This window comes from Embleya sp. NBC_00888 (assembly GCF_045207655.1).
In the GTDB taxonomy this organism is placed as follows: domain Bacteria; phylum Actinomycetota; class Actinomycetes; order Streptomycetales; family Streptomycetaceae; genus Embleya.
Window position 1 is genome coordinate 4,256,499 of sequence record NZ_CP108784.1, and the last position, 57,531, is coordinate 4,314,029.

49 protein-coding genes, 2 tRNA genes, 3 rRNA genes and 1 pseudogene (2 of these 55 running past the window's edge) are annotated in these 57,531 nt (G+C 70.2%); 27 read left to right on the forward strand and 28 right to left on the reverse strand.

From position 1 onward, the window contains the following. From OG948_RS17670 to OG948_RS17680, 3 genes are all read left to right on the forward strand, one after another. Window positions 1-2,425 carry the 3' portion of a hypothetical protein gene (locus OG948_RS17670; protein WP_406297483.1) on the forward strand. Its footprint begins 116 nt before the window's first position, so 2,425 of the gene's 2,541 nt are visible here — the last part of the coding sequence; its start codon lies beyond the left edge, outside the window; it ends in the stop codon at window positions 2,423-2,425. Window positions 2,426-2,430: 5 nt separating this feature from the next. Further along, on the forward strand, window positions 2,431-3,879 hold the full coding sequence (locus OG948_RS17675; RefSeq protein ID WP_406300281.1) for a DUF2201 family putative metallopeptidase: 1,449 nt from the start codon (window positions 2,431-2,433) through the stop codon (window positions 3,877-3,879). Between the two features lie 77 nt (window positions 3,880-3,956). Further along, window positions 3,957-5,828, forward strand: coding sequence for an AAA family ATPase (locus tag OG948_RS17680; RefSeq protein ID WP_395866560.1), 1,872 nt, complete (start codon window positions 3,957-3,959; stop codon window positions 5,826-5,828). 81 nt (window positions 5,829-5,909) lie between these two features. On the opposite strand, the gene OG948_RS17685 is transcribed toward OG948_RS17680, so the two are convergent. After that, on the reverse strand, window positions 5,910-7,469 hold the full coding sequence (locus tag OG948_RS17685) for a helicase HerA-like domain-containing protein (RefSeq protein WP_406297484.1): 1,560 nt from the start codon (window positions 7,467-7,469) through the stop codon (window positions 5,910-5,912). Window positions 7,470-7,637: 168 nt separating this feature from the next. Between OG948_RS17685 and OG948_RS17690 the strand changes: the two genes are divergently transcribed. Together OG948_RS17690 and OG948_RS17695 are read left to right on the forward strand one after the other, a co-directional pair. Continuing rightward, window positions 7,638-7,934 carry a type II toxin-antitoxin system VapB family antitoxin gene (locus tag OG948_RS17690; protein ID WP_395866557.1) on the forward strand — a complete coding sequence of 99 codons (297 nt, stop codon included), beginning with the start codon at window positions 7,638-7,640 and terminating at the stop codon, window positions 7,932-7,934. Between the two features lie 145 nt (window positions 7,935-8,079). Next, the gene (locus tag OG948_RS17695; RefSeq protein WP_406297485.1) at window positions 8,080-8,682 is read left to right on the forward strand and encodes a LytR C-terminal domain-containing protein; all 603 of its coding nucleotides are present in this window, start codon (window positions 8,080-8,082) and stop codon (window positions 8,680-8,682) included. 96 nt (window positions 8,683-8,778) lie between these two features. Here the strand turns inward: OG948_RS17695 and OG948_RS17700 are convergent, their stop codons facing one another. Further along, the gene (locus OG948_RS17700) at window positions 8,779-9,663 is read right to left on the reverse strand and encodes an NAD(P)-dependent oxidoreductase (RefSeq protein ID WP_406297486.1); all 885 of its coding nucleotides are present in this window, start codon (window positions 9,661-9,663) and stop codon (window positions 8,779-8,781) included. A gap of 49 nt (window positions 9,664-9,712) precedes the next feature. Here OG948_RS17700 and OG948_RS17705 point away from each other — a divergent pair, with 49 nt between their 5' ends. Further along, window positions 9,713-10,120 (forward strand): MerR family transcriptional regulator, encoded by a 408-nt coding sequence (locus OG948_RS17705; RefSeq protein WP_406297487.1) that lies wholly within the window; start codon window positions 9,713-9,715, stop codon window positions 10,118-10,120. A 100-nt stretch (window positions 10,121-10,220) separates the two neighbouring features. On the opposite strand, the gene OG948_RS17710 is transcribed toward OG948_RS17705, so the two are convergent. From OG948_RS17710 to OG948_RS17725, 4 genes are all read right to left on the reverse strand, one after another. Beyond that, a tRNA-Ser gene (locus OG948_RS17710) sits at window positions 10,221-10,307 on the reverse strand. A gap of 10 nt (window positions 10,308-10,317) precedes the next feature. After that, window positions 10,318-10,848, reverse strand: a complete 531-nt coding sequence (gene tadA / locus OG948_RS17715) for a tRNA adenosine(34) deaminase TadA (protein WP_406297488.1) — start codon at window positions 10,846-10,848, stop codon at window positions 10,318-10,320. A 5-nt stretch (window positions 10,849-10,853) separates the two neighbouring features. Further along, window positions 10,854-11,333, reverse strand: a complete 480-nt coding sequence (locus OG948_RS17720) for a tRNA adenosine deaminase-associated protein (RefSeq protein WP_406297489.1) — start codon at window positions 11,331-11,333, stop codon at window positions 10,854-10,856. 113 nt (window positions 11,334-11,446) lie between these two features. Continuing rightward, the gene (locus OG948_RS17725) at window positions 11,447-11,635 is read right to left on the reverse strand and encodes a hypothetical protein (protein ID WP_406297490.1); all 189 of its coding nucleotides are present in this window, start codon (window positions 11,633-11,635) and stop codon (window positions 11,447-11,449) included. Window positions 11,636-11,890: 255 nt separating this feature from the next. Here OG948_RS17725 and upp point away from each other — a divergent pair, with 255 nt between their 5' ends. The 4 genes from upp to OG948_RS17745 all read left to right on the forward strand — a co-directional run bounded on the left by upp (window position 11,891) and on the right by OG948_RS17745 (window position 14,689). Next, window positions 11,891-12,532, forward strand: coding sequence for a uracil phosphoribosyltransferase (gene upp, locus OG948_RS17730; RefSeq protein ID WP_395866547.1), 642 nt, complete (start codon window positions 11,891-11,893; stop codon window positions 12,530-12,532). 317 nt (window positions 12,533-12,849) lie between these two features. Then, the gene (locus OG948_RS17735) at window positions 12,850-13,017 is read left to right on the forward strand and encodes a hypothetical protein (RefSeq protein WP_406297491.1); all 168 of its coding nucleotides are present in this window, start codon (window positions 12,850-12,852) and stop codon (window positions 13,015-13,017) included. A 17-nt stretch (window positions 13,018-13,034) separates the two neighbouring features. Then, window positions 13,035-13,559 carry a PH domain-containing protein gene (locus tag OG948_RS17740; protein WP_406297492.1) on the forward strand — a complete coding sequence of 175 codons (525 nt, stop codon included), beginning with the start codon at window positions 13,035-13,037 and terminating at the stop codon, window positions 13,557-13,559. Window positions 13,560-13,807: 248 nt separating this feature from the next. Beyond that, the gene (locus tag OG948_RS17745; protein ID WP_161362103.1) at window positions 13,808-14,689 is read left to right on the forward strand and encodes a SigB/SigF/SigG family RNA polymerase sigma factor; all 882 of its coding nucleotides are present in this window, start codon (window positions 13,808-13,810) and stop codon (window positions 14,687-14,689) included. 121 nt (window positions 14,690-14,810) lie between these two features. Here the strand turns inward: OG948_RS17745 and OG948_RS17750 are convergent, their stop codons facing one another. Then, the gene (locus OG948_RS17750; RefSeq protein WP_406297493.1) at window positions 14,811-15,971 is read right to left on the reverse strand and encodes a tyrosine-protein phosphatase; all 1,161 of its coding nucleotides are present in this window, start codon (window positions 15,969-15,971) and stop codon (window positions 14,811-14,813) included. Window positions 15,972-16,509: 538 nt separating this feature from the next. On the opposite strand from OG948_RS17750, the gene OG948_RS17755 reads away from it, so the two are divergent. Continuing rightward, complete coding sequence (locus OG948_RS17755) at window positions 16,510-18,318, forward strand: protein phosphatase 2C domain-containing protein (RefSeq protein WP_406297494.1); 1,809 nt, start codon at window positions 16,510-16,512, stop codon at window positions 18,316-18,318. Between the two features lie 120 nt (window positions 18,319-18,438). Here the strand turns inward: OG948_RS17755 and OG948_RS17760 are convergent, their stop codons facing one another. From OG948_RS17760 to OG948_RS17775, 4 genes are all read right to left on the reverse strand, one after another. Beyond that, window positions 18,439-18,621 (reverse strand): hypothetical protein, encoded by a 183-nt coding sequence (locus tag OG948_RS17760; protein WP_395866537.1) that lies wholly within the window; start codon window positions 18,619-18,621, stop codon window positions 18,439-18,441. A gap of 72 nt (window positions 18,622-18,693) precedes the next feature. After that, window positions 18,694-18,810 (reverse strand): 5S ribosomal RNA (rrf, locus tag OG948_RS17765). 125 nt (window positions 18,811-18,935) lie between these two features. Beyond that, window positions 18,936-22,064, reverse strand: a 23S ribosomal RNA gene (locus OG948_RS17770). A gap of 344 nt (window positions 22,065-22,408) precedes the next feature. Next, window positions 22,409-23,932 (reverse strand): 16S ribosomal RNA (locus OG948_RS17775). The 16S, 23S and 5S rRNA genes sit together here, the layout of an rRNA operon. 859 nt (window positions 23,933-24,791) lie before the next feature. Here OG948_RS17775 and OG948_RS17780 point away from each other — a divergent pair. The 4 genes from OG948_RS17780 (at window position 24,792) to OG948_RS17795 (ending at window position 27,787) form a co-directional block, all read left to right on the forward strand. Beyond that, window positions 24,792-25,085: a hypothetical protein gene (locus OG948_RS17780; protein WP_395867465.1), complete on the forward strand. Its 294-nt coding sequence runs from the start codon at window positions 24,792-24,794 to the stop codon at window positions 25,083-25,085. Between the two features lie 101 nt (window positions 25,086-25,186). Next, on the forward strand, window positions 25,187-25,639 hold the full coding sequence (locus OG948_RS17785; protein WP_395867467.1) for a hypothetical protein: 453 nt from the start codon (window positions 25,187-25,189) through the stop codon (window positions 25,637-25,639). Window positions 25,640-25,770: 131 nt separating this feature from the next. Then, window positions 25,771-26,820 (forward strand): 5'/3'-nucleotidase SurE, encoded by a 1,050-nt coding sequence (locus OG948_RS17790; protein ID WP_406297495.1) that lies wholly within the window; start codon window positions 25,771-25,773, stop codon window positions 26,818-26,820. A 97-nt stretch (window positions 26,821-26,917) separates the two neighbouring features. After that, window positions 26,918-27,787, forward strand: a complete 870-nt coding sequence (locus tag OG948_RS17795; protein ID WP_406297496.1) for a spermidine synthase — start codon at window positions 26,918-26,920, stop codon at window positions 27,785-27,787. 73 nt (window positions 27,788-27,860) lie between these two features. Here OG948_RS17795 and OG948_RS17800 read toward each other — a convergent pair whose 3' ends face one another. The 8 genes from OG948_RS17800 to OG948_RS17835 all read right to left on the reverse strand — a co-directional run bounded on the left by OG948_RS17800 (window position 27,861) and on the right by OG948_RS17835 (window position 35,823). Then, window positions 27,861-28,670 (reverse strand): ABC transporter permease, encoded by an 810-nt coding sequence (locus tag OG948_RS17800; RefSeq protein ID WP_395867473.1) that lies wholly within the window; start codon window positions 28,668-28,670, stop codon window positions 27,861-27,863. After that, the gene (locus OG948_RS17805; protein ID WP_395867475.1) at window positions 28,651-29,565 is read right to left on the reverse strand and encodes a 2-aminoethylphosphonate ABC transporter permease subunit; all 915 of its coding nucleotides are present in this window, start codon (window positions 29,563-29,565) and stop codon (window positions 28,651-28,653) included. The genes OG948_RS17800 and OG948_RS17805 overlap by 20 nt, the downstream gene beginning before the upstream one ends. Further along, on the reverse strand, window positions 29,562-30,719 hold the full coding sequence (locus OG948_RS17810) for an ABC transporter ATP-binding protein (protein WP_406297497.1): 1,158 nt from the start codon (window positions 30,717-30,719) through the stop codon (window positions 29,562-29,564). Before OG948_RS17810 ends, OG948_RS17805 begins: the two co-directional genes overlap by 4 nt. Before the next feature lie 49 nt (window positions 30,720-30,768). Continuing rightward, complete coding sequence (locus tag OG948_RS17815; protein ID WP_406297498.1) at window positions 30,769-31,854, reverse strand: 2-aminoethylphosphonate ABC transporter substrate-binding protein; 1,086 nt, start codon at window positions 31,852-31,854, stop codon at window positions 30,769-30,771. 27 nt (window positions 31,855-31,881) lie between these two features. Next, entirely contained in the window at window positions 31,882-32,559 is a 678-nt protein-coding gene (locus OG948_RS17820; RefSeq protein ID WP_406297499.1) for a phosphonatase-like hydrolase, read from the reverse strand. A gap of 67 nt (window positions 32,560-32,626) precedes the next feature. Beyond that, window positions 32,627-33,751, reverse strand: a complete 1,125-nt coding sequence (locus OG948_RS17825) for a TIGR03364 family FAD-dependent oxidoreductase (protein ID WP_406297500.1) — start codon at window positions 33,749-33,751, stop codon at window positions 32,627-32,629. A 143-nt stretch (window positions 33,752-33,894) separates the two neighbouring features. Further along, entirely contained in the window at window positions 33,895-34,575 is a 681-nt protein-coding gene (locus tag OG948_RS17830; RefSeq protein ID WP_406300282.1) for a GntR family transcriptional regulator, read from the reverse strand. An 84-nt stretch (window positions 34,576-34,659) separates the two neighbouring features. Next, window positions 34,660-35,823: a glycosyltransferase gene (locus OG948_RS17835; protein ID WP_406297501.1), complete on the reverse strand. Its 1,164-nt coding sequence runs from the start codon at window positions 35,821-35,823 to the stop codon at window positions 34,660-34,662. A 169-nt stretch (window positions 35,824-35,992) separates the two neighbouring features. Between OG948_RS17835 and OG948_RS17840 the strand changes: the two genes are divergently transcribed. From OG948_RS17840 to OG948_RS17855, 4 genes are all read left to right on the forward strand, one after another. Continuing rightward, on the forward strand, window positions 35,993-36,238 hold the full coding sequence (locus tag OG948_RS17840; RefSeq protein ID WP_395867484.1) for a hypothetical protein: 246 nt from the start codon (window positions 35,993-35,995) through the stop codon (window positions 36,236-36,238). Window positions 36,239-36,452: 214 nt separating this feature from the next. After that, window positions 36,453-37,361, forward strand: coding sequence for an LLM class F420-dependent oxidoreductase (locus tag OG948_RS17845; RefSeq protein ID WP_406297502.1), 909 nt, complete (start codon window positions 36,453-36,455; stop codon window positions 37,359-37,361). After that, window positions 37,358-37,801 (forward strand): NIPSNAP family protein, encoded by a 444-nt coding sequence (locus OG948_RS17850; protein WP_406297503.1) that lies wholly within the window; start codon window positions 37,358-37,360, stop codon window positions 37,799-37,801. Before OG948_RS17845 ends, OG948_RS17850 begins: the two co-directional genes overlap by 4 nt. Next, complete coding sequence (locus OG948_RS17855) at window positions 37,798-38,352, forward strand: Dabb family protein (RefSeq protein ID WP_402234634.1); 555 nt, start codon at window positions 37,798-37,800, stop codon at window positions 38,350-38,352. The genes OG948_RS17850 and OG948_RS17855 overlap by 4 nt, the downstream gene beginning before the upstream one ends. 3 nt (window positions 38,353-38,355) lie before the next feature. Here the strand turns inward: OG948_RS17855 and OG948_RS17860 are convergent, their stop codons facing one another. Next, window positions 38,356-38,643 carry a DUF397 domain-containing protein gene (locus OG948_RS17860; protein WP_406297504.1) on the reverse strand — a complete coding sequence of 96 codons (288 nt, stop codon included), beginning with the start codon at window positions 38,641-38,643 and terminating at the stop codon, window positions 38,356-38,358. A 185-nt stretch (window positions 38,644-38,828) separates the two neighbouring features. On the opposite strand from OG948_RS17860, the gene OG948_RS17865 reads away from it, so the two are divergent. Continuing rightward, a complete protein-coding gene (locus OG948_RS17865) occupies window positions 38,829-39,266 on the forward strand; it encodes an ATP-binding protein (RefSeq protein WP_406297505.1) in 438 nt (145 codons plus the stop codon). A 28-nt stretch (window positions 39,267-39,294) separates the two neighbouring features. Here OG948_RS17865 and OG948_RS17870 read toward each other — a convergent pair whose 3' ends face one another. Together OG948_RS17870 and OG948_RS17875 are read right to left on the reverse strand one after the other, a co-directional pair. Then, complete coding sequence (locus OG948_RS17870; RefSeq protein ID WP_406297506.1) at window positions 39,295-42,798, reverse strand: AAA family ATPase; 3,504 nt, start codon at window positions 42,796-42,798, stop codon at window positions 39,295-39,297. Further along, a complete protein-coding gene (locus tag OG948_RS17875; RefSeq protein WP_406297507.1) occupies window positions 42,795-44,051 on the reverse strand; it encodes an exonuclease SbcCD subunit D in 1,257 nt (418 codons plus the stop codon). Before OG948_RS17875 ends, OG948_RS17870 begins: the two co-directional genes overlap by 4 nt. Window positions 44,052-44,246: 195 nt before the next feature. Here OG948_RS17875 and OG948_RS17880 point away from each other — a divergent pair, with 195 nt between their 5' ends. Further along, window positions 44,247-44,594, forward strand: coding sequence for a hypothetical protein (locus tag OG948_RS17880; protein ID WP_406297508.1), 348 nt, complete (start codon window positions 44,247-44,249; stop codon window positions 44,592-44,594). A gap of 22 nt (window positions 44,595-44,616) precedes the next feature. Then, a tRNA-Val gene (locus OG948_RS17885) sits at window positions 44,617-44,688 on the forward strand. A 290-nt stretch (window positions 44,689-44,978) separates the two neighbouring features. Here the strand turns inward: OG948_RS17885 and OG948_RS17890 are convergent. The 3 genes and pseudogenes from OG948_RS17890 to OG948_RS17900 all read right to left on the reverse strand — a co-directional run. Further along, window positions 44,979-45,242 (reverse strand): annotated as a pseudogene (locus OG948_RS17890) (transglycosylase family protein); the annotation flags it as partial. A gap of 129 nt (window positions 45,243-45,371) precedes the next feature. After that, the gene (locus tag OG948_RS17895; RefSeq protein WP_406297509.1) at window positions 45,372-45,689 is read right to left on the reverse strand and encodes a hypothetical protein; all 318 of its coding nucleotides are present in this window, start codon (window positions 45,687-45,689) and stop codon (window positions 45,372-45,374) included. 235 nt (window positions 45,690-45,924) lie between these two features. Beyond that, window positions 45,925-46,500 (reverse strand): GNAT family N-acetyltransferase, encoded by a 576-nt coding sequence (locus OG948_RS17900; protein WP_406297510.1) that lies wholly within the window; start codon window positions 46,498-46,500, stop codon window positions 45,925-45,927. A gap of 198 nt (window positions 46,501-46,698) precedes the next feature. Here OG948_RS17900 and OG948_RS17905 point away from each other — a divergent pair, with 198 nt between their 5' ends. From OG948_RS17905 to OG948_RS17915, 3 genes are all read left to right on the forward strand, one after another. Continuing rightward, window positions 46,699-48,855 (forward strand): bifunctional glycosyltransferase 87/phosphatase PAP2 family protein, encoded by a 2,157-nt coding sequence (locus OG948_RS17905; protein ID WP_406297511.1) that lies wholly within the window; start codon window positions 46,699-46,701, stop codon window positions 48,853-48,855. 127 nt (window positions 48,856-48,982) lie between these two features. Beyond that, on the forward strand, window positions 48,983-49,414 hold the full coding sequence (locus OG948_RS17910; protein WP_406297512.1) for an ATP-binding protein: 432 nt from the start codon (window positions 48,983-48,985) through the stop codon (window positions 49,412-49,414). Between the two features lie 275 nt (window positions 49,415-49,689). Then, on the forward strand, window positions 49,690-51,651 hold the full coding sequence (locus OG948_RS17915; RefSeq protein WP_406297513.1) for a phosphatidylglycerol lysyltransferase domain-containing protein: 1,962 nt from the start codon (window positions 49,690-49,692) through the stop codon (window positions 51,649-51,651). Between the two features lie 123 nt (window positions 51,652-51,774). Here the strand turns inward: OG948_RS17915 and OG948_RS17920 are convergent, their stop codons facing one another. Then, the gene (locus OG948_RS17920; RefSeq protein ID WP_406297514.1) at window positions 51,775-53,205 is read right to left on the reverse strand and encodes a PQQ-binding-like beta-propeller repeat protein; all 1,431 of its coding nucleotides are present in this window, start codon (window positions 53,203-53,205) and stop codon (window positions 51,775-51,777) included. A 452-nt stretch (window positions 53,206-53,657) separates the two neighbouring features. Between OG948_RS17920 and OG948_RS17925 the strand changes: the two genes are divergently transcribed. Next, window positions 53,658-54,803: an MBL fold metallo-hydrolase gene (locus OG948_RS17925; RefSeq protein ID WP_406297515.1), complete on the forward strand. Its 1,146-nt coding sequence runs from the start codon at window positions 53,658-53,660 to the stop codon at window positions 54,801-54,803. 66 nt (window positions 54,804-54,869) lie between these two features. Here the strand turns inward: OG948_RS17925 and OG948_RS17930 are convergent, their stop codons facing one another. Continuing rightward, window positions 54,870-55,802 (reverse strand): universal stress protein, encoded by a 933-nt coding sequence (locus OG948_RS17930; RefSeq protein WP_406297516.1) that lies wholly within the window; start codon window positions 55,800-55,802, stop codon window positions 54,870-54,872. After that, on the reverse strand, window positions 55,799-57,262 hold the full coding sequence (locus tag OG948_RS17935) for an amino acid permease (protein WP_406297517.1): 1,464 nt from the start codon (window positions 57,260-57,262) through the stop codon (window positions 55,799-55,801). The genes OG948_RS17930 and OG948_RS17935 overlap by 4 nt, the downstream gene beginning before the upstream one ends. A 202-nt stretch (window positions 57,263-57,464) precedes the next feature. On the opposite strand from OG948_RS17935, the gene OG948_RS17940 reads away from it, so the two are divergent. After that, window positions 57,465-57,531 carry the 5' end (the start) of a hypothetical protein gene (locus OG948_RS17940; protein WP_406297518.1) on the forward strand. Its footprint extends 236 nt past the window's final position, so 67 of the gene's 303 nt are visible here — the first part of the coding sequence; the start codon lies at window positions 57,465-57,467; its stop codon lies off the right edge, out of view.

Sequence of the window (57,531 nt, forward strand, 5' to 3'; positions counted from 1 at the left end):
ACGTGCGACACCTCCGCCGCTGATCGCGTACCGACTGCGCCACGGCGTCGCGGCCGGCCTGGTCGGACGACACGGGAAGGGCCGGCCACCCGGCACACCCGGCAACCCCGAACTGCTGCTGCGGCTGCTCGAACGCGACGATCCCGAGCTCAACGCGACCCTGTACCGGGAGAGCGAGTGGGCCGGCCTGCGCCGCGCGATCCTGAGCCAACGGGCGCACCGCCCCGGCGCCCCCGCCGACGCACTGGTCCCGCTGGACCCCTCGCTGCGTACCGAGCTGACCACCACCACCCACCACGCCCACCTCGAACCCGCCCTGTGGGCGCGCGACCCCGACCTCGCCCTGTGGGCCCTGCTCGCCCACCCGAACCCCGAACCGCTCGCCGCGCTCGCGGCCAGGATCACCCTCCTGAAGGCCGGGCAGACCGCCCGGCTGCGCACCGTGTCCCGGCTGACCCGACACCCGCTGCCGGCAGACCTGTCTCCCGCGCTGCAGCGCGAACTCGGCGGCGCGCACATGCTCCGAGGTCTCCCGAAGTACCTGGCGAAGGAACTCTCCCCCGAAACGCTGGTACGCCGGGCACGCGGCACGACCACCGTCGGTCGGGCCCGGAGCGTGGTGGCCGGCGTGCCGATCCCGGACTGGTCCGCGGTCGCCGCCGCGCATCGGGCCGAACCGCTGCCGTGGCACGCCGTGGCCGCGTTCGCCGAGCACCCGCGCTGCCCCTCGGAACTGCTCGTGGAGTTCACCGGGAAGTACCCGCAGACGATCGAGGTGATCCCGGTACCGCCGGCCGAACTGCTGGCCGCGTGCGTCGCCGAGGGCAGTGACAGCCGGACCAAGACCGTGCTGCTGCGCCGGCTCGCGACGAGCGCCGCCGACCTCGGCGAACTGCTCGCGGTACGCCCGGCCCGGCTGTTGCTCACCGCGCTCGACCAAGGCCCGGTGTCGGCCGTCGCGAACCAGGCCGAACTCGCGTACGTGCTCGGCCGGACGCTGCGCGCACACCTGGACCGCACCGGACCGGCGCTGTGGCCGGCCCTGTACACCGCACTGCCCACTCTGAACGCGCCGGTCCACGACCTGTTCGCCGAAGCCGAAGCGACAGCGACAGCGACAGCAGAAACGAAAACACAAAGGGCAGCGACGGCAGCCGCCGCCGCACCCACCCCCACACCCCTCCCCCGCCCCGGACGCCAAGCCGCCTGGGCCTACACCGTCCTGATCGATCTGGCCGGCACCGCCGACGACGCCACCGCCTTCCTCGACGACGCCCACCTTGCCCCGCTCGCCGGCACCGGGACGCTGCCCGCGTTCCTCGCCGAGCGGCTCGCCGGGATCGGCGGCCCGATCACCCTGCGCGTGCTCGCGGGCAACCCGCACACCCCGCGCGCCATCCTGGACCGACTCGCCGGCCACGCCGACCCGGCGATCACGGCCGCCGTGTACCGCAACTCACGCGCGACCGACGCGCAGCGCCGACTCGTGCTCGCCGCGCCGGAGTTGGACCCGACACTGCGTCAGGACCTGCTGTCCACCGACGATCCGGTCCTGCTGCGCACCCTGCTCGCGGCCCGCGATCCGGGGCTGCTGCGCGCGCTCGCGCTGCGCGACGACCCACCCCTCGACCGCACGAGCATCCGCACCCAAGACGCGCGCACGCTCGCCGGCCGGGTGCTGCGCCTGCACGCCGCGCTGCGCCTGGCCGAGACCTCGGGCGTGCCGGCGCTCGTGACGCTGCCCGAGGATCCGGAGATCACCGCCGCGTTGCACACCGGACGCACGGACCCGCTGCGCGTCGCGCTCGCCGAGTCGGCCGAGACGAGCCTGCGCGCGCTGGAGTCGGTCCGGGAGTGGGAACAGCACAGCCCGCTGCCCAAGGCGGAGCTCACCGCCGCCCTGATCGATCCCGCCCCGGACTGGCCGGCCCTGACCGAAGCCGTGCGGGCCGGCCGGTTGTGCGCGTGGATCCGCGGCGCGCTCGGCCGACGCCCCGACGTGAGCGAGCCGTTCGCCCGGGCCGTGGCCGAGCGAGACCCGACCGGACGTCACCTTTCGCCACACCACGACGTGCCCGCCGGCGCGCCCGGTCGGACCCACCCGTACCGGCCGCACCTGATCGGACTGTTCGACAGCGGCGCGCTGACCGTCGAGCGCCACCTCGCCGAGACACCCGCCGTCGAGGTGCTCGACGCCGCGCCCGGTTGGCCGCGGCTGGCCCGGGTGGTGGCCAGGCACCTGCGCGAACACCTGGGCACCGATACCCGGGCGTGGGTGGTCGCCGCACATTTGGCCCGGGGCGACGTGGAGCCGACCCTGATCGAACTGGCCGCGACCTCGTCGGCGGCCGCCGGCGGCGCCCCGGACCGGCCGAGCGGCTGTCGGTCGGCACTGGGATCATCGAACGACACCGAGGGGAGGTGACGAACGTGGCGTACGGCGAACGCGCCCCGCAGGCGCCGATCGTGAGCCTGACCGACCGTCGGGCGCTGGAGGCCTGGCGACCGGCCGACGACGAGGTGATCGCGCGGGCCCGCAAGCTCAAGGAAGAGGCGCTGCTCGACTTCGGCATGGAACTGTCGGTCATCGCCTCGTGGTTGTACACCAAGTGCCACCACCACATCCCGACCACCGCGATCGACACCGCGGCCGTGATGGCCTCCGGCGACGGCACCTGCCTGCTCCTGTACAACCCGCAGTTCTTCTGCGATCTGGGCCTGGACGGCGTGAAGTTCGTGCTCTTCCACGAGGCCCGGCACCTGATCCAGCGACACCTGTTCGCCGAGTCCGAGCTGCGTGCCGACCCGGTGTTCACGCTCGCGGCCGAGGTGACCATCAACCACGTCGCGATGACCCGTCTGGGCCGCAGCACGCTGCCGATCCTGCGCCGGACCGACCCGGACACCGGCGCCTCGATCGAGGACCCCACCGGCGTCGACCCGCGCAAGGTCCACCGCTCGTACGTCGAGGACCTCACCGACCAGGGCCTGGAGGCGCTGTCCTACGACGACTTCGTGGACACCGACGCGACGGTCTACGCCGAGCTCAAGCGGATGAAGTACCCGCCGGTGCCGCCCCCGCTGTGCGTGCACGTGATCCTGGGCGAGGGCACCGGAAACAACGACGGCATGGACGGCGAGACGGTCGGCCGGGTGGCCTCGGAGGTGCTGCGCAGCGTCCTGCTCGCCGCCCGTCGAGGCGAGCGGCTGGCCCGACAGGAGCTGCTCGACCTGCTCGCGCGCACCGACGGCGCCACCGACCGGGCCTCCAAGCTGTGGGGCGATCTGGGCGCGGGCTTCCTGCGCGGCGAGACCCAGCGCACCCGCCGGGTCGAGTGGTGGCAGCAGTGGCTGGTGGACGTCCTGGCGTCCAAGCTGCGCGAGGGCGAACGCCTGGTCTATCCGAAGAAGCGCGGCGCGCTGCTCGCCGCCCTCGGCCACGACCCGATGCTCGCCCGGCGCGGCCTGGAGCGCACCAAGGTCGTGGTGATCGCCTACGACACCTCGGGTTCGATGCCCGACCAGGTGGTGAGCTGGCTGACCGAGCTGGTCGGCAAGGCCGACGGCGTCGAGACGCACTGGCTCAGCTTCGACGGCACCGTGATGCCGTTCAAGCCGGGCGAGCGGGTGCTGGGCGGCGGCGGCACCAACTTCCAGAACGTGGCCGACTACGTCGAGGGCCGACTGGCGATCGAGGGATCGGGCCGCTTCGAGGAATCGGTCGACGCGGTGGTGATGCTCACCGACGGTTACGCGCCGCCGATCACCCCCGCCGACCCGGACAAATGGATCTGGTTGATCACCGAGGGCGGGGACGACTGGCCGGAGCGGCACCACCCGCCCATGGACTGTCATCGCGTCGTCACCGGCGACCACTGATCCGGGGTCCGTCGATGCCGACGCGCCTCGCCGAAGAGCCCTCCGCAGCACGCCGTGCGCAGCACCCGGAAGGAACCATGACGATCACCGCCGACACCACGCGCGCCGGACGCCCCGCGGCCGAGCCCAAGTGGAAGGCCACCGCCACCTACCCCGAACGCCCCAAGGGCTGGAAGGGCGTGTCCAAGCTGGAGGAGTTCATCGACGCGATGATCGACCTCGGCCAGACCGGCCAGATCTTCGGCGAGCACGGAATCGGCAAGACGGCGACGTTCTTCAGCCACATCCCCGACCGGCACGACGACACGGTCCTGGTCTTCGTACCCGCCGCCAACCTGACCCCCGACGATCTGCTGATCAACGCGCCCGTCCGGGACGAGCGCACCGGCGAACTGGTGCTGCGTCAGTTGATCATGCGTCAACTACGGCCCGGGAAGCGGTTCGTGCTGCTGATCGACGACGCGTTGCAGGCGGGCGAGACGATCCAGTCGCAACTGATGCAAATAGCCTGCAACTGGACACTCGGCGAACACGACCTGCGCGAACTGGGCTGTGTGGGTGTCTTCCTCACCGACAACGAGTCGCTGGCCGAGACCGCGACCCGGCGCACCGACCTGGCCATCCTGGACCGGATGGTCACGGTCAAGATCACCGCGACCGACACCGCGTGGCGGTTCAAGCTCGCCGAGCGCTTCGCCGGCACCGACCTGACCCCGGTGTTCCAGGTCTGGACGAGCCTGTCCCCGGCACTGCGCCAACTGGTGTCCCCGCGCACCCTGGAGCATGTGATCGACTGCGCGCTGGCCGGCTTCCCGCTGGTGTGGGGGTTGCCGTTGGTCAACGGCGACCGGCTCGCGCTGACCGAGACCAAGAAGGACGGCTCGCCCGGCCCGGACCGCACCGACGAGGTGCTCGACCGGATCGCCGCGGGCCTGAACGTGCGCAACCCCGACCAGACACCGGACGCGGTGCGCCGGATCGTCCGCGAGGCGATCCACCGCCGCTGGTCGGTGCTGATCCAGGGCCCGCCCGGGTGCGGCAAGACCGAGGTGGTGCGCGACGTGGTGCGCGCCGAGCTCGGCCACGACCCGCTCTACTTCTCCCTGCCGGTGACCAACGTCGAGGACCTGTGCGCGCCGGTGCCCACCCCGGACGGCTCGCTGGAGAACCTGCTCGCGGCCAAGTTCACCGATCCCGGCGCCAAGGTGATCGTCTGGGACGAGTACAACCGGCCCAAGGACAAGTCGACCTTCGCCAAGCTGATGGAGGTCACCCAGGAGTGGTCCATCGCGGGCCGCCCGATCCCCGGCCTGCGCGCGCAGATCGCGTTGCAGAACCCGCCGTACCACCTCGGCCGCAAAATGCTCGTCTCGCGCAACAACATCGCGCAGGCGACCCGGTTCACCGCGTCGCTGACCATCCGTCCCGAGGACATCCCGGCCAACGAGTGGTTGATCAGCACCTACGGCCCGGTCGCCGAGACGGTCCTGGAGTGGTGGAAGAACGACATCGACGACGAGGGCCGGGACTGGATCACCAAGCGCACCCTGGAGCGGTTGATCAAGCTGCACAAGCGCGATCTGCCGTTGGAGATGGCCAAGGTCTACCTCGGCGACGGCGAGTACGCGCCGGTGCCGCTGAACGCGCTGGAGGCCCGCTTCGCGGAGAACCCGGCCACCGGCCTGGGTGACATCTCGGCCAATCTGGCCGAGTGGGTGCGGCGGTTGGAGGCGGCCAACGAGGAGTCGGGCGAGGGCACCGACGACACCGACATCGTGCACCAGGTACTGGCCAACGCCGAGTTGAGCCAGCTCCGCGAACACCTGGACACCGTGGCGCAGTTGCTGGCCGGCCTGCCGCCCAAGCTGCGCTCGAGCTACCTGGTCGGCCAGTCCGTGGACAAGCAGCGGTTCTGGATCGAGGCGTTCGCGAAGATGCCGAGGAAGTAGACCCGGGAGCAACGGTCCCGGAGCTGCGGTCGCGGAAAAGCGGTCCCGAGAAGCGGGATCGGCCGAGCCCCGGCCCGCCCGTCAGCGCTTGCGGCGGGCGGTGCCGAACAGGCTGCGGGTGATCTCCCGGCCGATCTGGGTGCCCACCGAGCGCAGCATGGACTTCACCGCCGAGTTGCCCATCACCTGGTCGACCATCCCGGACTTGGGCTTCTCCCCACGCCCGCGCCGGCTCTCCGGCTCGGACTCGGCCGCCGGTTCGGGCGCCGCCGACTCCGGCTCGGCCGGCGGCGCCTGAGCTGCCGTCAGCTTCTCGTACGCCGACTCCCGATCGACCGCCGTGCCGTACTTTGCGAACAGCGGCGATCCGTCGACGGCCGCCCGCATGGCCTCCGCCGGGATCGGCGCCATCAACGACGCCGGGGCCCGCAGCCGGGTCCAGGCCACCGGCGTCGGCGCGCCCTTCTCGCCGAGCACGGTGACCACGGCCTCGCCGGTGCCCGCCTGGGTCAGCACCGCGTCCAGGTCGTAACCCGAACGCGGGAACGTGGACACGGTGGCCTTGAGCGCCTTGGCGTCCTCGGGAGTGAACGCGCGCAGCGCGTGTTGCACCCGGTTGCCCAACTGGGACAACACGTCGCCGGGCACGTCCCGCGGTGTCTGGGTGACGAAGAAAATGCCCACCCCCTTCGACCGGATCAGCCGTACGGTCTGGGTGATCGCGGTCAGGAACGCCTTCGAGGCGCCGGTGAACAGCAGGTGCGCCTCGTCGAAGAAGAACACCAGGCGCGGCCGATCCGGGTCGCCGACCTCCGGCAGATCGTGGAACAGGTCGGCGAGCAGCCACATCAGGAACGTGGAGAACAACTGCGGCTTGTCCTGCACCGCGGCGAGTTCGAGCACCGAGACCAGGCCGTGCCCGTCGGGGGTGGTGCGCAGCAGATCGGCGGTGTCGAAGTCCGGTTCGCCGAAGAACGCCCCGCCGCCGTTGTTGTCCAACGTGATCAGCGCGCGCAGGATCACCCCGGCGGTGGCGGCGGACAGCCCGCCGATCGCCTTGAGCTCGGCCTTGCCCTGATCGTCCGTCAGGTACTGGATCACCGCGCGCAGGTCCTTGAGATCGACCAGTTCCAGCCCCCGCTGATCGGCGAAGTGGAAGATCAGGCCGAGCGAGGACTCCTGCGTCTCGTTCAGGTCCAGCACCTTGGCCAGCAGGGTCGGCCCGAAGTCGGTGATGGTGGCCCGGATCGGCACTCCCGGCCCGATCCCGCCGAGCGCGTAGAACTCGGCCGGGCATCCGGCGGGTTGCCAGTCCTGGCCGACCTCCGCCGCGCGCGCGGCGGTCCGGTCGCTCGGCTCGCCCGGCTCGGAGATGCCGGAGAGGTCGCCCTTGATGTCGGCGAGGAAGACCGGCACGCCCTGTGCGGACAGTTGCTCCGCGATCAGTTGCAGCGTCTTGGTCTTGCCGGTGCCGGTCGCGCCCGCGACCAGGCCGTGTCGATTGAGCACCGCGAGCGGGACGCGCACCGGAGCCTGCGCGTGCGCGACGCCCTCGACGACGGCCGCGCCCAGTTCCAGCGCGGGTCCGGTGAAGGTGTACCCCGCCGCGATGGTCGCGATCGTGTCGTCCTGCTCGCTCATGCGCTCCTCCGCTCGCCGAGATGCGAAAGACGAATACACCGATAGGACAAGAAATATCCCGATTGCCCCGGCCGATCGGCCATCCGAGCCGGCCCGATCCGCACCCTCCCTCCCTCTCATCGGCGCCGGGTGGGGGTTCGGGGACCTCGATCCCGGTAGGCTGAGCCTGTGATCTTCAAGCGGATCGGTGACGGCAAACCGTACCCGGACCACGGGAGGTCGGGTGCCCGGCAATGGGCCGACATCGCCCCGCGGCCCGTGCGTCTGGACCAACTCATCACGACGAAGCGGCAACTCGACCTCGACACGCTGCTCGCCGAGGACTCGACCTTCTACGGCGATCTCTTCGCGCACGTCGTGAAATGGGAGGGCGACCTGTACCTGGAGGACGGACTCCATCGCGCGGTCCGGGCCGCCCTACAACAGCGCCAGGTGTTGCACGCGCGCGTGCTCGAACTCGGCTGAGCGCGCAACCTCGGCGGCCCGATCAGGTGGTCGTCGCGCGTACGGCCCTGCCCCGATACGCAAGGCGCCAGGTCGGCGCTAACCTCGACTCCATGGCGACCGGGATCACGGCCATGCCGTGCAGGAGGAGGACGGGGGCACACCGATGAGCATGCTCACTCCCCGCGGCATGGGAGGCCAGTACAAGATCACTGGCAAGCTGTATCCGCGCATGACGCGGCGCAGGCGACGCATGCCCGTCGTCATCGCGATCGTGGTCGGGCTGGTGGTACTGGCCACGGCCGGCTGGGGCGTGTACCACTTCACGTCCGACGACAAGGACGCCAAGGCCGCCGCCTGCCCGTCCCCGACGGCCTCGGCCCCGCCGAGCGCCCCGCCCGAGGCGCTTCCCGAGCCCAAGACGATCACGGTGAACGTCTACAACGCGACCAAGCGCACGGGCCTGGCCAAGACCGTCTCCGACGCGCTCAAGGTACGCGGCTTCACCATCGGCAAGGTGACCAACGACCCGCTGAACCAGCCGATCGCCGCGACCGCCGAGATCCGCCACGGCTTCCCCGGCGCCACCCCGGCGAAGGTGGTCGCGGCCCAGGTGGCGGCGAGCACCGACAAGGAGGACCAGCGCACCGACGGCTCGGTCGACCTGGTGATCGGTGACGGGTGGACCGACCTGGCCACCGCGGAGCAGGCCGCCGCGATCCTGGCCCCGCCGCCCCCGCCGCCCGCGAGCGCCCCGCCGGGCTGCTGACCACCCGAAGCCACCCGAAGGCCCCGTCCGGGGGCCTCACCCGCTGCCGCCCCGCACCCGACGAGGGCGGCAGCGGCGCGCCGGGGCCGGTGTCGGTCAGCCGTTGCCGGGCTTGCCGAACTCTTCGATCAGCACGGGATACTGCTCCCCGCCGTGTCCGGCGGCGATCGAGCGGTCGGCCATCGCCTTGAACAACCTCGGCAGCTCGGCGTTGACACCCAGCGCCTCGCTCTCCTCGATCAGGTGGGTCATCGCCCGCGCGTCGGTCTCCAGGGCCGACACCTCGGCCGGAAAGGAGCCGCGGTCGATCTGCTCGGCGTACCCGGGCAGCCATTCGGCCACTCCGGCGGCCATCTGGCGCGCGAACGGCGCGTACGTCGCGGCGTCGACACCGGCCGTCCCGAGCATCGCGGTGCCCTGGAGCCAGGCGTTCAGGACGGCCCACATCATGGCCAGACCGGCCACGTCGTACAGGGACGCCAGCCCGTGGTCCGCGCCCAGGTGGGTGACCGTGCCGAGCACCCCGAGCGTCGTCTCGTGCGCCTCGAAGTCCGCCTGCGGCCCGCTGTGCAAAATCATCGCCTCGGCGGTCCCGATCCCCGACGGGATGGCCATGATGGCGCCGTCCAGGTATCGGGCACCACGCGACTCGGCCCACCGGGCGGCCTCCCGGGCCTGGGCCGAGTCGCCCGAGGTGAGGTTGATCAACATCGTGCCGCGCAACGCGGCCTCGTCCGCCCCGAGCAGCTCGTACATGGCCTGGTAGTCGGTGACGCAGACGATCGTCAGGGGGCCCGCCCCGAGCGCGTCGCCCACGGTCGGCGCCAAGCGGGCACCCTCGGCCACCAACGAGTCGGCCTTGGCGGTCGTACGGTTCCACACGGTGGTGGGATGGCCGGCCTTCAGGAACGCGCCGGCGAGTGCCCGGCCCATCAGGCCGAGTCCGATGACGGTCACGGGGGTAGCGGTTTCGTTGTTCATGGCAGCATCGTCAACGTTGATACCGGTGTGAAGGTCAAGTGAGGTTTTGATGCGGATCGGCGAACTGAGTCGTCGCACGGGCGTCCACGCCCATCAACTGCGCTACTACGAGGCCCAGGGCCTGCTGGAGGCGGACCGCCGCGCGAACGGCTACCGCGAGTACGACGAGAACGCCCTGCTGCGGGTGAAGCAGATCCGACACCTGCTCGGCGCCGGTCTGTCCTCCGAGGACATCGCGTACCTGCTGCCCTGCGCGGTCGGCGAGGCCCCGGAGCTGCCCGGGTGTATGGAACTGCTGACCGCGATGCGGTCCCGGCTGCGGCGCCTGGAGGATCAGATGGACCGACTCGCCCAGTCCCGCGACGCGCTCGCCGCCTACATCGACGCGGCCGAGCGAACGGGCGACGAGAGCTACCCACCCTTCGACGGCGCCGACCTGGAGCCCGTCCCCGCCTGAACGAAGGCCCGCGAAGACGAACCGAGAGCAAAACCGAGACCACGAACGACGAAGGACCCGACCGCGTGCGGTCGGGTCCTTCGTATGTCCTGCTCAAGAGCGGTAGCGGTGGGATTTGAACCCACGGATAGCTTGCACCATCACACGCTTTCGAGGCGTGCTCCTTAGGCCACTCGGACACGCTACCGAGAGAGAGCTTACCGGATGCCGGGCTGTGCTTCGTAACCGGATTCCGGAGAGCGGGTGTGGGTGAAAAAGTCGCGCAGGACGGCGGTGCAGTCCGCCACCGCGACGCCGCCGACCACCTCGGGGCGGTGGTTCAGGCCCCGGTCGCGCAGCACGTCCCACAGCGAGCCCGCGGCGCCGGCCTTGGGGTCCCAGGCGCCGAAGACCACCCGGTCCACCCGGGCCAGCACGATCGCGCCCGCGCACATCGTGCAGGGCTCCAGGGTGACCACCAGGGTGCAGCCGGACAGCCGCCATTCCCCGACGGCCTTGGCGGCCTCGCGCAGGGCGAGGATCTCCGCGTGGGCCGTCGGGTCGCCGTGCGCCTCGCGTTCGTTGCGGCCGCGGCCGAGCACCGCGCCGTCCGGGCCGAGCACCACGCACCCCACCGGCACATCCCCGGTGTCGACCGCCAGGGCCGCCTCGGCCAGGGCCAGCCGCATGGCGGGCTCGTACCGACGAAGCGCGGGGTCGAACGGGGGCTCGGGCACCGGCGGGGGCATCGTGCTCAGCGGACCGTCTCCAACTCGTCCGCGCAGCCCAGACGTTCCGCTATCACCGCGATCGCGTCCGCGGGAAGACCCGCCTCGCCCGCGAGGTCGGCCAGCAACTGGGCCGACACCCCCAGGTCCACGAGCACCGTCTCGTCGCCCGCGGGGCCGGGCGGCAGCACGGCCTCGTCGTCCTCCTCCAGACCGTCCAGCACGTCGGCCGTCAGCAACGCGTCCGCGTAGGCGCTGCGGGAGACCGCGGCCACGTCGGAGACGTAGATGCGCGGGTCCTCCTCACCGTCCACTCGGACGACCGCGAACCAGGTGTCCTCCTGTTCGACGAACAGAAGCACCGGTTCGTCGTCCACCGCCGCCGACCGTGCCAGCGCGGTCATCCCCGCCGAGTCCTCGACATCGTCGAGGTCGGCTTCACGGGCCTCCCACTGCTCGTCTGTACGTACGAGCACTGCGGCGAAGTACGCCACGGGACTCTCCAAGATCGTTCGCTTCGGCGTTGTCCCTCGCATCGTGGCAGATACCGGACCACGACGACGGGAATTGGCGCACGTTGACGAACAAGGTCGCCGAGACGATCGAGGATCCGTCGCATTCAGTAACGGAACGTACGCATCCGCATCATCTGTCGTAGTCGCTCGTTGCGCGCGCGTCGCGGCTGGATGCGGGCTCGCAACTCGCGCGCCTCGGCCAGTTCGCGCAGGAAGAGCGTGCGGCGCCGCCGGCGCGCCGCCTCCTCCTCGCGACGCTGCGCCGTCGTCGTTCGAGGTTCCCGACTCTCCATCACCACGCCCCAGGACTCGAAAGGCCGCCGAAACCGACGTGGCTGTAGTTCCCGGGACACGCCGGCTCAGTCATCCCTTCCGGCGGACCACACCGGAAGTGCATTCGCAAATGGGTGTAACAATCACAATTCGCCCGACATTCCCGCATGCACCCGAGTCGGACCGCCCACACGGCCGACGAATGCCGCCGAAGACACCCCGAATCCGACAACCCCGCAGGGCCGCCGGGCAGGCCAAACGACTAATGTCGCAGCATGCGGATTCACGTCGTCGACCATCCTCTGGTGGCCCACAAGCTCTCCACCCTGCGCGACCGGCGCACCGACTCGCCGACCTTCCGGAGGCTCGCCGACGAACTGGTCACGCTGCTCGCCTACGAGGCGACCCGCGGGGTGCGCGTCGATCCGGTGGCGATCAGCACGCCGGTCAGCGAGACCACCGGCGTCAAGCTCTCCTACCCGCGGCCCCTGGTGGTGCCGATCCTGCGGGCCGGACTGGGCATGCTCGACGGCATGGTGCGACTGCTGCCCACCGCCGAGGTCGGTTTCCTCGGCATGATCCGCAACGAGGACACCCTCGAACCGTCGACCTACGCCACCCGGATGCCCGACGACCTCAGCGGCCGGCAGGCGTACGTACTGGACCCGATGCTGGCCACCGGCGGCACGCTGATCGCGGCCACCAAGCTGCTCCTGGAGCGCGGCGCGCACGACGTGACCGCGATCTGCCTGCTCGCCGCCCCCGAGGGGGTCAAGGTGATGCAGGAGGCGTTCCAGGACACGCAGGCCAACGTCACCGTAGTAACCGCCTCGATCGACGAACGCCTCAACGAGCACGGCTACATCGTGCCGGGCCTCGGCGACGCCGGCGACCGGCTGTACGGCACCGCCGGCTAGGTCCTGTCGCGGCACCGGCCCGGCATACCGCCGTCCGAGGTCGATCCCGCACGCGGTTCCCGCACGGGACCAAGGCCCTTCCCCGTCAGGCCGAACGCCGGATGCGCGGCGGCACGCCTCGGCGCATGCTGGAGATGTGCCCGGGGCTGGGCAGGAGCCCCGCAGGCACCCTGGGACTGTTTGCCGATGCTGCGAAGGTACGACCCACCTTTGCTCCGGCGGGGGTCCCACAGGGGAGAGAGAGTGGCCGGTCCCCCCGCGGCCGCTCCCTCTCCCCTATTGTTTCTCCCCGATACCTCAATCGGGGAGGCGAGGACATGCAGGCGCAGACCAAGAGGATCCTGACGCTGCTCCTGATCGTTTTCGTCATCTACACGATCATCGCCACGCCGGACAAGGCCTCCGACCTCGTCGCGCAGTGGTTCCAGGCGATGTCGTCCGCCGCCAAGTGGTGTGGCGACACGATCAGCGGCTGGGCGAGCTGAGGCGCGCACGTCGAGAGGTGGGGGCGGGGCCGGTCACCGGCTCCACCATCGACCCGCACGCGATACGTCGTCACCTGCTGCCGACCGAGATCTGCGCGATAGCCGTGCGCCGGCACTGGGCAATCATCCTGCGCCCGCTGGCGACCACCGCGCTCGGACTGATCCTGCTCATCGCGCTGCTCGTGTACTTCCCGGCCGAGAACCTGGCCGTGCACTACGGCGTGTGGCCGATCGGGGCCGGGCTCCTGCTGTGGTGCTCGGTACACGTGCTCACCTGGCGCAACGACTACTTCATCGTGACCGACAAGCGGATCATCCTGACCACCGGGCTGATCGCCAAGAAGGTCAACATGATGCCGCTGACCAAGGTGACCGACATGAGCTACCGGCGCACACCGGGCGGCCGAATACTCGGGCACGGGACGTTCGTGATGGAGTCGGCCGGGCAGGATCAACCTCTCAAGGAGGTCGGGTTCGTCCCCCGACCCGACGCGGTCTACCTCAAAGTGTGCGATCAGCTGTTCGGTCCTGGTGTCGACTAATCGGCAGAACCGGCGAGTAACGCGAAACGGCTGGTAAAACCTCGAATTTTCTTTGCGGTGATTCGCGGCTTTCGTACTGTCGACATGCCGCTAGATACACCCGCATCACCTGACAAATCGGGGATGTCGCAAGGGGTTTGGGGCGGTTCCCCTCGCCGGTAAGGGGCTACCGAACGACGGCTGCCGTTCCACCATGGCCGGCAGCGGCCAGGTTCCGCTCCAGGACCGACGAGGAGGTGGGCTCTCCAGTGCTGCTGCGAGATGCTTCCCACGAGGGCACGGCCGGCTCGACCGCCGACCGCGCCGCGCCCGCGCGCCTTCCCCGTACCGGCATCCCCCGCGCCCGCGCGGTCAGGGGTTCCGGCACCGACACCCCCCAGGACACGCGCACGCTGTCCCGAACCCTCCTGCTCCGCCTCACCGATGTCGTCGAGGGATCGGCCGAGCACGCCTACGTGCGCAGCACCCTGGTCGAGCTGAACCTGCCCCTGGTGCGCTTCGCGGCCAACCGCTTCCGCAGTCGCACGGACCAGTACGAGGACGTGCTCCAGGTGGGCACCATCGGGCTGATCAAGGCGATAGACCGCTTCGACCCGCATCGCGGCGTCGAGTTCCCCACCTACGCCGTGCCGACCATCATCGGCGAGATCAAGCGCTTCTTCCGGGACACCTCGTGGAGCGTGCGGGTGCCCCGCCGGCTCCAGGAGCTGCGACTGGCCCTGGCCGAGGCCACCGAGCAGTTCAACCACAAGTACGACCGCGCCCCGACGGTGGTCGAACTGGCCAAGCACCTGAACCTGACGGTCGAGGAGATCCTCGAGGGCATGGAGGCGGCCAACGCCTACTCCCCCGCGTCGCTGGACGCGCACGACCTCGACGACGATCGCGACAACGCGCTGATCGCCCGGCTCGGCCAAGAGGACGAGGCGCTCGACGGCGTCGAGTACCGCGAGGCGCTGCGACCGCTGCTCGCCCGGATGAGTCCGCGCGACCGGCAGATCATCATGCTGCGCTTCTTCGGCAACATGACGCAGTCGCAGATCGGCGAGCGGCTCGGCATCTCGCAGATGCACGTCTCCCGCCTGCTGGCCCGCGCGCTGGCGCGCCTGCGCGCCGATCTGTCCGCCTGAGCGGTCCCGACCTCGACCGCAGCCTCGACCGCAGCCCGGCAAGGCCGTTGACGGATCGTCAGTGGCCTTGCCGGGCGCCGGATCGAGCTCGGGGCCCGGGCCCGCCCGGGTGTCGCGTCGCTCAGAAGGCGAGCAGCCGGGCCCGGAGCTTGAGCTCCGTGATCGGGTCGATGTTCAGACCCTTGCGCAGGTAGTCGTCGAACGAGCCGTACTTCTTCTGCACCTGGGCGAACGCCGTGTCCAGGTACGACTTCTGCACGTACAGGAGCGGGTCCATCAGGGTCGGGTCCTGCATCAGACCGGCGGCCTTCAGGCCTGCCTTCGTACCCTCGTTGCGGGCCCGGAGATTGTCGTTGCTGGCCAGGTAGTCGCCGTAGACGGTGGCGTCGTCGACGCCCAGCGCCTTCAGGACGACCGCGGTCATCCAGCCGGTGCGGTCCTTGCCCGCCGTGCAGTTGTAGATCACCGACTTGCCCTCCGCGATGTCCCGGAGCACGGTGGCGAACTGCGCGCGCTGGGCCGGGTCGTCGACGAAGCCCCGGTAGATGTTCTCCAGCGCGGCCGCGGCCTTGCCGTTGCCCAGCAGTTCCTGCTGCTTGATCGGATCCCGGCTGCCCACCGCGGCGTTGGTGATGTTGGTCAGGTTGCCGTCGGCGATCGGCAGGTTCTCGACCACGGTGCCGGCCGGCAGCTTGTTCACGCCGTTGGCGGCGATCTCGGTGTCAGTACGGAAATCCGCGGACACGTCCAGGCCCAGGCTCGCGAGGCGGGCCACGTCCGCGTCGGTCGCCTTGCCGAGCGCGTCGGTGCGGAAGACCTGGCCGTACTTGACGGTCAGCCCCCGGCTCGTGCGGTAGCCGCCGATGTCGCGGGCGTTCGGCGCGCTCTGTAGGCCGAGCGAGCGCGGCGCGGTGACCATGCCGACGAACGGGCCGGTCGGGGTGATGTCGAAATACCAGCGCTTGGCCGGGTCCAGGCCGGACACGGTCAACGAGTTGCCGTTGGTGGTCCCGACGAGCGAGGTGAAGCGGTCCACGTCGGTGGACGCGTACACGTGCATCGGGCCGGGCCACCGGTCGGTCCAGGTGACCGTGTACGTACCGTCCGCGTTGGCGGTGGCCGACGCGGACGTGACGATGCCGAGGCCGCCCCGGGCCGAGACGTTGGCGTCGCTGTTGCCCGTACCGGTCGAGGCCCGGGCCGAGGTGACCGCGACGGAGCCGCCGAGCGTGAGCGCCGCCGTGACGGCGATGGTCGCGAGGCGGGTGGTGCGTATGCGCATGCGGTTGTGCTCCCGAAGAGGAAGTGTTCGTGAGCCCGCGGGAACCACCTGGAAAACAACCGGTCGTTGCTACCGCGCGCCGGGCACCACTGTAGTGAGAACGGTTCACCCACTCCAGACGGTGCCGTATGGAGAGATGAACGCATCATCGCCGGCACCACCCGCTCGTCGCGGCCGGCGACCACGGGCATCACCAACCGACCGTATTTCCCGGCCACTTGGCGACGCGGCCGACGCAACCGCCGCATCCTGGACATCCGCGGCCGGGACGGGGAACGCCGACACGGTGCTCGGGAGTTTCCCTGATACGCCGTCAAATAGGTACCGAGCACCGGGATTCCGGGTAGGAGCCCGCCGTCCGCACGGTGGTCGGGACGGCCCTGGGGCAAAGTGGGGACCAATGCGCGCGCGTGCGCACACGGGCACGGGCCGTGCACGCTATACCTGTTGATACTTGTCGCACGGGTGGGAGGACGCACGCCCACCGGCGACACGACGGGACCGGCTCGCCGGCCGGCCCGAGGCGAAGGAGGAAGCCGTGCCGGACGGTACCAGCAAGCGACACACCCCCGGCGATGGTTCGCCGGCCGAGCCCATCCCGCGAGCACAGGGTCCACGACGTCCCGCACCGGTCGGTCGCGAACGTCCCGATCCCGACTACGACCGCCGACCGGATCCGGACTACGACCGCCGGGTCGACCCGGAGTACGACCGTCGCCCCGACGCGGAGTACGACCGCAACGGAGCCTCGCCCGAGGGCCCGATGGGCTACTCGGACTCGCCGCCGGATCAACCCGGCCGCCGATCCGGCCGCGCGCGGCGGGTCGCGAACTGGTTCGGCTTCGGCGCACCGGCCGAGGAGGACGAGCCTGATCCGTACGACCGCCGGCCCGGCTTCGGGCGGCGCGATCCGTACGAGGCCGATGCCGGGGTGTACGACCAGGGCCCGGACTACGACACCGACTACGACTCGGCGCCGCCCCCGACGTCGGGACGCACGCGGCGGCGGACCGGCTCCTCGCACTGGGAAGACGTCATGCTCGGCTCGTCGCCGTCACCGGGCACGCCGATGTCGGACAGCATCCCCAGCGACACGATGCCGCCGGACCGACTGCACCGCGGGCCGCAGGGCGTGCTCCCGCCGTCGCGCGGAAGCACCCGCCCGGGACGCCGCGAGGACCCGACGCCTCGGTGGCAGCCCGACGCCGACGACGACATCGCACCCGCGGATCCGATGGACCCGGTCGATCCGCTCGACCCGGGACCGAGCCCGTCGTCCGAACGCCGCCCGGCCTACCCGCCGATCCCCAAGCACAGGCCGGCCCCGGCGGCCGAATCCGACCGGCCGACCACCCTCGACAAGGTGCCGCCCCGCGGTGACGCCGACGATGTTCGACGGCTCGACCCCGCGACCGCACCGGAATCGGACGACGACGCCGAGCCGGGAACCTCGTTCGTCCCGGTGCCCGATGCCCCCCGCGTCCCCTACCGCCCCGGGCCGGCGGCCGAGAGCGCCGTGGACGAAGTACCGCGAAGGATGCTGCGCATGTTGCCCCCACCCGCCCTCGCCGACGGCGGCGGCATGGTCGTCGACGGCGGCCGACTCGGTCGGTTGAACGTCCGCGCCGCCGGCGTCCGCGGCGAACTGCACCAGCAACAGGGCCTGCCACGGCAGAACTGCTTCGCGGTCGGCCCGGACCCCAGTGCGCGCTGGACCATCGCGATCGTCTGCGACGGGGTCGACAACGCGCACGCGTCCGAACTCGCCGCCCAGATCGCGGTCCGCAGCGCCTACCGCTCCGTCGCCAGGATGGTCGCCCGCGAGCGACACGAGAACTGGGACTGGGCCGGCGTACAGGCCGAGGTCGAGGAGGACCTGCGCACCCGACTCGCCGCCACCGCGGACCGGGCGCACGAACTGGGCCGCTCCGAACCCGCGACGCGCCTGGCGATATTGGTCACCGCCGCGGATCCCCTGGAGGACGACCGGGTCGACATGGCCGTGCTCGGCGACAGCACCGTGCTCCGCCTGGCCCAGGGTGGCTGGCGCGCGCCGCTGGGAATCCGGGACACGACGGCGGAGACCGCCCCGGCCGCCATCCCCGACCAGGCGGGCGACGATCAGCTCCGCATCTGCCGGACCACATGGCGCCCCACCGACGTCCTGGTCATGATGACCGGCGGCTTCGCCGAAGCGCTCGGTCAACCGACGGCCGGGCTCGCCCCACGCCTCGCCGAGGACTGGCGTACTCCGCCATCGCTGTTCGACTACCTGCGCGACGTGGACGAGGGCCTTCGCCTGCGCGAGGACGACGGTTGTGTCGTCGCACTATGGCCCTCGACGTGACCCCTTGACGCATTGACGCGCCATTTCGGGCGTTGAACATCAATGCGGTGAATATCGATTCGCCGCATACCGCGTACCTCGGGCGGGACCCCGAACAATTGGGGCCCGCCCGTCGGTATGTCAGCTCACGGCAATGAGCACGGCAATCGCGACCACGATGATCGCGACCACGACACCGGCGATCAACAACACCGGCGGGGTGCTGCGTCGGGCCGGTTCGCCGGGGGCCGCGGGGCGGTCCTCGTTGACGAAAGCCCGGAACATCTGAGTGCTGGCTGCGGGATCCATCTCGTTGTCAGGCATGCGCACGACCATACCGCACTCGAAAAACGCAAAAGGCCCATCCCTGTTCGGGATGGGCCTTTCACACGTTGATTCCGGCGGCGTCCTACTCTCCCACACCCCTTCGAGTGCAGTACCATCGGCGCTGGAGAGCTTAGCTTCCGGGTTCGGAATGAGACCGGGCGTTTCCTCTCCGCCAAGACCACCGGAAAACCATCGAACCCTGCAAAAGGGTCGTTCGGTGAACCAGAAATCACATGCGGTGATTCAATTATCAAACGGGTTCCCCGAAACCGATTGCGGTTCGGGAACCACACAGTGGACGCGTAGCAACTGAGGACAAGTCCTCGGCCTATTAGTACCGGTCAGCTCCACCCCTTACAGGGCTTCCACACCCGGCCTATCAACCCGATCGTCTCTCGGGGGCCTTACCCAACCGAAGTTGGTGGGAGTCCTCATCTCGAAGCAAGCTTCCCGCTTAGATGCTTTCAGCGGTTATCCCTCCCGAACGTAGCCAACCAGCCATGCCCTTGGCAGAACAACTGGCACACCAGAGGTTCGTCCGTCCCGGTCCTCTCGTACTAGGGACAGCCCTTCTCAAGACTCCTACGCGCACAGCGGATAGGGACCGAACTGTCTCACGACGTTCTAAACCCAGCTCGCGTACCGCTTTAATGGGCGAACAGCCCAACCCTTGGGACCTACTCCAGCCCCAGGATGCGACGAGCCGACATCGAGGTGCCAAACCATCCCGTCGATATGGACTCTTGGGGAAGATCAGCCTGTTATCCCCGGGGTACCTTTTATCCGTTGAGCGACGGCGCTTCCACAAGCCACCGCCGGATCACTAGTCCCTGCTTTCGCACCTGCTCGACCTGTCGGTCTCACAGTCAAGCTCCCTTGTGCACTTACACTCGACACCTGATTGCCAACCAGGATGAGGGAACCTTTGGGCGCCTCCGTTACCCTTTAGGAGGCAACCGCCCCAGTTAAACTACCCATCAGACACTGTCCCTGATCCGGATCACGGACCCAGGTTAGACATCCAGCACGACCAGAGTGGTATTTCAACGACGACTCCACGAACACTGGCGTGTCCGCTTCAAAGTCTCCCACCTATCCTACACAAGCCGAACCGAACACCAATATCAAACTATAGTAAAGGTCCCGGGGTCTTTCCGTCCTGCTGCGCGAAACGAGCATCTTTACTCGTAGTGCAATTTCACCGGGCCTGTGGTTGAGACAGTCGAGAAGTCGTTACGCCATTCGTGCAGGTCGGAACTTACCCGACAAGGAATTTCGCTACCTTAGGATGGTTATAGTTACCACCGCCGTTTACTGGCGCTTAAGTTCTCAGCCTCGCCCCGAAGAGCTAACCGGTCCCCTTAACGTTCCAGCACCGGGCAGGCGTCAGTCCGTATACATCGTCTTACGACTTCGCACGGACCTGTGTTTTTAGTAAACAGTCGCTTCTCGCTGGTCTCTGCGGCCACCACCAGCTCGGAGAGCAAGTCTCCTCACCAACAATGGCCCCCCTTCTCCCGAAGTTACGGGGGCATTTTGCCGAGTTCCTTAACCACAGTTCACCCGAACGCCTTAGTATTCTCTACCTGACCACCTGAGTCGGTTTGGGGTACGGGCCGCCACGACACTCGCTAGAGGCTTTTCTCGGCAGCATAGGATCATCCACTTCCCCACAATCGGGTCGGCATCAGGTCTCAGGCTCGTGTTGTGCGGATTTGCCTACACAACGCCCTACACCCTTACCCCGGGACTACCACCGCCCGGGCTGGACTACCTTCCTGCGTCACCCCATCGCTCACCTACTACCCGATTGGTTCGGCGGCTCCACCAAAACCGTTCACCCGAAGGATCCCGGCGGCTTCACGGCCTTAACATCACGAGGTTCGGCGCTGGCGCATCGTAGCGGGTACGGGAATATCAACCCGTTGTCCATCGACTACGCCTGTCGGCCTCGCCTTAGGTCCCGACTTACCCTGGGCGGATTAGCCTGCCCCAGGAACCCTTGGTCATCCGGCGCACACGTTTCTCACGTGTGATTCGCTACTCATGCCTGCATTCTCACTCGTGCAGCGTCCATCGCTGGTTTCCACCGCGACTTCACTCGCTGCACGACGCTCCCCTACCCATCCGTACGCCTGAACCACGAAGGCTTGGCTACATGTACGAATGACACGACTTCGGCGGTGCGCTTGAGCCCCGCTACATTATCGGCGCGGAATCACTTGACCAGTGAGCTATTACGCACTCTTTCAAGGGTGGCTGCTTCTAAGCCAACCTCCTGGTTGTCTCTGCGACTCCACATCCTTTCCCACTTAGCGCACGCTTGGGGGCCTTAGTCGGTGCTCTGGGCTGTTTCCCTCTCGACCACGGAGCTTATCCCCCGCAGTCTCACTGCCGCGCTCTCACTTACCGGCATTCGGAGTTTGGCTTATCTCAGTAACCTGGTGAGGCCCATCAACAATCCAGTGCTCTACCTCCGGCAAGAAACACACGACGCTGCACCTAAATGCATTTCGGGGAGAACCAGCTATCACGGAGTTTGATTGGCCTTTCACCCCTAACCACAGGTCATCCCCCAGGTTTTCAACCCTGGTGGGTTCGGGCCTCCACACGGTCTTACCCGCGCTTCACCCTGCCCATGGCTAGATCACTCCGCTTCGGGTCTTGGGCGCGCGACTCAATCGCCCTGTTCGGACTCGCTTTCGCTACGGCTACCCCACACGGGTTAACCTCGCCACACACCGCAAACTCGCAGGCTCATTCTTCAAAAGGCACGCAGTCACGACCACCCACGACTAAACGCGGATGGCGACGCTCCCACGGCTTGTAGGCACACGGTTTCAGGTACTATTTCACTCCCCTCCCGGGGTACTTTTCACCTTTCCCTCACGGTACTAGTCCGCTATCGGTCACCAGGGAATATTTAGGCTTAGCGGGTGGTCCCGCCGGATTCACACGGGATTTCTCGGGCCCCGTGCTACTTGGGAAATGCGCAAGCAAGCCGCACATGTTTCGTCTACGGGGGTCTTACCCTCTACGCCGGACCTTTCGCATGTCCTTCGACTACATGTACGGTTTCTGACTCGCCGACCGGCCGGCAGACCGATCAAGCACACTCCCACGACCCCGATCACGCAACCCCTGCCGGGTATCACACGTGACCGGTTTAGCCTCATCCGATTTCGCTCGCCACTACTCTCGGAATCACGGTTGTTTTCTCTTCCTGCGGGTACTGAGATGTTTCACTTCCCCGCGTTCCCTCCACACACCCTATATATTCAGGTGCGGGTGACAGCCCATGACGACTGCCGGGTTTCCCCATTCGGACACCCCCGGATCACAGCTCGGTTGACAGCTCCCCGGGGCCTATCGCGGCCTCCCACGTCCTTCATCGGTTCCTGGTACCTAGGCATCCACCGTGCGCCCTTAACAACTTGGCCACAGATGCTCGCGTCCACTGTGCAGTTCTCAAACAACAACCGATTCCCACGAACATCCAGGCCACGCCTACCAATCTTGCGACTGGCGGTTCGAGGACCGTCCGAGGATCGGAACCTACCCGAGACAACAGACCAGCCCCAACAGCCAACAGGCTGTGGGGCCGGGCCCGTTCCCTCAGGACCCAACAACGTGCCCGGCGGAAGCCTCCGACCGACCCGCGCTTTCCACGCCCCGAAGAGCAGTACTCACGAAGATCTTTGAAAGATCCCACCGAATAGTCAACGTTCCACCCATGAGCAACCCCTTCGATACATGCGATCGAAGCGGGCTATGTGCTCCTTAGAAAGGAGGTGATCCAGCCGCACCTTCCGGTACGGCTACCTTGTTACGACTTCGTCCCAATCGCTGGTCCCACCTTCGACGGCTCCCCCTCTTGCGAGTTGGGCCACCGGCTTCGGGTGTTACCGACTTTCGTGACGTGACGGGCGGTGTGTACAAGGCCCGGGAACGTATTCACCGCAGCAATGCTGATCTGCGATTACTAGAGACTCCGACTTCACGGGGTCGAGTTGCAGACCCCGATCCGAACTGAGACCGGCTTTTTGAGATTCGCTCCACCTCGCGGTATCGCAGCTCATTGTACCGGCCATTGTAGCACGTGTGCAGCCCAAGACATAAGGGGCATGATGACTTGACGTCGTCCCCACCTTCCTCCGAGTTGACCCCGGCAGTCTCCTGTGAGTCCCCATCACCCCGAAGGGCATGCTGGCAACACAGAACGAGGGTTGCGCTCGTTGCGGGACTTAACCCAACATCTCACGACACGAGCTGACGACAGCCATGCACCACCTGTACACCGACCAAAAGGGGCACCTGTCTCCAGATGTTTCCGGTGTATGTCAAGCCTTGGTAAGGTTCTTCGCGTTGCGTCGAATTAAGCCACATGCTCCGCCTCTTGTGCGGGCCCCCGTCAATTCCTTTGAGTTTTAGCCTTGCGGCCGTACTCCCCAGGCGGGGAACTTAATGCGTTAGCTGCGGCACGGACGACGTGGAATGTCGCCCACACCTAGTTCCCAACGTTTACGGCGTGGACTACCAGGGTATCTAATCCTGTTCGCTCCCCACGCTTTCGCTCCTCAGCGTCAGTATCGGCCCAGAGACCCGCCTTCGCCACCGGTGTTCCTCCTGATATCTGCGCATTTCACCGCTACACCAGGAATTCCAGTCTCCCCTGCCGAACTCTAGCCTGCCCGTATCGAATGCAGGCTCGGGGTTAAGCCCCGAGTTTTCACATCCGACGCGACAGGCCGCCTACGAGCTCTTTACGCCCAATAATTCCGGACAACGCTCGCACCCTACGTATTACCGCGGCTGCTGGCACGTAGTTAGCCGGTGCTTCTTCTGCAGGTACCGTCACTTTCGCTTCTTCCCTGCTGAAAGAGGTTTACAACCCGAAGGCCGTCATCCCTCACGCGGCGTCGCTGCGTCAGGCTTTCGCCCATTGCGCAATATTCCCCACTGCTGCCTCCCGTAGGAGTCTGGGCCGTGTCTCAGTCCCAGTGTGGCCGGTCGCCCTCTCAGGCCGGCTACCCGTCGTCGCCTTGGTAGGCCACTACCCCACCAACAAGCTGATAGGCCGCGGGCCCATCCTGCACCGCCGGAACTTTCAACCCCCCACCATGCGGAGGAGGATGTTATCCGGTATTAGCTCCGGTTTCCCGAAGTTATCCCAGAGTGCAGGGCAGGTTGCCCACGTGTTACTCACCCGTTCGCCACTCATCCACCCCGAAGGGCTTCAGCGTTCGACTTGCATGTGTTAAGCACGCCGCCAGCGTTCGTCCTGAGCCAGGATCAAACTCTCCATTGATGTTCACCGGTAATCCGGTGGAACACAATAAGTGAGCGGCGACTCTCCCGAAGGAATAGTTCGGGTATGTCGCCGGCGTCCTTGCTGTGACCTGGGCCCACTGACGGAACCCAGGATTTTCTTCAAAGGAACCACCAACACTCTCCGCACACCGCCATGTGACGGGGCTTCAAGCGCCGGGGGTGTTTCTTTGGCGTTGACTTTTGGCACGCTGTTGAGTTCTCAAGGAACGGACGCTTCCTTCGGTGCGGAGTCAACCGCGCCCTCCGGGCGTTTAACGTTCAAGATGTTTCAGTTTTTCGTTTTCCGTGTTTCGCTTTCGCGTTTCCAGCCTAGCACACCGTTTCGGCGGCTTCGCTTTCCTCGCTTTCGGCTTCCACCGCGTTTCCGCGTTTTCCGCCTCCCGGACTCTAGCAGATCTTCCGACCCGCTTTTCGTCCGTTGCTTTCGGCCTACGAAACTTTCGTTTCCCCGGCTTCCGGTTCTTCGAGCTTAGCAGCCCTTCCGGCCTGCTCCGCCCACCGCTTCGGCTTCGGAAATTTGTTCTCCCCGCTGCTTTCCGCGACGTCCCGAACATTAGCGGATCGCAATTCGCACTGCCTACGCGGCAGCAATTTGCGTTCCGGCGTTCTTCGGGACACCCGAGCACGGAACGACGGTGTGATGCGCACGCGCACCACACCTGTTCGAATGATCGGAATGGCCACCCCGGGACCAGCCAGCGCGGGCGCCTAGGCTCGCGTCTGTCTCAGGTCTCCCTGTCGGGCAACTTGGAGGACCTTACCGGGGGTCGAGGCCGACTGCAAACCGGCGCGCGGGGCCTCCGTTTCAGGTGTTCGAACCCGAGCAGACTCCCCGCATGGTGACCTCTACTGCACGGCGAGTGAACCCGATCGCGACTGTCGTCAGTGTCGTGGCCGCGGTGATCGCCGTCATCCTCGTTCTGCACATCATTCTGTTCGTCTTCGAAGCCAATCCCACCAACGGCGCGGTGGAGACCATCGCCGACTGGGCGGACTGGCTGGCCCGCTGGGCCAAGGACCTCTTCACCCCCGACAACGTCAAGGCCCGGGTCGCGGTGAACTACGGACTGGCCGCGGTGGTCTACCTCGCCGCCGGCGCGCTGATCTCGCGTTTGGTCAGCCGGGTCTGACCGCGGACGCGGTCCGCTCGATACTTCCGTACGGTGGCGGCGCACCAGTCGCGATGATTGGTACGAGGACCGAACCGCAGCGCCGCCGACCGGAGGGCCCCATGTCCCTGCTCACCCCGGACAGCCTGGGCGATCTCCTGGGCTTGTTCGATTTCGGGAACGGGTGTGTCACCCGGGTCCACATCGACGACCCGTTCAGTCCGGGCGGGGCCACGGCACGTGTCCTGGTGGACGCCCGTGATCGGGAGCACGGCTGGCCGTGGATTCCCGTCGAATTCACCCTTACGGGACTTCGCGACTACCGGGTCGAACACGGCAAGGGTTTCTCCGGAATGCTCTATTTCGACCCGGTGCTGTCCCGATTCACCGATGAGACGTACGGCGACCTCTTCTATCTGGACTTCGATCCGGTGGACGGCCCCGGCGCGTACGAGCCGGTCGACGCCGGCGACGTCGTCGGTCGGTCCCAGTGCTTCTTCGCCGCCGAGAGTTGCTCGTGGCGTGCCCTGCCGCCTGCGGAGAGTCCTCGACTCAGGCTCATTGGTAACGCTTAGGTCTCAAACCTTTCACTTACTAGGTTTAGCTTCTACGTTCACTCGCACCCGGATCGGTGGCGAGTGTTCGAGTCGTGAACGCTCGACTGTCGATTTCTCCGTATTCGGTACGAAGTCGAGTCGAGGAACCCATGAAGCTTCAGCGGAAGCGTTTCGCCGCCCTGCCCGCGGCCATCGGCGCCGGGGCCCTGCTCCTGGCCCTGACCGGGAGTGCCGACGCGGCCCCCGGACACGGTGACAACCATTCGTCGGTGGCCGGGATGCGGATCCTCCTGAGCAACGACGACTCGATGCAGAACGCCAAGCCCGACGGCGCCGACGGCCGAGGCGTCTACGAGGTACGCCGGGCGCTGTGCGCCGCCGGGGCGGACGTCGTGGTGATGGCGCCGTGGCAGTTCATGAGCGGCTACGGCACCGCGGCCACCGGCGGCGGTGCGCTCACCGTGTCCCGGCGCACCACGCTGCCGGCCGGTTTCGAGGGCGACTGCGCCGGGGCACCGAGCAAGGGAGTCGTCTTCGGCGTGTGCAAGGGCGATGCCCCGTGCGGCCCGACCACCCCGAGCGCCACCCCCGTGGACACCGTGCGGCTCGCCCTGCGTGGCGGGCTCGCCGCCAAGGTCGGCTGGCGCACCGGCCCCGACCTGGTGCTCACCGGCATCAACTCCGGGCCGAACGTCGCCTCGGTCACCAACGACTCGGGCACGCTGGGCGCCGCCATCGCCGCGATCGACAACGGCAAGCCGGCCATCGCGCTCAGCGGCGGCTTCGACATGGCCTCGTTCAAGGTGACCCCGGAGACCTACCGCGCCTTCGCCGACTTCCTGCCCTCGTACGTGGCGCAGCTCAAGGACCGCAAGGCGCTGTCGGACGAGTACGTCGTCAGCATCAACTACCCGAACGCGGTGCCCGGCCGGAAGCCGGGCCGGCCGGTGTGGACCGAGATCGGTACCGAGACCGTGGTCGCGATCCGGTACACGGCCAAGGCCGACGGCGACACCTTCGCGATCGGCCAGGGCGACTGCGCGGTACCCGGCACCTTCTGCCGCCCGGAGACCAAGCGGCACGCCGACTGGACCGAGTTGAACAAGGGGAACATCACCGTCTCCGCCGCAACCGGTGACCGCACCCTCCGGGGCGGCGCGGACGACCGCCTGGAGCGATTCGTCAAGACCGGCCACTGAGCCGACCGCCGAGCTGGGGCCGAGGCGGCCCACCCCGATCCGAGTCCGGGATCGGGGCGGGCCGCCTCGGCCCGGCCACCGGCTCGATACTGGTCGGATGGCAGACAAGCAGCGCCGACGCGGTCGTGCTCCCGAGCCGGTCCGTGCCGAGGTGGGTTCCGGCAGCGCCGAACTGGAGCCCGACCCGGATCGGGCCGGGGCGTGGACGCTTCGCCTGCACGGATCACCGCAGTCGCACGTGGATCTGGGCGATCCGACCTGGCTGGAGTTCGAGTACGTGCGTCGGCTCGGCCATCTGGTCGACCTGATCGCGGACACCGGCAAGCCGCTGCGGGCCTTCCACTTCGGCGGCGGCGGGCTCACGCTGGCCCGCTACGTCGCGGCCACCCGGCCGCGCTCGCGCCAGCAGGTGGCGGAACTGGACGGGGATTTGGTCGAGTTCGTCCGCCGCGAGCTGCCGTGGGAGAAGAACTGGCAGATCCGGGTGCGTACCGGTGATGCCCGCGAGGTGGCGGGCAAGGCGCCCGACGCCGCGTTCGACCTGGCCGTGGTCGACGTATTCGCCGATTCCCGGGTGCCCGCGCATCTGACCTCGGCCGAGTTCGTCGGCGAGGTGGCCCGGACACTGGCCCCCGGCGGGGTGTACGCGGTGAACCTGGCCGACGGCGGGCGGCTGGACTTCGTGCGATCCCAGGTCGCGACGGTGCGCTCGGTGTTCCCGAACCTGCTGCTGATCGCCGACCCCGCGGTATTGCGGGGTCGGCGGTTCGGCAACGTCGTACTGGTGGCCTCACACGGCGAGCTGCCGATCGCCGAGTTGGCCCGGCGGACCGCCGCCGACCCGTTCCCGGGGCGGGTCGAGCACGGCTCGGCGCCGGCCGACTTCGCCGGTGGGGCCGCGGTGGTGCACGACGCCACGGCGGTTGCGTCGCCGGCCCCGCCCGCGCGTACCTTCGGCCGGAACTGAACCGGCGCACACCGAACGGACGCAAGGCGACCCCGCGCACGCCGACCGGGCGGCAAGGAACTCGGGCGCACCGCTATCGCCGCCGCTTGCGCTCCTCCACCCGGCCCTTGAGCAGGCCGACGAGCAGCAGCACCACCAGGGTCGCGACCAGCAGGACCACGGTGACCGCGGAGCCGAGCAGCACCTTGCCCCGGTCGGTCAGGGTGAACACCGAGACCGGCAGGGTCCGCCATTCGGCCGGGTAGACCATGATCGTCGCGCCGACCTCGCCCATCGACAGCGCGATCGCCAGGCTCGCCGCCGCCGTGATCGAGGGCAGCAACATCGGCAGCCGTACCCGCAGCAGCACCCGGGCCGCGCTCGCGCCGAGCGAGGCGGCCACGTCCGCGAAGGCCGCGTCGGTACGGTCGAGCCCGGCCGACACCGTCGAGTACGCGAATGTCACCACCAGCACCGCGTGCGCGGCGATGACGATCCACTTGGTGCCGTTGAGCAGGATCGGGCCGTCGCTGAAGGCCACCAGCATGCCCAGACCGACCACCACCGACGGCACCGCGACCGGCAGGTGGAATACCGCGTCGGTGAGCCGGCGGATCCAGCGCGGCGCGGTCCGGGCGGCGATCGCCGCCCACGTGCCGACCACGATCGCGATCAGCGACGCGCCCAGCGCGGTCTCGATGCTGACCACGAGGCTGTCGTAGTTGGTGCCCGCGGTGGCCTCGCGGATGTTCTCGCTCGTCCAGGACGCGGGCAGCACGCTGTTCCAGTCGCCGGCGAACGCGGCGATACCCAGGATCGCCAGCGGGGCGAGCACGAGAGGGGCGAAGACGAGTGCGAAGAGGGCCCAGACGAGGGCTCGTCCGCTACGCGACCAGACCAGCACGGCCGGCTCCTGTCCGGGAGAAGACGAATCGGTAGACCGCGTAGAGCGTGAGCGAGAGCGCGACCTCGACCACCGCGACCACGCACGCGCCCGGGTAGTCGAAGGTGACCGCGCCCTTGGCGTGCACGAGCATCGGCAGCGTGGTGACGTCCTTGGCGCCGATGAACAGCACGATCCCGAACTCGTTGAGGGTGAGCAGCAGGGTCAGGCTGCCGCCGGCCGCGAGCGCGGGCCAGGCCTCGGGCAGCAGCACCTGGCGGATCACCCGCAGCGGTCCCGCGCCGAGCGAGGCCGCGACGTCGAGCCGGTCCCGGGGCACCAGCGCGAAGGCGGCGAGCAGCGGGCGCATCACGAACGGGGTGTAGAAGGTGATCTCGGCCAGCACCACGCACCACGGCGAGTACAGGAAGCCGACCAGCGGTTCGCCCAGGCCGAGCTTGTCCGCCGCCGCGTTCACCACGCCCGCCGTGCCGTACAGGAAGGTGAAGGCGAGCGCGATCAGGAAGGACGGAAAGGCGAGCACCGTGTCCACGATCCGGCCGACCGCGCGGGCGCCGGGGAAGGGCACGAAGGACAACACCAGGGCCAGGAAGAAGCCGACCACCAGGCAGCCGAGCGTGGACAGTACGGCGATCTTGACCGTGTTCCACAACGCGTCGCCGAACGAGGGCGAGTTCAGTACCTGGCGCCACACGTCCAGGCCGACCCGCTCGTCCTTGTCGACGAAGGACTGCTTGACCACGAGCGCGAGCGGATAGAGGAAGAATCCGGCGGCGAGTACGAGCGGCGGCAGTACCCACAGCGCGCGGGACGCGCCGCCGCGTGCCTTGCTCGTGCGCATCGGAGCCGGGGTCGGCTCGGCCGCGATCGGCGGTTCGGTCACGGTCGCGGTCATCCGGCCGCTCCCACCGGGACCAGGACGCACGGTGCGGCGGGCAGCGCCACACCCAGGCGCTCGCCGAGGGCCGGGACCTCGGCCAGGTCGGTGACGTCGATCCGGATCTCCCGACCCGTCGTGCCGTCGCCGTCGCCGTCGAGTACGCAGGTCAGCCGGTAGTCGGCGCCGCGCCACTGGGTCGCGGTGAGCCGTGCGGGCAGCGTGTGCGGGTGGTCGACCGCGGTCACCCCGAGGGTGTGCGGGCGCGCCACCAGCATCGCCCGCTCGCCCTCGGCGAACGCGCGGGTCGGGTCGGCGGCGACGGTCAGCCCGCCCACCGTGACCTCGACCGCGTCGTCCCCGGCCGCGCACGCCGCGAGCACCCGTGCGCCGAGCAGGTTGGCCGCGCCCAGGAAGGACGCGGTGAACTCGCTGGGCGGGCGCCGGTACAGCCGGTCCGTGGCGTCCAGGTCGACCAGCCGCGCGTCCCGCATCACCGCGATCCGGTCGGCGAGGGCGAGCGCCTCGGTCTGGTCGTGCGTGACATACATGATCGCCACGTCCGGCAGGTCGGCGCGCAGCCGCTGCAACTCGCCGAGCAGGTCGGCGCGCAGCGTCGCGTCCAGCGCGGACAGCGGTTCGTCGAGCAGCAGTACGGGCGGGCGAATCGCCAACGCCCGGGCGATCGCCACCCGTTGCTGCTGCCCGCCGGACAACTCGCGGGGGTAGCGCCGGGCGTAGCTCGCCATGCCCACCATGTCCAGCGCCTCGGTGACCCGGCGGGCCACCTCGGCACGCGGCACCCGGCGGGCCTTGAGCCCGAACGCGACGTTGTCCGCGACCCGCATGTGCGGGAACAGCGCGTAGTTCTGCACGACGACGCCGATCCCGCGCTTGTTCGGCGGTTCGTACGTGACGTCGCGGCCGGCCAGGGTGATCCGCCCGGAGGCGGGTCGGAGGAAACCCGCGACCGCCTTGAGCGCCGTGGACTTGCCCGAGCCGGACGGCCCGAGCAGGGCGACCGTCTCGCCCGGGGCTACCTCCAGGCTCAGTCCCTCCAGGGCCACGACGGATCCGTATCGGACCGTCAGGTCCTGGATGCCGATCGCCGGTCGGGTCGGCGCTGCGCTCACGGTGGTCGCCTCGGTGCGCTCGATGGCTGGTGCGGTCATGCGGGTTCCCTCCCTCTCCGCGGTTCTCTCGGGGTGTCGGTGGCTCGGGTCAGCGACCGACGGCCTTGTTGTACGCGGCCAGGTCGGCGTCCAGCTCCTTGAGCACCGTGTCCCACTCCGGCGTCCAGATCTCCACGCCCTCCAGGGCCTTGGCGATCTCGGCGGCGTTGGCGTCGGTCGGCTTGACGTCCTCGCGCGCGGGCAGGCCCAGCGCGTCGGCGGAGACCGAGGTCTGCGCCTCCGGGGAGAGCAGGTAGTCCATCAGCTTGCGGCCGGCGTCGGCGTGCGGGGCGCCGGAGGACAGGCCCATGAAGTACGGCAGCGCGAAGGTCGAGGCCTTGCCCGCGTCGTCCGCCGGGAACCAGACCTTGAAGTTGGACTTGTCGTTGTGGATCGACGCCAGGTTCATCTGGAGGTCGCCGTTGGCCACGCTGAGCTCGCCCTTGCCGACCTTGGGCTGGAGCTTGCCGGTGGAGGAGGACGGGCCGACGTTGTTCGACTCGAGCCGCTTGAGGTAGTCGAGCGCGCCCTGCTTGCCGTACAGGTGCTGGAGCTGGATCAGCACGGCGGTGCCGTCACCGGCCTGGCCCGGCGTCGAGTACTGGAGCTTGGACTTGAACCGGCCCTCGGTCAGCTCCTGGAACTTGGTCGGCGCGGGCTTGGTCTGGTCGGGGTTGTAGATCCAGGACGCGTAGTTGTTGACCACGGCCACATAGCGGCCCTGCGCGTCCTTGGAGCCGGCCGGCACCTTGTCGGTGCCGGCGGGCGTGTACGCGGTGAGCAGGTTGGCCTGGGCCGCGCGCTGGATGAACGGGGGCAGCGTGATCGCCACGTCGGCCTGCGGGTTGCCCTTCTCCTTCTCCATCCGGGTGACCACCTCGCCGGAGCCGGACTCCACCAGGTTGACCTTGATCCCGGTCTTCTTCTCGAAGTCCGCGAAGCGCTTGGTGTACCAGTCGGCGAGCCCGTCCACGGAGTAGACGGTCACGCTGCCGGAGCCCTTGGCGGGCGCGCCGCCGGAGGCGGCGTTCGCGGCGGGCTTGGTGTCGTCCGAGCCGCTCCCGCCGGTCCCGCCGCAGGCGCTCGCGCTGAGCACGACCACGGTGGCGGCGGTGAGGCCGAGGATGCGTCGCATGGGAAATCGCCCTTTCGAAAAGACGAATCAGCCCTGGAGCAGGGCGGGGAGGTCGCGGATGGAGCCGAGTACGTGGGTGGCGCCGGCCGCTTCGAGGGCGGCGCGGTCGTGCGCGCCGGTGAGCACGCCGGCGGCGATGGAGGCGCCGGAGCGCAGCCCGGTGAGCACGTCGAACGCGGTGTCGCCGACCACGGCGACCGCCCGCAGGTCCTCGACGCCCAGGCGCAGTACGGCGGTGAGCACCAGGTCGGGGTACGGCCGGCCGCGCCCGGCGTCGGCCGGGCACAGGGTCAGGTCGGCCAGGTCGGTCCAGCCGAGCGAGGCCAGGATCGCGTCCTGGGTGGGTCGGCCGAAGCCGGTGGTGAGGGCGACCTTGACCCCGTCGGCGCGCAGCGCGCGGACGGCCGCCTCTGCGCCCTCGATCGGCGCGCACCGGCCCGCCGCGACCAGGTCGGCGTAGGCCGCCTCGAAGGCGAGGTTGGCGGCCTGCGCACGCTCCTCGTCGCCGTCGAGCAGGGCCCGGAAGACGGTGATCTTGCTTTCGCCCATGGTGGCGTGGACGTAGCCGAGCTTGTGCTCGAAGTCGGCGGAGCCGACCTCGACACCGGCCGCGCCGATCGCCCGGGTGAACGCCTCGACGACGAGGCCGTCGTCGGCGACGGTGGTGCCGGCCATGTCCAGGACGGCGAGCTGATAGTGCGTCATGAGTGGTGCTCCGGTTGGGCTTTCGGCGACGGGCGGGAGTTCGGGGGTGGGCGGGGCGCAGCCGGGCCTAGAGGCCGGCCAGGTTCGCGGTGCGTTCGGCGATGGCGGGCGAGCAGGTCATTCCGCGCCCGCCGGGTCCGGTCACCAGCCAGGTCGCGGGGGCGACCTGCTCGCGGTGCACGACCCGGGTGGTGTCGGTGGTCTGCGCGTACACCCCGGCCCAGCGCCGGCGCACGGCCGGCAACGGCCGGCCGAGCAGGCTCTCGGCGACATCGACCAGGTGCTCGTAGGGGGCGGAGTCCACGTCGAACGTGAACGGCTCGTCGTACTCGTGCGTGTCGCCGATGGTCAGGCCGCCGTCGAGGCGCTGGACCATCAGCAGTTGCATGCGGTGCTCGGCGGGCACCGGCGCCTGGGGGTGGGCCGCGCGGAGCGCGTCGAGCGCGGTCCCGGCGTAGGCGGGGTAGTAGCGGAAGCTGTCGCCGTCGGCGACCGCGGTGGTCAGCGGCTCGTCGAGCGGGTCGGTCTGCATCATCTGCAGGCGCACCCGGCGCACCGGCAGCTCGGGGGCGAGCTCGCGGACCAGGCCGGTCAGCCAGGCGCCGGTGCACAGCACCACCAGGTCGCCCTCGTGGGTGTGGCCGTGGTCGTCGCGCACGCCGGTGCCGCTCGGCAGCAGGTCGCGCACCTCGCGACCGGGCAGCCAGGTGTACCGGCCGCCGGCCGCCAGATGGGCGCGCAGCGCGGGCAGTGCGACCCGGGACTCGACCGCGCCGTCGCGCTCGCACCACAGGGCGGCGTCGAAGCCGCCGCGCAGCGCCGGGTTGTGCTCGCGGGCCTCGCCCGGGGTGAGCAGCTTCAGGCCGCGCTCGGCGGCGTCGGGCAGCGCGAGGGCCGCCTCGGCCACCGCGACCTCCTCGGCGCCTCGGCACACGGTGAGCGAGCCGTTGGGACGAAAGCCGGTACCGGGCACGTCGGCGCCGATCCGCTCCCACAGTTCGCGGGCCCGGAGCGCGGTGGCCAGTTCGTCGCCGACGGCCCGGCCACCGATCCACACCAGGCCGAAGTTGCGCACCGAAGCACCGCGCGCCTCGCGCTCGCGCTCGATGTGCACGACCTCGTAACCTCGATCGATGGCCTGCCAGGCATGCATGGTGCCCAGCACGCCACCTCCGACGACGATGACTCGCACCGGCTTCCTCCACGTTCTCGGGGGCGATTGCGACCAGCTTGGGAGTGGTCGATGCCGAGCATGCGGAGGCGGTATGTCGTCCGGGTGAACAGTCCGTTAAGGTCCGAACCTGTTATCTTTTCGTTATCGAACCCCGCCGGGGCCTACGCGCGCAGGCGCGTGGCGAAGCCCATCCGGTCGCCCCGGAACAGCGCCCGGACCCGCTCGATGGGCACGCCGCCCGGGTCGTAGGACGTGCGCATGACCAGGAGCATCGGCAGCGCCGGGTTGGTCTCCAGGAGCAGCGCCTCGCGCGGCGCGGCCAACACGGTCTCCACGGTCTCCTCTATCTCCGCGAAGACCACCCCCAGGTCCTTCTGCAGGCACAGGTACAACGACCCCTCCGGGCGCAGCACGTCCAGGATGGTGGGAAAGCGGTCCAGCGGCAGGTACGTGCTCTCCAGGCCGATCGGCTCGTCGTCGGCGAGAAGCACCCGCTCCAGGTGCACGGTCAGGTCACCGGTGCGGATCCGCAGCCGGTCGGCCAGATCGGGCTGCGCGACGTGGTGTTCGAGGGTGACCACGCGGCGGCTGGGGGTCAGCCCCATCGAGCGCACCGCCTCGGTGTAGCTGCCGAGGCTGACCGGCTGCATGAGCTTGGGCGGCGCGACGTAGGTGCCCCGCCCTCGGGCGGAGCGCAGTCGGCCCTCCATCACCAACTCGCCGATCGCCGCCCGCAGGGTGCTGCGGGCGACCCCGTAGGTCGCGGCGAGTTCGCGTTCGGAGGGCAACAGCGCGTCCTCGCCCAACTCGTCCATGAGTTGGAGCAGGCTCATCTTGACCATGTACGACTTGGGGACGCGGCCGTGTTCGGGGACGCCGTCGCGATAGGGACGGGCGGTGGAGTCTGGGCTGGGCACGGACGGAGCCTATTCGGCCGGCGCCGGGTACGTGCGACCCTTCCACGCCGCACCCCGCCCGCGCGCGTGCCGAACCGCCGAGTGCACGGTCATGCCCAGGTACAGCGTGGCCGCGAACGGCAACAACACCGCTTCCGCGGCCGGCCGTCCGTAGTAGCGCGCCATCGGCACGTAGGTCCCGGTCATCAGCGCCCACACCGCGAGCGCGAGCAGTGCGAGCGCCGCGTCGCCGCCGACGATCGCGGCGAACAGCGCGACCGGCGCGGCCAGGTAGATCAGCGCCAGCCCCACCACGGTGCCCGCGAGCAGCAGCCAGGAGTGCCGCAACTGCGCGAACGCGCTGCGCGCGACCATGTTCCACAGGTCCGTCAACGCCGGGTAGGGCCGCACGCTGTCCACGTGTCGCACCGGGTCGGCCAGCACCAGCCGGATCCGCCCGCCCGAGCGCTTGACCGCGGTGCCCAGCGACACGTCGTCGATCACCGCGTCCCGGATCGCCGCCACGCCGCCGGCCCGCTCCAGCGCGGTACGCCGGACCAGCACGCAGCCGCCCGCGGCCGCCGCGACCCGCGAGCCGGGCCGGTTCACCCGGCGGAACGGGAAGAGCTTGCCGAAGAAGTACACGAAGGCGGGCACGATCAGCTTCTCCCACCGGGTGCGCGTGCGCAGCCGGGCCATCACCGAGAGCAGGTCCAGGCGATCGTGTTCGGCCTCGCCGACCAGGCGGGCCAGCGAATCGGGCGCGTGCGCGATGTCCGCGTCGGTGAACAGGATCCAGTCCACGTCGCCGACCGACTCGACACCGTGCCGCAGCGCCCACAACTTGCCGGTCCAGCCCGCGGGCGGCTCGCCGGGCGAGGTCACGGTGAGTGGCACCCGGGCCGCCGCGCCCAGTCGCCGGGCCAGTTCGCCGGTCCCGTCCGTGCTGCCGTCGTCGACCAGGAGCACCTCGACCCGGCCCGGACAGTCCTGCGCGAGCAGCGTGGGCAGGCTGTCGCCGAGCACCGTCACCTCGTCGCGCGCGGGCACGATCACCGCCACCGACGCGGGCTCCGCCACCGGCGCGACAGCCCCGCCAAGGCGCACGTCGGTGCGCCAGAACCAGCCGTGGCACAGCGTCAGGTAGAGCCAGGCGAGGCCGGACACGGCGGTGATCCACAACAAGACGTCCACATCGGAAGCCTGCCGGCTCCACCGCGCCACTCGGGCGCTCCTTCCGGGTGAAGTCCGCGCGCGAACGGAGTCCTCGTCTCAAGAGCGCGAGCGCCGCGCCCGATATCGGGTAGGGGAGCGTTCTCGACAGCTGAGTGAACTACCCATCGGCAGAAGGGCGGTGCCCGTCATGGGCGACGCGACGACGAGGACCCAGGAGCATGTTCGCGGCGGGGCCACCCGCTGGCAGGGATTCGAGGTCGGCACCCGCGTACGCGTGCAGGTGGGCCTGAGCACCGGCCACATCGGCGAGGTGTGCGAGGTGTTCGCGGACGCGCATCGGCCGCCGCTGTCCCCGTACCAGTGGTATTCGGTGCGCTTCGCCGACGGCCTTCGCCCGCTGTACCGGCACGACGAGCTCGTCGAGCTCGCGTAGCCCCTCCCTTCCCGATCCGCCGTCCGGCCCTGCGGCCTGCCCGCACAGACCGCGTGCGCCCGCGCCCCGATGGCGGGCGCACGCGGCATTCCCCGGGCCGAAAACGCCGGGTCGTCCGCCCTCGGCCGCGTGTCCAACGACACCGTCGGTCGGGCCTTGCGCTCGCACGCCCGCAGGGGCAGGGTGCGGACACGGGATCTGAAAGGGCGTCAGAATGACGATCAAGCTGGGCGTGATGGCGCCCTTCGCGGACGGTCTGATCACCTCCGGCGGCTTCCTACGCGACTTCGCCGGGACGCTGGAGGAGTGCGGCGTCGAATCCGTGTGGACCGTCGAACACGTCGTGGTCGCCGAGGACTACGAGCCCCTGTACCCGTACTCGGATTCCGGTCGCACCCCCAGCGCCGCCGGCGTGGTGCCGATGCCCGACCCGCTGGAGACCATCGCCTTCCTCGCCGGCGCCTCGCGCACGCTGCGCTTCGGCACCGCGATGGTGGTCGCGCCGCTGCACAGCCCGGTGGTGCTGGCCAAGCGGGTCGCCACCATCGACCGGCACTCGGGCGGCCGGTTGATGCTGGGCCTGGGCATCGGGTGGCAGAAGGAGGAGTACGCCGCGGTCGGCGCGTCCTTCACCGAGCGCGGCGCCCGCCTGGAGGAGTGCGTCGGCGCGATGCGCGCGCTGTGGGCCGACGCCCCCGCCACCTTCCGCGGCAGGTTCACCTCCTTCGAGCGCGTGCACTGCCTGCCGCGCCCCGAACGCGGTGCGGTACCGGTGGTCCTGGGCGGCAACAGCGAGCCCGCCGTGCGTCGGGCCGGGCGGCTCGGCGACGGCTGGTTCCCGTACACGATCGCGCCCGACGAGTTCGAGACGCGCGCCGAACTGCTGCGCGCGTCCGCCCGGGCGGCGGGCCGCACGGCGGACGCGGTCGAGATCACCGCGTGGCCGGGCTCGTGCGACCGCGAGCTCCAGCACGACCCGAACTGGGTGCGCCGGTTCACCGACGCGGGCGCGAGCCGGCTGGTGTTCGCGCCGAACCCGGCCGAACTGGCCGGTCCCGATGGGCTGGACACGTTGCGCGAGCGGATCGCGCGCTACCGCGAGACCGTGCTGGACAAGCTGTGAGCACCGCCGCCGAACCCGGTCCCGACCCGGTGAACATCCTCGACCACGTCACTCTGACGAACGATCAGGTGGCGTTGTGGCTGGGCCAGTTCCATGATCGCTATCTGCCCGGCGCGCAGCGGCGCGGAATGCGGCTGGAACGCGTCTGGCGCTCGCCCGCGGGCCGGGACGCGACCACCGTGCACATCCTGTGGGTGCTGCCGACGATCCGCGCGTTCTACGCGATGCGCGGGGCCGCGGCGGCCGATCCGGAGGTCGCGGCGTTCTGGGCCGCCACCGACGGCTACGCGCTGGATCGGCAACGCCGGGCGCTGCAACCGGCGATGTCCGGGTCCGCCGCCGCGCCGGACCCGGACCGGGCGGGTGCCGGCGAGGCGGCCGCCACCGAAGCGGACCACACCCCGGCGGACCGCACCGCACACACGGGAGCACGCGCATGACTCGTCGAGTGGTGCTGGCCACGACCATGCCCGGGCCGGGACACCGGTCGCTCTCGGCCGGACCGGACCTGCCCGGCTGCGTCGGCGGGCACGGCTACTCATGGGATCTTCGGTCCGACGCGCGGCCGGAACTCCCGGCGCGGGCCGACGAGGTCGCGCTGCGCCCGGTGCGCGCCGGGTTCGCGCCGCTGACCGGTCCCCGGGTCAAGCGCACGCTGCTGTTGACCGTGCGCGCGGGCACACCCGCCGACGTACTGGCCGAGTTCGAGGCGGATCTGATCGCCATGCCGCAGCACATCCCGACGATCCGCTCGTGGGCGCTGTCCCGGGTGGTGGAGCGGACCGGGCGCTCGCGGTGGACGCACGCGTGGGAGCAGGAGTACGCCGCGGTCGAGGGGCTGACCGGCGAGTACCTGCTGAACCCCTACCACTGGGCGCATGTGGACCGCTGGTTCGACGGCGAGGTGCCCGGGTCGATCGTGGAGCCGACGCTGGCCCACGTCTTCCGCTGGAGCGATGTCCCGGTGCTCACCGAGACCGTTCCTGACTGATCGTCAATTTCCGCGTCCGACAAGGGCAACCAACAAGTGGGTCCATTCGCGGTCGGTGAACCTCAGGACCGCACAGGCACGTTGCTTCGAATCGCGCACCACCACCTCGCAGGGGTGACGGTTCACCACTTCCACACAGTTCCCCTGCACGCTGCTGTAGGAGCTCCGTCGCCACGTCGGTGCGTGGGTTTCCCGCAACGAGGTCGCCATCGGCCCGTCACCCCTGACTCGTCGAGGCCACGCCGACGGGGCGAGTCGAACCCGCTTCCTCCATGCGAGGGCCAGGGACATCGCCCGATCGGGTGAACCGTGTACACGCGGACACCGAAGTGGCGGCGAGAGTTGCACCACCGGGTTTCGTGGAGCATCCTACCGAGCACCCTCACTTTACGCGCTTACAAGATCACTTAAAGCGACGGGACGGGGCGGGGCCGCTTGCGGGGGCAAACGCAGCCCACGCAACAGGAGGTAGCTGCATGACCACCCTGGCCGATCCGGAAGTGGCGGACGCAGAGGACGAGGTCAGCCCGACCATCACGCTGCCGGCGATGCCCGCGTGCGTGTCCGCCGTGCGGGAGCATGTCCGCGTGGCGCTGACGGTTTGGGACCTCGAATCCTTGTCCGACATCGCCGTACTTCTCGCCTCCGAACTGGCGACCAATGCCGTACGCCACGCGGGTCTGGGACGCCCTTTCAGCGTCGTGGTCCGCCGAGACCGCGGCCCCGACGGCGCCGCCTGTGTGTGGATCGAGGTGCACGACACGGACACCCGGGTGCCCCAGGTGGTCGAGGCGACCGACGACGACACCACCGGACGCGGCCTGCTGCTGGTCGAATCGTTGTCCGACGGCTGGGAGTCGATCCCCGAACCCGGCGGGAAGTGCGTGCGCTTCCGGCTCGCGATGACCGCCTGAACCCGCCCGTACGACGCCCGCCGCGGGCTCACTCCACCGGTTGCCCCGCGGCCGACCGGGCGACGTAGACCGGCAGTTCGTGCACGTGGGCACGGCCGGGCGCGAGCGTGTCCACGGCGAGCCGACCCAGGTGCGGGTGGTGGGTGAACAACACCACCTGGAACCGGTCGGCCATCGCGTCCAGCACCGAGAGCATCGCGCGCGTGCGCCCGTCGTCGAACGTCATCGCGATGTCGTCGAGCACGATCGGCATCGCCCGACCCGCTTCGGCGTACGCGTCCAGCGAGGCCAGGCGCAGCGCCAGGTAGAGCTGATCGCGGGTGCCCTCGCTCATCTCGTCCACGCCGACGGAACCGGCCACGGCGACCGGGGAGGAGCCGGCCCGCCGCGCGCGCAGCACCGGGGCGCCCTTGCGGCCGTCGGTCTCCACGAGCAGCCGGTCGAAGCGTCCCGCGGTGAGCGCGGTGAACACCTCTTCCGCCCGGGCCAGCACCGGAGCCTGGTTCTGCTTGCGGTAGTCCTCCATGCAGCGCAGCAGCACCTCGCGGGCCAGCCGCAGTCGGACGAACTCCTCGGTGTCCTCGGCGATCGTCGCGACCGTGCCGGCCACCTCCTCCTGGGCCCGGGCGGCGGCCACCGACTCGCGCTCCAGATCCCGCACGATCTGCCGGCAGCGACCGAGTTCCTCGCCCGCCGCGGCGTACGCCGCCTCGGCCTCCTCGACCCGGCGCGCGGCGTCCTCGATCGCCACGTCGAGTTCCTCGGGGTCGTGCCGCGCGGCCTCCTGTTCGAGCTCGGGGGACAGCAGCGCACCGTGTTCGACCAGCGCGTCCTCGATCGCGCGCAACCGCGCGGATCGGCCGACCGAGGCGCGCAGTTCGTCGGCGTCGGCGGCACCGGCGGCCTCGACCAGCGCGGCGAGTTCGCCCTCGGCGCGCGCGACCGCGCCCCGCCCGGCGGCCGCCGCGTCGTCCAGCCGGGCGATCCGCTCGACGAGCCTGCCGCGGGCCTCGTCGGCCCGCCGGGCCCGGGTCGACTCCTCGTGCAGCGCGAGCACCGCGGCGAACGCCGGACGCCCGTCCGCCTCGATCGGCTCCGGCCGTCCGCACGCGGCGAACACCTCGGCCACCCGCGCGCCGAACGCGGCCACCCGCTCGTCCGCGCGGATCCGGCGCCGCTGTGCCTCAGCCGCGTGCCCCACCGCCGCCGCCACCTCGGCCAGCGTGTGCACCGACGCGGCAACCGCGTCGGGGTCGCCCTCGGGCAGGTCCAGGCCGTGCACCAGTTCGTGCCAGCGCCGCTCCCACGCCGCACGCTCGTCCCGGGCCCGGTCCGCCTCCGCGTCGGCTTCGGCGAGTTCGGCCTCGGCCTCGCGCACGGCCGCGAGCCCGCTCTCGCGCACCCGCACCGCGTCCGCGAGCGCGTCGCGGCGGGCGTCGGCCAGTTCGATCAGCGCGGCCAGGTTGCTCGTGCCTGCCGGCGCGCCGGACTCGGCCAGCGCGACGCGAAACGCCCCCGCCAGTTCTGCGGCGCGCGCCCTGCCCGCGGCCAGTCGGTCCCGCGCCGCGCGCGCCTCGACCTCGATCCGGGCCAGCTCGGCCAGCGCGTCCAGGAACGCGCCGGCGTCGTGCGGGTCCGGCGCGGGCAACCCGCTCGGCGCCCAGGCCGCCGCCCACTCCGCCGCGAGCTCGGCCCGGCGCGCGGTCAATTCCAGCCGCCGCTCGGCCAGTCGGGCCAGCGTGCGCTCGTCGTGCTCGACATCCACCCGGAGCCGGCCGAGCCGGACCGCGTCCTCGGCCCGGCGGGCGATCCGCTCGACGATCTCGTCCGCCAACCGAACCGCGCGTTCGTAGGCGTCGATCCGGTCGTCGGTCAGCGGCGGGCTCGCGCACACCAGCGTCCACAGCCGATCGCGCTCGGCCCGGGCGGCGGCCCAGTCGGCGGGCGTGGGCGGCGGGTCGGCGAGCGCGAGCACGGCCAGCTCGCGCCGCCGCGCGTCGTGGTCGGCCACCGCCTCGTCCTCGGCCCGCGTGCTCGCGTGCAGTTCCTCGCGGACCCGGCCCACCCGGTCCAGGTGGTCGGCGACCCGTTCCCGGCCGGGCAGTCGCAGCCGCGCCGGCCGGTCCTCGGCGAGCGGCGCCAGGTCCGCCAGGTTGTGCCGGGCCCGCAGGTCGTGCGCCTCGCGTTCGAGCTCGGCCACCCGCCGTTCGTCGCGCGCGATGTCCTCTACCAGGTTGCCCGGCACCGCCCGAAGCAGCGCGCGCAGCGCGGCCGGGTCGGCCGGCTCCGGGGCCAGCGAGCAGGTCGCGCGCGCCGCGTCCAGCCGGCCGCGGCGATGCGCGACCTGCTCGCCGGCGCCCGCGAGCCGGGCCTCGCACACCTTGAGGTGGTCCCGCAGTGCGGTGACCCGGTCGCCGACGCCGGGCGGCACGTCGTACGCCGTGGGGTCGTCCAGGGCACGGTCCGGGCGTACCCGGGACAGCAGTTCGGCGGCGCCCGCCCGGGTCTGCGACGCCTCGGCATCGGCGTCGGCGGCCAGCTCGACCGCGTCGCGGATCGCCGCGACGTCCGCGTGCAGCGCGTCCACCTCGGCGACCTGCGCCGACAACGCGCGGTCCACCACCAGGTCGGCCGCCTCGCGGCGGGCCTCGGCCGCCTCGCGCGCGGCCCGTTCGGTCTCCGCCGTCGCCTCCCGCACCCGCTCGTCGAGCGCGGCCAACTCGGCCGCGAGCTCGGCGGGGGCCGGTGGGCCCTCGGCGAGCAGTGCGGCCCGCTCGCCGTCGAGCGCGGTGCGTCGGCCCAGCACCGGCAGCGCCTGGCGGACCCGATCCAGCCGGCTCGCCTGCGCGCGCGCCTCGCTGCGGTAGCCGCCGAGCCGATCGCGCTCCTCCTCGGCCCGCCGGGCCTCCTTGACCGCGTCGCCGAACACCGAAGGTGCCAGCGCGTCGTCCTGGACCCGCTTGCGCAACCGGCCCAGTTCGGTCAGTCCCGCGTTGATCCGCTGGTTCTTCCCGCGCGTCTTGTACAGCTCGTCGGCGCGCTCCTCCAGACGGGTCAGCACCTCGCCGAGTCGGGCCGAGGAGCGCGACTCGAACAGCGCCCGCCCCACGTCGCCCTCGCCTCGGAGCAGTTCCGCGCCGCCCTCGCGCAGCCCGGCGTGGTCCAGCGCGAAGACGTGCCGGAAGTCGTCGCGGCCCACGCCCGCGAGCAGTCGGGTCAGCTCGGCCTCGGCGAGCACCGTGCCGTCCGCGCGGGTGAGCGGGTTTTTGTCCCGCTTGTGCCGCACCACGTCGAGCACGCTCCCGCGCTCGTCCCGCACCAGCGCGCCGAGCTTGAGGTCGCGCATCGCGTGCACGAAGTCGTACGAGGTCTGCCGGTCCATGCCGTACAGGAGCTGGTCCAGGGCATGCCGCACGGTGGACTTGCCGGCCTCGTTCGGGCCGCTGATCACGTGTACGCCCGGGGCACCGAGCTCGATGTGCCGGTCGGTGAAGCAGCCGAACGCGATCAGGTCGAGCCGATCGATCCTCATCCGGACTCCCCGTCGGTCCCGGTGACCAGCGCCGTGAGCAGGTCGACGGCCTGATCGAAGATGTCCGCGCGCCAGGCCCGGTCCGCCGGCGTGATGCCCTCCTCGGCCACCTTGGGGTCGAGCGTGCGCAGCCCGGGCACCGATCGGATCAACTGTTCGAGGGCGTCGGGATCGGCGCGCAGGGCCTTGGCCGTCCGGGCCAGGTCCTCCACCAGTGCGGGCAACTCGACCCCCGTGTCGCCCAGTTCGGCGTGCCGGGTCTCCAGGCGGACCTTTTCCAGCCACACCCCGGAGAACTCGGCGGCCAGCGCCCGGGCCTCGAACACGAACCGGCGTTCGTCGCGCCACAGCGCCTCGTGCGCGTCGGACGCGCCGACGACCCGGACCCGGGCCGCCAGCAGTCGATCGCCGGCCGCGGCCCGCTCCTCGGCCATCCGCCGGCGCACCAGGTCGAGCACGTCCTCGATGCCGGTCGCCTCGGTCGCGTCCACGTCCAGGCGCGCCCAGCGCACCACGTCCAGGTCGCGGTGCTCGACCTCGGCCCGGCCGCGGTCGCCGTCGACCGTGATCAGCGTCGCGCCCTTGGGCCCGGTCTCGCGGGCGTGCCGGCCCTGCACGTTGCCCGGGAAGACGATCCACGGCTCGGCGGCGTGCACCACCTCGCGCGCGTGCACGTGGCCCAGCGCCCAGTAGTCGTAGCCGCGCGAGAGCAGGTCGCCGACGCTGCACGGCGCGTAGTTCGCGTGCCCCTCGGCGCCGGTCAGCGCGGTGTGCAGCAGCCCGACGTTGAACATCCCGCCGCGCGGCGCCGGATAGCTCACCGCGAGGTTCTCGGTCACGTCCCGCACCGCGAAGCCCTGACCGTGCACGGCCAGCCCCAGGTCCTCGAACGCGACGGTCTCCGGGCGCGCGGTGGAGAACCGGTGCACGTTGGCGGGCAGGCGCAGTTCGCGGGTGATCCGGCTGTCCGCGTCGTGGTTGCCCGCGACCAGCAGGACCGGGATGTCCGCCTCGGCGAGGCGACGCATCTGCACCGTGAAGAACAACCCCGTGTGGTAGTCCTTCCAGTCGCCGTCGTAGATGTCGCCCGCGAGCAGCACCGCGTCGACCGCCTCGGCCAGCGCCAGGTCCACCAGGTTGACCACGGCCCGCCGCGCCGCGCCGCGAATCTCCGCCGCGGGTGCCCCCTCGTAGCCGGAAAGTCCGCGCAGCGGGCTGTCGATGTGCAGGTCGGCGGCGTGCAGCAGCTTCATGAAGCGGGGCGCCTCCGGTCGGCGTTCACAGGGCAGCCCAGGATAGGCACACGGCACCGACAGGGCGGGGGTTTCCGTCCGGTCCGGCAAAGGTGGGGCTGGCCCCACCCCCGATCCGCCAGGCACCTACCTGGTCCGCGGGGGGCCGCCCGACCAGGCTGGAGGAAACGCTGCACATCCGTCCTGGAGTTCGCCGTGACAGCTCGACACACCGACCGGAGCCGGCCGATCCCGGGTCCGCTCGCCGCCTGCGCGGTCTGTGCGGTGGCGGGCGCGATCCTGTGCCTGGCGGCCGCGCACCGCTACGGATTCTCCGCCGACCTGGACGTGCGCGGACTGCTGCGACGACCCGCGCCCACCATCACGCTGGTGTTCGGGCTGTCCGGCCTGTTGGTGGCGCTGCGCGCCCGGCCGGACCGGGGAAAACCGGTTGAACCGACCCGGCGCCCGGCGGCATTGTGGAGACTCCGCCGAAGGGCGGTGAGCACGAGCGGGCCGCCCCGTCACGGGGAGGGGGCGACCCACTCGCGTGTTACTGGTTAGGATGTGCACGAAACCTACGCAGGCTCGCGTAGCTCAGCGGGAGAGCGCCTCGTTCACACCGAGGAAGTCACTGGTTCGATCCCAGTCGTGAGCACCGATCAGATCATGATCACGCGCCAACCGAGGGCCGCTCCGAAGAGCGGCCTTCGGCACGTTCAGGACCGTGCCCGGCAGCAGTCGATCCGGGTCCTCGCCGATCGTGTCGCGGTTCGCGTCGTACAGCGCCTGCCAGCCGCCGATCACGCCGAGGTCGCGCGCGATCGAGGACAGCGTGTCGCCCGCCTTGACCGTGTAGGTCGACCCGAGCATGCCGATCTGTCGGGCGCACTGCGGCCACGCCTCCCAGCCCTGCATGCGCAGGATCACCTCGGCGACGGCGATCTGCTCCTCGCGGGTGGCCCGGTCCGGGCGGCCGGCGTACTCCTGTCCGCCCGCCTCGTCCCACGTACTCGGCAGGATCTGGAGCCCGCCGTAGTAGCCGTTCCCGGTGTTCAGGTTCCATCGACCGCTGCTCTCGCAGTCCGCGAGAGCGTCCCAGGTCCGGTCCTCGACGGCCTCGGCAACGGTGGCCGGGGCCACGGCCAGTCCGGCGCCTACGACACCGACCAGCAGGATTAAGACGGATGATCTGATCAACTGTTTGGCCATGTCAGCCGACAGTAGGCAGCCGGCACCCCGATTCCGGTGACCGGACCGGGGGCAGGCCGGGGAATCACCCGAGTGCCCCAACGCGGGCCGTGGTGCGCCCGGGGACGAGCGGGTCGGATCGAGCCGGCCCTACCCGATGTCGGGCAACAGGCCGGACGGGATGTCCAGACCCGAGGGAAGCAGCCCGGACGGCAACAGACCGGAGGGCAACAGGCCGGTGGGCAGACCCGGTTGGTTGGGCCCCTGGGTGGAGGGCGTCTTCTTCGGAGCGTCCCCGTCGTCGTCCCCACGGGTGATCAGGATGATCGCGGTCACCACGGCCGCCACCACCACCAGTGCGATCACCAGCGTGATCAACGGGTTGCCGCGCCGGCCGCCGCCCTGCGGAGGCGGGGGCGGCTGCCCGGGCTGTTGCGGATACCGCGGTGGCGGTTCGTGGTGCGACACGGCTTCGACTCCCCCAAGCGACCGGTGCCGGGGCCGAACTATCCCCGAACACCCATGCTGTCACGATCGGGACGCGCGGGAGCCGATCCACCGAAGTCCAGGCGAAATGATCACCTGATCGAGGGGAATCCCGAACCGGCCGGGCCGGGGCGCGGGTTCGATCCCACGTCCTGGGGGAGTCGAAGCCGTGTCGCACCACGAACCGCCACCGGTGGCGTCGCTCGCTCCCCCGGACTCACAGGTCCTTGGTCAGCAGTTCGAACTCCAGGTCGTCCCGCAACGGCCGGCCGAACCGCTCGTTGCCGTACGGGAACGGGGACAACACGCCGGTGCGCGCGAATCCGCGCCGCTCGTACCAGGCGATCAGTTCCTCGCGCTGCCGGATCACGGTCATCTGCATGCGCTCGGCGCCCCACAGCCGCACCGCGACCCGCTCGGCCTCGGCGAGCAGCGATCGACCCAGGCCGCCGCCCTGTCGTCCCGGGCGGATCGCGAACATCCCGAAGTAGGCGACCGAGTCCGCGCGGCGCTCGAGCTGGCAACAACCGAGCAACACGCCGTCCCGCTCGGCGATCCACATCACACTGTCGGCCCCGTCCACAACCGCCGCGACCGCGTCCGCGTCGGTGCGCCGCCCCTCCAGCAGGCTCGCCTCCGTGGTCCAGCCCTGTCGACTCTCGTCTCCGCGATAGGCGGACTCGACCAGCTCGACCAGGGCAGGGATGTGGGATGCATCGGCCTGGCGGAAGGAGACCGGTATGAGCCCCTCGGGGGCCTCGTGCGTCCGCGTCGACGCGTCCTGCGGCACCATTGTTGTTTCTCGCCCCTCGTCGATTCGGCGATGTGTTCCATGCCGCCCCCGAGCGTACGGCGTGGGTCTCGCGAGGGACCTCCGCTTTCCGTCGCGCTCGGGCGGTGACAAGGTGTCCGAAGCGTGGCAACCGAATGGCCTCGCCACGGATCGAGGGCCATCGGGCGACAGGACACGGAAAAACGGGAGAAGTCGCACATGGTGAGGGCAGGCGTTCGCCGGCTACTGGACATACGAAGGACCAGGATCTCTCTGGCCCTGGTGGGTCTGTGGCTGCTCGCCGCATGCGTCGCCATCCGACAGGCCAACGAGGTACTCGACCGGCCACAGGACCGCAGACTGCCCGAGTTGGACGCCTGGCTCGGTCCGGAGGGCGTGCTACACCTGCCCGGTTCGCTCTACGACACCGACTCGCGCGGCACCACCTTCAGCGAGACGCCGTTCGCGGGCTGGGTGCTGCGCCCGCTCACCAAGGCGGCGGAGAACGCGCTGGGCGTCGCGTGGACGATCGTGACCCTGCTGATCGTGGCCGCGATCGGGGTGCTGGTCGCGTACGCCCTCCCGGCGTTGCGCACCCGCCGCGCGCAACTGCTCGCGGCGCCGCTGATCATCAGCCTCCTGGTGCTGTCGCTGCCGGTCCGGGGCAACCTCTCGCTCGGCCAGATGAGCCTGCTCCCGGTGCTGCTCGCGTTGCCCGCGATGCTCAGACCCGCACCCGGCAAGCCCGCCTCGATCGCCGTGGGCGTCGCCGCCGCGCTACACCCGGCGATGCTGCTGTTCGCCGTCTACCTGTGGATGACCGGCAAGCAGCGCGCGGCCGCGAACGCGACCGCGACGTTCCTGGCGTGCACCGCGCTCGCCTGGCTCACCATGCCGCGCGACTCCTTCACCTACTGGGTGCACCACGTCGCGGGCGCGGGCCTGGGCGGGGACGCCGACGCGCTGTCCAATCAGTCGCTGCACGGCCTGATGTTGCGGATCGGGCTCTCCGGGCCGCTGGAGATCATGCTCGTGGTGCTGCTGTCCGCGGCGGTGCTGTGGTTCGGCATGCCGCGCGCGGTGGCCTACGCCAAGGACGGCCAGGCGCTGCTCGGTGTCGCGCTCGCGGGCTGCATGATGGTCGCGGTGGCCCCGGTGTCCTGGCAGCACCAGCAGTTGTGGATCCTGCTCGCCGCCGCCGGCCGGCTGGGCGCCCGGCAGACCGACCGCATGGTGTGGCCGGTCGCGGTCTTCATGATCATGACGTTCGACAGCAAGACGCTGATCTGGGGCAAGCTCTCCGCCGTCCGGGTGGTCGCCGACAACGGTCCGCTGCTGCTCGCGGTCGCATCGGCGTGCGCGGTGCCGTTCATCACCAAGGCGTCGGCCAAGTGGACCCCGCAGGCGATGCCGCAGGGTGCCGCCGCGCAGGGCCGGTTCTCCTGGATTCCCGCGCTGCCGTTCGGCTGGCGTCCGCTGTCCCGGCCGAACCTGCTGCTCGAACTGCTGATGATCCGGGTCGGCTACCAGGTCTACTCGTTCATCCGCGCCTCGGTGCCCGACCAGCGCCGGGTCGCCGAGGAGCACGGACAGCAGATCATCGACCTGGAGAAGTTCCTGCACGTCGACGTCGAGCGGAGTCTGAACCACTTCGTGGCGAGGATCGGCTGGCTGGAGAACGGCATGAACTTCTTCTACGAGACGTTCCACTTCATCGTGCCGCTGACCATCCTGGCGATCCTGTACATCCGCAAACCCGCCGCGTATCGCTCGGCCCGCACCGTGCTGAGCGTGGCCACGGTCACCGGCCTGGTCGGCTTCTGGCTCTACCCGCTCGCGCCGCCGCGCCTGATGCCCGGCTACGACTACATCGACACCGTGCACGGCGTACAGGATCTGAACAACCCGAACTTCGGCGCGCTGACCAAGATCTCCAACCAGTACGCGGCGATGCCCTCGCTGCACGTGGGCTGGTCGTTGTGGTGCGGCCTGATGATCCTGGCCATCGCGCCCAAGGGTTGGCGCTGGCTGGGCCTGACCTATCCGCTGGCGACCACGCTGGTGGTGATGGGTACCGCGAACCACTGGATCATGGACGCGGTCGGCGGTGCCGCCGTGGTCGGCCTGGGCTTCGCGGTCCAGTATCTGCTCACGGGACGCTCGGCCTTCTCGGTCGAGCCCCCCGCCGTGCCCGTGCCGACGACCGGACCGGTGCCGGTGCAGGTCGGAGCCGGAAACGGATCCGCCGTCGTGGATAACACAGCGATGTCGACCCGGGCCGGCGACTCGGTCGTGATCACCCGTTCGACGGAGTCAAAGCAGGATGATTCCGATCCACGCGACGATCCCGACAAACAGCCGGTCAGCCACAAATAGTGACGACACACCTTGGCATTGCCAACACTTTGCCAACGACGCCCGCAACCCGATCGTGTTTCGAGCGGTAGTCACTGTGGCCGGTGCCGGAGGGGCCCGGCCTCCCAGTGACACCTCGAGGAGCACCATGACGCACATCTCGCGCCGCGTAGCCCAGGCCGCGCTGCTCATCGCCGCCGGCGCCGCCCCGATCCTCGGCGCGTCCGCCGCCCACGCGGTGGACCTGCCCACGGGCGGCCTCGGCGCGCTGACCCAGCCGGACGTCGGCGGCGTCGCCGACAAGGTGCCCGCGGCCGCCGAGGGTGCGGGCAACACGGCGGGGGGCGCGGCCTCCAAGACCGTCCCCGCGGCCTCGAAGACCGCAGGTCAGACGGCCGGCACCACCGCTTCGAACGTGAACAAGACGTTGGGTGAGGGCGCCGCCGCGGCCGCGCCGGCCGCCGGTGACGCGGTCGGGCAGGCGGCCCCGGCCGCCGGTCAGCTCGCCGGTGGCGGCGTGCCCGCCGCACCGTCCCTGCCCGCCGTGCCCTCCCTCGGCGGACTCCCGCTGGGCGGCTGATTCATTCGGTTGGAACCCCAGTGAAACCGGCGGGGCCGGTGCGGCGTGTCCATTCATGCCGCACCGGCCCCGCCGTGCGTCCGCTCCGCGCTTATCCACCATTGGGATTAGCAAACGATCGGGTATCCCTCCGTGGGATGACGTACAACGGGGCCGTCGTGCGCATCCAAATATCTTGGTGCGTGTCTACGCTGTTGTGCGAGCGTTACGAAGAGTCGCAATCCTGGACATAAGACACAGGAGACTTTTCCACCACCCCACAATCGAGGAGCACGGTGTCTGCCACGACGCGGGCCGCCGCGAACGGCCACAACAAGAACGGCACCGGCACCCCGGCCGCCGAGCGCGTGCGCGGGATCTCGGCGGGGGTGCTGATCTGGTATCTGCGGATCGTGGCGGCGCTCGACTTCGTCTCGGCGATCTCGGTCCCGTTGCGGGACCGGGTACGACACCACGACACGGGTGAGTACTACACCCCGTTCCTGGTCACGTCCGGCTTCACCTCGGCCGCGCTCGCGGCCTTCCTGGCCATCATGCTCGCCCGCCGCAAGCGGGCCGCCTGGGCGTTCACGGCGATCCTGCTGGTGCCCTCCACCGGCGTGTACATCTGGGCGTTGTGGTTCGACGACCTGCGGCAACACCCGTTCAACTGGTCGTCGACGATCATCACCCTGCTGATCTGCGTCGCGCTGCTGCTCAGCTTCGCCGAGTTCGGCGCCAAGGGTGACCGGGGCAACGTGCTCAAGGCGGGCCTGGTGCTGGCCGGCGGCGCGGTGGTCGGCGTGGTGCTCGGCTCGACCCTGGTCAACGCGACCGACCGGATCCCCACCTCCAGCATGGGCGACCGGATCCTGTACGCGGTGCTGCGCATCTTCACCCTCGCGCCGGACAGCGATCTGGGCTCCGTGTCGGTGCCGCGCTGGGTCGACATCGTGATCAACGTGGCCGGCGTGATGTTGTTCCTGTTGGTGCTGTTCGTACTGTTCCGCGCGCCCAAGGGGCGCGAGTTGCTCACCCCCGACGACGAGGTGCTGCTGCGCGAACTGCTCGACAAGCAGGGCGAGCGCGACTCGCTCGGCTACTTCGCGCTGCGTCGGGACAAGGCGGTGATGTGGTCGCCCAGCGGCAAGGCGGCTGTCGCCTACCGGGTCGTGGGCGGCGTCTCGCTCGCGTCCGGCGACCCGATCGGCGACCCCGAGGCGTGGCCCGGCGCGATCGACCGCTGGCTCGCCGAGGCCGAGGACCGCGCGTGGGTGCCGGCCGTGATGGGTGCCAGCGAGGAGGCCGGCACGATCTTCGCCCGGCACGGTCTGGACGCACTGGAACTGGGCGACGAGGCGATCGTCGAGGTGGCCGAGTTCAGTCTGGAGGGCCGCGCGATGCGCGGCGTCCGGCAGGCGTACAACCGGGTCAAGCGGGCCGGCTACACCACTCGGGTGCGCCGGCACGAGGACATCCCCGAGGGCGAGATGCGCGAGCTGCTCGACCTGGCCGACCACTGGCGGGACGGGCAGACCGAGCGCGGCTTCTCGATGGCGCTGGGCCGACTGGGCGACCCCGACGACGGGCGCTGCCTGATGGTCGAGTGCATGGACGACGAGGGTCGGCTGCGTGCGGTGCTGAGCTTCGTACCGTGGGGCTGCAAGGGCGTCTCGCTGGACCTGATGCGCCGCGACCGGGACTCGGACAACGGTCTGATCGAGTTCATGGTGCTCGACGTGATAGAGGGTGCGAAGGCGTACGCCGCGGCGAACGCCAAGCCCGCCAAGGGCAAGGGGAAGGGCCGGGCGCCGGAGCCGGACGCCGAGGCCGCTCCCGAGCCGTCCTCGCCGGTCGACATCGAGCGGATCTCGCTCAACTTCGCGATGTTCCGGTCGGTCTTCGAGCGCGGCAACAAGCTGGGCGCGGGCCCGGTGCTGCGGTTGTGGCGCACCGTCCTGGTGTTCTTCTCGCGCTGGTGGCAGATCGAATCGCTGTACCGGGCCAACGAGAAGTACCGGCCGATCTGGGAGCCGCGCTACATCTGCTTCCGCAAGGCGAGCGAGCTGCCCCGGATCGGCATCGCGGCGGCTCGGGCCGAGGGCTTCCTGACCACGCCCACGCTGCCCCAGTTGTTCGGCGCCCGGCACGAGCAGCGGGTGGCGGCCCTGGCCAAGCGCAAGGCCGACGAGACCACGCCGCCGCTCGCCGGGTGGACCGCCGAGCAGCGGGAGCCGGCAGAGCACAAGCAACCCTGAGCGGTCCGTGCGATCGCGCCGAAGGGCGGCGCTCCCGACTGGGAGCGCCGCCCTTCGGGCGTTTCGGCGGGGCTTGCGGACCTGTTCGGGGGATCCCGGCGGGTCCGCACCGGCCCGGTCGACTCAGACCAGGCGGCGGATCTCGCCGCGCACACGGTAGAAGCCGCCGCGGTCCGCCGGGTGTACCGAGTCCACCACGTAGCGCGCGCCGGCGACCCGGACGTTCTTCGGGAACTGCACGTTCCAACCGCTCTCGTAACCGGCCGTGACCACGTGCACCCGCAGCCGGCCGCCGCCCTGGTCGACACACTCGACCACGACGCCGGTGCCGGCCTCGGTGGTGGTGGCCACCTCGGTGGTCGGCACCACCGCCTCGATCGTGGCCGCCTTGACGTCGCGCACCTGCGGAACGGTGCCGACCTGAGCCGCCTCGATCGCCGCCTCGCTCACGTCGATGCAGGCCAGCGAGCCGTCCGTGGTGACGATGTACAGCCGCTCGTCGTGGTACTGCATCGAGTAGGCCGAGCCGCACGTGGTGCCCAACTTCCACAGCCGCTTGCCGTCCTCGGCGAAGCAGTAGACCGTGGAGGAACTGTCGCCGGCGAAGACGTACTTGCCGTTCTCGGCGGTCGCGCAGGAGAACACCGACGCGTCGCAGTCGTAGGTGGTGCGGATCGTGCCGTCCGACTTGGCGATCCGGTGCACCTTGTTGCCGGAGGTACCGGCGTAGACGTCGTCCTTCTCCTGCCACCCGAAGAGCACGCCGCCCCGGGTCTTGGTCCGCCACAGCTCCTTGCCGTCGCCGGCGGCGAACGCCTGTACGCCGGCGCTGTGCCCGTGGAAGATCGCGTTCTCGTCGCAGCGCACCATCCACGCGCCGGTGCCGTTGGTGGCCGCCGCCCACAACGACTCGTCCTCGTGGTCGATCGTGGTGCAGCCGCCGTTGGAGTCGGACACGCCCAGCACGCCGTCGTGGATGTCGAGCCAGTAGATGTCGATGTTGTCGGTGATCTCGTAGGCCACCCGCGGGGCCTTGCCGCCGACGTCGTACACGTTGCCGTTGTCGCAGCCGGCGTAGATCCACGAGTCGTCCGCGACGATGCACTTGACGCCGTTGGGCAGTTGGTAGCGGCCGGTGACGACGCCGGTGTGGTCCAGGAACCACACGTCGCCGCGCTGGTTGCCCACCAACACCCGCTCGGAGTCGACGAAGATGCCGAACGCGGAGGAGCCGGTGCGGTAGCGCCACAACACCGGCGCCGAGTTGCGGGCCGTGGTCGGCCGGGACACGATCTCGCGGCGGGTGATCGCGCGCGGCTGGCGAACGCCCTGCACGGCGGCCTCGTAGCCCTTGCGCAGCTTGGCCGCGACCTTCTTCTTGGCGTCCGCGGCGGCCTTCTCCGGGGTGGCGTGGGTCACCGTGCCGGTCTGGCCCTTGGCTCCGATCCGCCCGTACGTGACCGTGACGTCGACGCCGTCGACGACGACCTCGTAGTACTTGTGCGCGCCGTCGCCTTCTTCGGACAACTCAAGGTAGGTACGGGTCTCGGGCATGACGACTCCTCGGCTCCGCTGCTCTGTTCGGGTGGCTGTGGGTGGTGTGTCCATGCGGGTGGCTGCGGTCGGTCGCGGCGGCTGCGGGGATCCGCCGTGGGAACCGTGAACCGGGCGCAAGAACCATGCCGTACAAGGGGACTGATGCGCCGTCATCCCCCGTGGCGATGGCTCGACCCTACTCACGTGAGCCGACAGCGGTGGGGCCGGTGGGGCAACGCTTCGCTCACTCGGACGGCGCAACCCGGTATCGAGGGGTCGGTTCTCGGACAAAGCACTCCCGCGTTCGTCCGACCCCTACTCCGAGGGGAGGAGCGGTGCGGGCGCACCCCCTCCCCCGGGACGACGTTTCAGCCATGGAGGCCGGGTTAATCTCCACTCATCCCGATCACCGGTCGCCGGTCCGGCCTCAGCACGGTCGGCCGAAGGCCCCGCTTGCCCGAGGAGTCCATGTGGCCGGGCACTTCTTGACGTCTTTGGCGCCCGCTGCGTTCGGCGCCAGACCCGCCGGCGAGCGCCTGGCGCGCATCCAGGGATCACCGCACTTCCGCGACGGCGCGTTCCGGAATCCGGTGCCGACTCGGCGTGGCAGTCCCGGCGCGATCGGCAAGATGTTGCGCGCGCAGAAGGCCGCGGCCGGGTTGCGTCGGCCGGCCGGCGCCATTCCGCTGGTCACCCCGTCCGCGTTGGACTTCGCCCGGACGCCGATGACCGGGCTGCGCGCGTGTTGGCTCGGGCACGCGACCGTGCTGGTCGAGATGGACGGTGTGCGGGTCCTGTTCGACCCGGTCTGGAGCACGCGGTGCTCGCCGTCGGCGGCGTTCGGCCCGGCGCGGCTGCACGCGGTGCCGGTGCGCTTCGCCGACCTGCCCGAGGTGGACGTCGTGGTCGTCTCGCACGACCACTACGACCACCTCGACATGGCCACGATCCGGGCCCTGGCCGGGCGCGACACGGCGTTCGTGGTGCCGCTGGGCATCGGGGCGCACCTGGAGCGGTGGGGCGTCGGCGCGGAGCGGATCACCGAGCTGGACTGGCACGAGGCGGGCGAGGTCGCCGGGCTGACTTTCACCGCGACGCCGGCGCGGCACTACTGCAATCGCGGCGCGCGAGTGCTGGGCACGGTGCTGTGGGCATCGTGGGTGGTGGCCGGGCCCCGGCACCGGGTGTTCCACAGCGGGGACAGCGGCTACTTCCCGGGCTTCGCGGAGATCGGGCGCGAGCACGGGCCGTTCGATCTGACGATGATTCAGGCCGGCGCGTACGCGGAGGCGTGGCCCGAGGTGCATCTGCACCCGGAGGGCGCGGTGCAGGCGCACGCGGAGCTGGGTGGTGGGTTGATGTTGCCGATCCACTGGGGGACGTTCGATCTGGCGCCGCATGCCTGGGAGGAGCCCGCCGAGCGGTCGGCGGTGGCGGCTCGGGCGCTGGGCACCGACCTGGTGATCCCGCGTCCCGGCGCGCTGTTCGAGCCGGCGCTGGTCGACGGGGCCGAGGTGGAGCCGTGGTGGCGGGAGGTGGCGGCGGCGCCGAACCGGTGGGCGGGCGACGTGGCGACGGAACCCGCGGCGTCGGTCCGGGCGGTGCCGGCGGCGTGAGGGGGACGGAGAGCTGAACGGGCGGGGCCGGGCAGCGGTGGTCGGGGGCGGGTGTCCTGGCCGAGATCACGTTGGGCCGGACGTGTCCCACAGTTCGGCTCGGACGCCGCGGGGAAGGACCATGACCGGGGTGCGGGCGTTGCGGACGATCTTGTGCGAGACGTCGCCGACGAAGACCCGTTTGACCGGGCCGACCGTGCTGGACGCGCAGATCAGCAGGTCGTCGGCCCAGGTGACGGTGTCCATCGCGGCGCGTACGTCGTCGCCCTCGGCGGTCTCCGCGTCGACCGACACGTCGATCTCGGCCATCGCCGTCGCGAGGTCCTGCCGGGCCTGTTCGCGCGCGGCCCGCAATACCTGGTGCTCGGCGGACTGGTGCTGCTTGCCCGAGTACAGCCGGACCGGGCGCAGCACCAGGGTGAGCAGCCGCACGTCGGCATCGAGTCGGCGGGCGAACTCCACGCCGCAGGTGAGCACTCCGGTGAGCTGCGGCTCGCGCTGGTAGGCGATCGTGCACCGGGCGATGCGAGGCGGCGGGTGGTCGGCGAAGCCGCGCGGGGCCAGCGCGACCGGCACCGGTGAGCCGTGCAGCAGTTGATCGGCGGTGCTGCCGAGCGCGACGCGCGCGGTCCGGCCGCCCGGGGCCGGGCCCAGCACCACGAGCGCGGCGCGGTGACTCTCGGCGATCCGGGCCAGGCCCCGGCCGCTGCCGCGGTTGTGGCCGATCGCGCGTTCCACCGGCAGTTCCGGGGCCCAGTCCCGAATTCGGCTCTCCGCGTCGTTGAGCAGCCACTCGGTCTCCTCGCGCAGGAACGCGCGCCACTCCGCGTCCACGGCGCCCACCCCCGCGCCGGGCAGCGCGGGCGGTTGGATGTGCGCGAGCACGACGCCGGCGCCCAATTGCCGGGCGAGCAGCGTGCCCAGCGCCAGCGCGTCCTGGCCGCGCGGCTCCGGCCGGCAGCCCACCACGATGCGCATCCGCGCGCCGTCCCCGCTCACGGGCCCACCTCGGCGTCGGCGGATCGGGCGCGCCAGCGCGAGTGGCGGTAGCCGTACAGGAAGTAGATCGCCACGCCGGCCGCCATCCAGACCAGGAAGACCCGCCACGTGGTGCCGGAGAGCCGAGCCATCAGGTAGATGCAGAAGCCGACGCCCAGGATCGGGGTGATCGGGAAGAACGGGGTGCTGAAGCCGCGGGGCAGGTCCGGCCGGGTCCGGCGGAGCACGATCACGCCGATGTTGACCAGCGCGAACGCGAACAGGGTGCCGATGCTGGTGGCCTCGGTGAGTCGGCCGAGCGGGACCAGCGCGGCGAGTACGGCCACCCACGCGCCGGTGATCAGCGTGTTCGCCACCGGGCTCTGGGTACGCCGGTTCACCTTCGCGAAGATCGGCGGGATCAGGCCGTCCCGGGACATCGCGAACAGGATTCGGGTCTGCCCGTACAGCACGGTCAGCACGACGCTGGCGATCGAGATGATGGCGCCGGCGGACAGGATCGTGGACGCCCAGGAGCTGCCGGTGACATCGGTGACGATCTTCGCGAGGGTCGCCTCGCTGCCCTCGAACTCCTGCCAGGGCAACGCGCCGAGCGCCGCGAGCGCGACCGCGACGTAGACGACCGTGACGATCGCGAGCGAGATCAGGATCGCCAACGGCAGGTCCCGGCGCGGGTTCTTGGCCTCTTCGCCGGCCGTGGAGGCGGCGTCGAAGCCGATATAGGAGAAGAACACCTGGGACGCGCCGGCGCTGATCCCGGCCACGCCCAGCGGTGCGAACGGGGTCAGGTTGCCGGCCTCGAACGCGGTGAACGCGATCGCGCAGAAGAACGCGAGCGTGATCAGCTTGATGAAGACCATGATCGTGTTGGCCACGGCGCTCTCCGACACGCCGCGCATCAGCAGGATCACCGCGAGCAGCACCACGATCACGGCCGGGACGTTGAACGTGCCGCCGTCGCCGGGTGGTTGGCTGATCGCATCGGGGAGGCTGACCCCGAAGGCGGAGTCGAGCAGTTCGTTGACGTACTGCCCCCAGCCGACCGCGACGGCGGAGATGGACACGCCGTACTCCAGCAGCAGGCACCACCCGCACACCCACGCGATGCCTTCACCGAGGGTGGCGTAGGCGTAGGAGTAGGACGAGCCGGACACCGGGATGGTCCCGGCCAGTTCGGCGTAGGACAGCGCCGAGAACAACGCGGTGACCGCCGCGAGCAGGAACGAGATCACCACGGCCGGGCCGGCCTTGGGCACCGCCTCGCCCAGGATCACGAAGATGCCGGTGCCCAGGGTCGCGCCGACACTGAAGAAGGTCAGTTCGAGCAGCCCCATGGAGCGCCGCAGGCCGGTTTCCTCCCCGCCTTCGCCGCCGCCGCCGCTCTCCTCGAGGATGGCGTCCACGGGTTTCGTCCGCAGCACTCCGCTGCGCGAGCGGGGTACGGCGTGGCTGGCGGGCAATCCGGCCTCCCTGGGGAACGGGTCCGAGAAGGAACGGGTGCCCCGATGTCCGGGTATCGAACGAGCCTTCAGCCATTCGGCCCGGCCGGGGACATCGACCCGGCGGCGCACGGGCGGGCACGAACGGCGCGTGCTCGGCGCCCGCATCGATCCGCGTGTGCCCGTCCACCAACCAAACACGAAGCGGTGTCAGGCTGAGCGAATGAACACGAACGAAGATGCCGTCGAGCCGATCTACACCCACGTCAGCGTCAAGGCCGGCGAGATCG

Coding starts and splice junctions, on each gene's coding strand:
- OG948_RS17920 (WP_406297514.1), bottom strand. CDS start 53,205: ATGCCCGAGACCCGTACCTACCTTGAGTTGTCCGAAGAAGGCGACGGC.
- OG948_RS17780 (WP_395867465.1), top strand. CDS start 24,792: ATGGTGACCTCTACTGCACGGCGAGTGAACCCGATCGCGACTGTCGTC.
- OG948_RS17790 (WP_406297495.1), top strand. CDS start 25,771: ATGAAGCTTCAGCGGAAGCGTTTCGCCGCCCTGCCCGCGGCCATCGGC.
- OG948_RS17785 (WP_395867467.1), top strand. CDS start 25,187: ATGTCCCTGCTCACCCCGGACAGCCTGGGCGATCTCCTGGGCTTGTTC.
- OG948_RS17725 (WP_406297490.1), bottom strand. CDS start 11,635: ATGGAGAGTCGGGAACCTCGAACGACGACGGCGCAGCGTCGCGAGGAG.
- OG948_RS17830 (WP_406300282.1), bottom strand. CDS start 34,575: ATGGTCAAGATGAGCCTGCTCCAACTCATGGACGAGTTGGGCGAGGAC.
- OG948_RS17905 (WP_406297511.1), top strand. CDS start 46,699: ATGGTGAGGGCAGGCGTTCGCCGGCTACTGGACATACGAAGGACCAGG.
- OG948_RS17685 (WP_406297484.1), bottom strand. CDS start 7,469: ATGAGCGAGCAGGACGACACGATCGCGACCATCGCGGCGGGGTACACC.
- OG948_RS17860 (WP_406297504.1), bottom strand. CDS start 38,643: ATGTCCCTGGCCCTCGCATGGAGGAAGCGGGTTCGACTCGCCCCGTCG.
- OG948_RS17695 (WP_406297485.1), top strand. CDS start 8,080: ATGAGCATGCTCACTCCCCGCGGCATGGGAGGCCAGTACAAGATCACT.
- OG948_RS17900 (WP_406297510.1), bottom strand. CDS start 46,500: ATGGTGCCGCAGGACGCGTCGACGCGGACGCACGAGGCCCCCGAGGGG.
- OG948_RS17820 (WP_406297499.1), bottom strand. CDS start 32,559: ATGACGCACTATCAGCTCGCCGTCCTGGACATGGCCGGCACCACCGTC.
- upp (WP_395866547.1), top strand. CDS start 11,891: ATGCGGATTCACGTCGTCGACCATCCTCTGGTGGCCCACAAGCTCTCC.
- tadA (WP_406297488.1), bottom strand. CDS start 10,848: ATGCCCCCGCCGGTGCCCGAGCCCCCGTTCGACCCCGCGCTTCGTCGG.
- OG948_RS17705 (WP_406297487.1), top strand. CDS start 9,713: ATGCGGATCGGCGAACTGAGTCGTCGCACGGGCGTCCACGCCCATCAA.
- OG948_RS17815 (WP_406297498.1), bottom strand. CDS start 31,854: ATGCGACGCATCCTCGGCCTCACCGCCGCCACCGTGGTCGTGCTCAGC.
- OG948_RS17910 (WP_406297512.1), top strand. CDS start 48,983: ATGACGCACATCTCGCGCCGCGTAGCCCAGGCCGCGCTGCTCATCGCC.
- OG948_RS17875 (WP_406297507.1), bottom strand. CDS start 44,051: ATGAAGCTGCTGCACGCCGCCGACCTGCACATCGACAGCCCGCTGCGC.
- OG948_RS17805 (WP_395867475.1), bottom strand. CDS start 29,565: ATGACCGCGACCGTGACCGAACCGCCGATCGCGGCCGAGCCGACCCCG.
- OG948_RS17810 (WP_406297497.1), bottom strand. CDS start 30,719: ATGACCGCACCAGCCATCGAGCGCACCGAGGCGACCACCGTGAGCGCA.
- OG948_RS17760 (WP_395866537.1), bottom strand. CDS start 18,621: ATGCCTGACAACGAGATGGATCCCGCAGCCAGCACTCAGATGTTCCGG.
- OG948_RS17795 (WP_406297496.1), top strand. CDS start 26,918: ATGGCAGACAAGCAGCGCCGACGCGGTCGTGCTCCCGAGCCGGTCCGT.
- OG948_RS17680 (WP_395866560.1), top strand. CDS start 3,957: ATGACGATCACCGCCGACACCACGCGCGCCGGACGCCCCGCGGCCGAG.
- OG948_RS17840 (WP_395867484.1), top strand. CDS start 35,993: ATGGGCGACGCGACGACGAGGACCCAGGAGCATGTTCGCGGCGGGGCC.
- OG948_RS17735 (WP_406297491.1), top strand. CDS start 12,850: ATGCAGGCGCAGACCAAGAGGATCCTGACGCTGCTCCTGATCGTTTTC.
- OG948_RS17750 (WP_406297493.1), bottom strand. CDS start 15,971: ATGCGCATACGCACCACCCGCCTCGCGACCATCGCCGTCACGGCGGCG.
- OG948_RS17845 (WP_406297502.1), top strand. CDS start 36,453: ATGACGATCAAGCTGGGCGTGATGGCGCCCTTCGCGGACGGTCTGATC.
- OG948_RS17865 (WP_406297505.1), top strand. CDS start 38,829: ATGACCACCCTGGCCGATCCGGAAGTGGCGGACGCAGAGGACGAGGTC.
- OG948_RS17855 (WP_402234634.1), top strand. CDS start 37,798: ATGACTCGTCGAGTGGTGCTGGCCACGACCATGCCCGGGCCGGGACAC.
- OG948_RS17700 (WP_406297486.1), bottom strand. CDS start 9,663: ATGAACAACGAAACCGCTACCCCCGTGACCGTCATCGGACTCGGCCTG.
- OG948_RS17870 (WP_406297506.1), bottom strand. CDS start 42,798: ATGAGGATCGATCGGCTCGACCTGATCGCGTTCGGCTGCTTCACCGAC.